Annotated in this window: 49 protein-coding genes and 1 tRNA gene; 29 read left to right on the forward strand and 21 right to left on the reverse strand. The window is 47.8% G+C overall.

Annotated features, from left to right (window positions below):
* Positions 1-1,181: methionine--tRNA ligase subunit beta (metG, locus tag RSC70_RS14170; RefSeq protein WP_332542816.1), on the forward strand; the 1,181-nt coding region annotated here is incomplete at its 5' end.
* A gap of 71 nt (positions 1,182-1,252) precedes the next feature.
* Here metG and cirA read toward each other — a convergent pair.
* From cirA to RSC70_RS14205, 7 genes are all read right to left on the reverse strand, one after another.
* Positions 1,253-3,217, reverse strand: a complete 1,965-nt coding sequence (gene cirA, locus RSC70_RS14175) for a catecholate siderophore receptor CirA (RefSeq protein WP_130933752.1) — start codon at positions 3,215-3,217, stop codon at positions 1,253-1,255.
* 244 nt (positions 3,218-3,461) lie between these two features.
* Positions 3,462-4,250: an ABC transporter ATP-binding protein gene (locus RSC70_RS14180; RefSeq protein ID WP_115102320.1), complete on the reverse strand. Its 789-nt coding sequence runs from the start codon at positions 4,248-4,250 to the stop codon at positions 3,462-3,464.
* On the reverse strand, positions 4,247-5,329 hold the full coding sequence (locus RSC70_RS14185; protein ID WP_040044609.1) for a FecCD family ABC transporter permease: 1,083 nt from the start codon (positions 5,327-5,329) through the stop codon (positions 4,247-4,249). Before RSC70_RS14185 ends, RSC70_RS14180 begins: the two co-directional genes overlap by 4 nt.
* A gap of 56 nt (positions 5,330-5,385) precedes the next feature.
* A complete protein-coding gene (locus RSC70_RS14190) occupies positions 5,386-6,465 on the reverse strand; it encodes an ABC transporter substrate-binding protein (RefSeq protein WP_227660675.1) in 1,080 nt (359 codons plus the stop codon).
* A 321-nt stretch (positions 6,466-6,786) separates the two neighbouring features.
* Positions 6,787-8,271, reverse strand: a complete 1,485-nt coding sequence (locus RSC70_RS14195) for an amino acid permease (protein WP_130999014.1) — start codon at positions 8,269-8,271, stop codon at positions 6,787-6,789.
* 199 nt (positions 8,272-8,470) lie between these two features.
* Complete coding sequence (gene yieE, locus RSC70_RS14200; protein ID WP_025798153.1) at positions 8,471-9,334, reverse strand: DNA-binding transcriptional regulator YeiE; 864 nt, start codon at positions 9,332-9,334, stop codon at positions 8,471-8,473.
* A gap of 338 nt (positions 9,335-9,672) precedes the next feature.
* Entirely contained in the window at positions 9,673-10,113 is a 441-nt protein-coding gene (locus RSC70_RS14205; protein ID WP_130999013.1) for a universal stress protein, read from the reverse strand.
* Positions 10,114-10,508: 395 nt separating this feature from the next.
* Here RSC70_RS14205 and RSC70_RS14210 point away from each other — a divergent pair, with 395 nt between their 5' ends.
* The 3 genes from RSC70_RS14210 (at position 10,509) to nfo (ending at position 13,496) form a co-directional block, all read left to right on the forward strand.
* The gene (locus tag RSC70_RS14210; RefSeq protein ID WP_258801761.1) at positions 10,509-10,640 is read left to right on the forward strand and encodes a hypothetical protein; all 132 of its coding nucleotides are present in this window, start codon (positions 10,509-10,511) and stop codon (positions 10,638-10,640) included.
* Positions 10,641-10,780: 140 nt separating this feature from the next.
* The gene (locus RSC70_RS14215; protein WP_040044613.1) at positions 10,781-11,869 is read left to right on the forward strand and encodes a YeiH family protein; all 1,089 of its coding nucleotides are present in this window, start codon (positions 10,781-10,783) and stop codon (positions 11,867-11,869) included.
* Between the two features lie 769 nt (positions 11,870-12,638).
* Positions 12,639-13,496 (forward strand): deoxyribonuclease IV, encoded by an 858-nt coding sequence (gene nfo / locus RSC70_RS14220; protein ID WP_063586836.1) that lies wholly within the window; start codon positions 12,639-12,641, stop codon positions 13,494-13,496.
* 76 nt (positions 13,497-13,572) lie between these two features.
* Here nfo and fruA read toward each other — a convergent pair whose 3' ends face one another.
* The 3 genes from fruA to fruB are packed head-to-tail and all read right to left on the reverse strand — an operon-like array spanning position 13,573 to position 17,350.
* On the reverse strand, positions 13,573-15,261 hold the full coding sequence (gene fruA / locus RSC70_RS14225) for a PTS fructose transporter subunit IIBC (protein ID WP_040044615.1): 1,689 nt from the start codon (positions 15,259-15,261) through the stop codon (positions 13,573-13,575).
* Positions 15,262-15,275: 14 nt separating this feature from the next.
* Positions 15,276-16,214 (reverse strand): 1-phosphofructokinase, encoded by a 939-nt coding sequence (gene fruK / locus RSC70_RS14230; RefSeq protein WP_025798139.1) that lies wholly within the window; start codon positions 16,212-16,214, stop codon positions 15,276-15,278.
* Positions 16,215-16,216: 2 nt separating this feature from the next.
* Positions 16,217-17,350 (reverse strand): fused PTS fructose transporter subunit IIA/HPr protein, encoded by a 1,134-nt coding sequence (gene fruB, locus RSC70_RS14235; protein ID WP_131391592.1) that lies wholly within the window; start codon positions 17,348-17,350, stop codon positions 16,217-16,219.
* 260 nt (positions 17,351-17,610) lie between these two features.
* Here fruB and RSC70_RS14240 point away from each other — a divergent pair, with 260 nt between their 5' ends.
* The 5 genes from RSC70_RS14240 (at position 17,611) to ybiO (ending at position 23,211) form a co-directional block, all read left to right on the forward strand.
* A complete protein-coding gene (locus RSC70_RS14240) occupies positions 17,611-18,039 on the forward strand; it encodes a nucleotide triphosphate diphosphatase NUDT15 (RefSeq protein WP_332542820.1) in 429 nt (142 codons plus the stop codon).
* Between the two features lie 436 nt (positions 18,040-18,475).
* A complete protein-coding gene (glnH, locus tag RSC70_RS14245) occupies positions 18,476-19,219 on the forward strand; it encodes a glutamine ABC transporter substrate-binding protein GlnH (protein WP_040044618.1) in 744 nt (247 codons plus the stop codon).
* A gap of 129 nt (positions 19,220-19,348) precedes the next feature.
* The gene (gene glnP / locus RSC70_RS14250) at positions 19,349-20,017 is read left to right on the forward strand and encodes a glutamine ABC transporter permease GlnP (RefSeq protein ID WP_025798130.1); all 669 of its coding nucleotides are present in this window, start codon (positions 19,349-19,351) and stop codon (positions 20,015-20,017) included.
* The gene (glnQ, locus tag RSC70_RS14255) at positions 20,014-20,736 is read left to right on the forward strand and encodes a glutamine ABC transporter ATP-binding protein GlnQ (protein ID WP_025798128.1); all 723 of its coding nucleotides are present in this window, start codon (positions 20,014-20,016) and stop codon (positions 20,734-20,736) included. The genes glnP and glnQ overlap by 4 nt, the downstream gene beginning before the upstream one ends.
* 252 nt (positions 20,737-20,988) lie before the next feature.
* Positions 20,989-23,211, forward strand: coding sequence for a mechanosensitive channel protein (gene ybiO / locus RSC70_RS14260; protein WP_332542822.1), 2,223 nt, complete (start codon positions 20,989-20,991; stop codon positions 23,209-23,211).
* Positions 23,212-23,261: 50 nt separating this feature from the next.
* Here the strand turns inward: ybiO and rlmF are convergent, their stop codons facing one another.
* On the reverse strand, positions 23,262-24,209 hold the full coding sequence (gene rlmF / locus RSC70_RS14265; protein ID WP_025798118.1) for a 23S rRNA (adenine(1618)-N(6))-methyltransferase RlmF: 948 nt from the start codon (positions 24,207-24,209) through the stop codon (positions 23,262-23,264).
* A gap of 239 nt (positions 24,210-24,448) precedes the next feature.
* Between rlmF and RSC70_RS14270 the strand changes: the two genes are divergently transcribed.
* From RSC70_RS14270 to yejF, 6 genes are all read left to right on the forward strand, one after another.
* Positions 24,449-25,084: a flavin reductase family protein gene (locus RSC70_RS14270; protein ID WP_103009970.1), complete on the forward strand. Its 636-nt coding sequence runs from the start codon at positions 24,449-24,451 to the stop codon at positions 25,082-25,084.
* Between the two features lie 295 nt (positions 25,085-25,379).
* Positions 25,380-26,972: a cyclic di-GMP phosphodiesterase gene (locus RSC70_RS14275; protein ID WP_332542823.1), complete on the forward strand. Its 1,593-nt coding sequence runs from the start codon at positions 25,380-25,382 to the stop codon at positions 26,970-26,972.
* Positions 26,973-27,226: 254 nt separating this feature from the next.
* Positions 27,227-29,053, forward strand: coding sequence for an extracellular solute-binding protein (locus tag RSC70_RS14280; RefSeq protein WP_332542824.1), 1,827 nt, complete (start codon positions 27,227-27,229; stop codon positions 29,051-29,053).
* 11 nt (positions 29,054-29,064) lie between these two features.
* Positions 29,065-30,162, forward strand: coding sequence for a microcin C ABC transporter permease YejB (locus tag RSC70_RS14285; RefSeq protein ID WP_332542826.1), 1,098 nt, complete (start codon positions 29,065-29,067; stop codon positions 30,160-30,162).
* Positions 30,162-31,184 (forward strand): ABC transporter permease, encoded by a 1,023-nt coding sequence (locus tag RSC70_RS14290; protein WP_040044626.1) that lies wholly within the window; start codon positions 30,162-30,164, stop codon positions 31,182-31,184. The genes RSC70_RS14285 and RSC70_RS14290 overlap by 1 nt, the downstream gene beginning before the upstream one ends.
* A 1-nt stretch (position 31,185) precedes the next feature.
* Positions 31,186-32,793, forward strand: coding sequence for a microcin C ABC transporter ATP-binding protein YejF (gene yejF / locus RSC70_RS14295; RefSeq protein WP_332542828.1), 1,608 nt, complete (start codon positions 31,186-31,188; stop codon positions 32,791-32,793).
* 80 nt (positions 32,794-32,873) lie between these two features.
* Here yejF and RSC70_RS14300 read toward each other — a convergent pair whose 3' ends face one another.
* Positions 32,874-33,269, reverse strand: coding sequence for a YejG family protein (locus RSC70_RS14300; protein ID WP_040044628.1), 396 nt, complete (start codon positions 33,267-33,269; stop codon positions 32,874-32,876).
* A gap of 1,139 nt (positions 33,270-34,408) precedes the next feature.
* Between RSC70_RS14300 and RSC70_RS14305 the strand changes: the two genes are divergently transcribed.
* The gene (locus RSC70_RS14305; protein ID WP_040044629.1) at positions 34,409-34,744 is read left to right on the forward strand and encodes a hypothetical protein; all 336 of its coding nucleotides are present in this window, start codon (positions 34,409-34,411) and stop codon (positions 34,742-34,744) included.
* Between the two features lie 86 nt (positions 34,745-34,830).
* Here the strand turns inward: RSC70_RS14305 and RSC70_RS14310 are convergent, their stop codons facing one another.
* Both RSC70_RS14310 and rsuA read right to left on the reverse strand, forming a co-directional pair.
* Positions 34,831-36,042, reverse strand: coding sequence for a Bcr/CflA family multidrug efflux MFS transporter (locus tag RSC70_RS14310; RefSeq protein ID WP_332542829.1), 1,212 nt, complete (start codon positions 36,040-36,042; stop codon positions 34,831-34,833).
* Positions 36,043-36,151: 109 nt separating this feature from the next.
* The gene (gene rsuA / locus RSC70_RS14315; protein ID WP_115102265.1) at positions 36,152-36,874 is read right to left on the reverse strand and encodes a 16S rRNA pseudouridine(516) synthase RsuA; all 723 of its coding nucleotides are present in this window, start codon (positions 36,872-36,874) and stop codon (positions 36,152-36,154) included.
* A 313-nt stretch (positions 36,875-37,187) separates the two neighbouring features.
* Here rsuA and RSC70_RS14320 point away from each other — a divergent pair, with 313 nt between their 5' ends.
* The 3 genes from RSC70_RS14320 (at position 37,188) to rplY (ending at position 39,639) form a co-directional block, all read left to right on the forward strand.
* Positions 37,188-37,427, forward strand: a complete 240-nt coding sequence (locus tag RSC70_RS14320) for a YecH family metal-binding protein (protein ID WP_046450255.1) — start codon at positions 37,188-37,190, stop codon at positions 37,425-37,427.
* A gap of 20 nt (positions 37,428-37,447) precedes the next feature.
* Complete coding sequence (locus tag RSC70_RS14325; protein ID WP_332542831.1) at positions 37,448-39,208, forward strand: DEAD/DEAH box helicase; 1,761 nt, start codon at positions 37,448-37,450, stop codon at positions 39,206-39,208.
* A 146-nt stretch (positions 39,209-39,354) separates the two neighbouring features.
* Positions 39,355-39,639, forward strand: coding sequence for a 50S ribosomal protein L25 (gene rplY, locus RSC70_RS14330; RefSeq protein ID WP_004089547.1), 285 nt, complete (start codon positions 39,355-39,357; stop codon positions 39,637-39,639).
* Between the two features lie 108 nt (positions 39,640-39,747).
* Here the strand turns inward: rplY and yejK are convergent, their stop codons facing one another.
* Positions 39,748-40,755, reverse strand: coding sequence for a nucleoid-associated protein YejK (gene yejK / locus RSC70_RS14335; protein WP_025798095.1), 1,008 nt, complete (start codon positions 40,753-40,755; stop codon positions 39,748-39,750).
* Positions 40,756-41,087: 332 nt separating this feature from the next.
* Between yejK and RSC70_RS14340 the strand changes: the two genes are divergently transcribed.
* The 3 genes from RSC70_RS14340 (at position 41,088) to RSC70_RS14350 (ending at position 43,281) form a co-directional block, all read left to right on the forward strand.
* Positions 41,088-41,315 carry a YejL family protein gene (locus RSC70_RS14340; RefSeq protein ID WP_025798093.1) on the forward strand — a complete coding sequence of 76 codons (228 nt, stop codon included), beginning with the start codon at positions 41,088-41,090 and terminating at the stop codon, positions 41,313-41,315.
* A gap of 29 nt (positions 41,316-41,344) precedes the next feature.
* Positions 41,345-43,129 carry an LPS biosynthesis-modulating metalloenzyme YejM gene (gene yejM / locus RSC70_RS14345; RefSeq protein WP_282814055.1) on the forward strand — a complete coding sequence of 595 codons (1,785 nt, stop codon included), beginning with the start codon at positions 41,345-41,347 and terminating at the stop codon, positions 43,127-43,129.
* Between the two features lie 75 nt (positions 43,130-43,204).
* Positions 43,205-43,281, forward strand: a tRNA-Pro gene (locus RSC70_RS14350).
* A gap of 65 nt (positions 43,282-43,346) precedes the next feature.
* On the opposite strand, the gene RSC70_RS14355 is transcribed toward RSC70_RS14350, so the two are convergent.
* The 6 genes from RSC70_RS14355 to RSC70_RS14380 all read right to left on the reverse strand — a co-directional run bounded on the left by RSC70_RS14355 (position 43,347) and on the right by RSC70_RS14380 (position 49,381).
* On the reverse strand, positions 43,347-44,018 hold the full coding sequence (locus RSC70_RS14355) for a DUF1120 domain-containing protein (protein WP_332542832.1): 672 nt from the start codon (positions 44,016-44,018) through the stop codon (positions 43,347-43,349).
* On the reverse strand, positions 44,011-44,571 hold the full coding sequence (locus RSC70_RS14360) for a hypothetical protein (RefSeq protein WP_282814054.1): 561 nt from the start codon (positions 44,569-44,571) through the stop codon (positions 44,011-44,013). Before RSC70_RS14360 ends, RSC70_RS14355 begins: the two co-directional genes overlap by 8 nt.
* The gene (locus RSC70_RS14365; protein ID WP_282814053.1) at positions 44,540-47,014 is read right to left on the reverse strand and encodes a fimbria/pilus outer membrane usher protein; all 2,475 of its coding nucleotides are present in this window, start codon (positions 47,012-47,014) and stop codon (positions 44,540-44,542) included. The genes RSC70_RS14360 and RSC70_RS14365 overlap by 32 nt, the downstream gene beginning before the upstream one ends.
* Positions 47,015-47,112: 98 nt before the next feature.
* On the reverse strand, positions 47,113-47,859 hold the full coding sequence (locus RSC70_RS14370; RefSeq protein WP_332542833.1) for a DUF1120 domain-containing protein: 747 nt from the start codon (positions 47,857-47,859) through the stop codon (positions 47,113-47,115).
* A 21-nt stretch (positions 47,860-47,880) separates the two neighbouring features.
* Positions 47,881-48,615, reverse strand: coding sequence for a DUF1120 domain-containing protein (locus RSC70_RS14375; RefSeq protein ID WP_234619471.1), 735 nt, complete (start codon positions 48,613-48,615; stop codon positions 47,881-47,883).
* Positions 48,616-48,658: 43 nt separating this feature from the next.
* Positions 48,659-49,381, reverse strand: coding sequence for a fimbria/pilus chaperone family protein (locus RSC70_RS14380; RefSeq protein ID WP_332542835.1), 723 nt, complete (start codon positions 49,379-49,381; stop codon positions 48,659-48,661).
* A gap of 545 nt (positions 49,382-49,926) precedes the next feature.
* On the opposite strand from RSC70_RS14380, the gene RSC70_RS14385 reads away from it, so the two are divergent.
* From RSC70_RS14385 to RSC70_RS14415, 7 genes are all read left to right on the forward strand, one after another.
* Positions 49,927-50,487, forward strand: coding sequence for a fimbrial protein (locus tag RSC70_RS14385; protein WP_234619469.1), 561 nt, complete (start codon positions 49,927-49,929; stop codon positions 50,485-50,487).
* Between the two features lie 228 nt (positions 50,488-50,715).
* Positions 50,716-51,414, forward strand: coding sequence for a fimbria/pilus periplasmic chaperone (locus RSC70_RS14390; RefSeq protein ID WP_282807279.1), 699 nt, complete (start codon positions 50,716-50,718; stop codon positions 51,412-51,414).
* A 66-nt stretch (positions 51,415-51,480) separates the two neighbouring features.
* Positions 51,481-54,165 (forward strand): fimbrial biogenesis usher protein, encoded by a 2,685-nt coding sequence (locus RSC70_RS14395; RefSeq protein ID WP_282814051.1) that lies wholly within the window; start codon positions 51,481-51,483, stop codon positions 54,163-54,165.
* 12 nt (positions 54,166-54,177) lie between these two features.
* Positions 54,178-55,323 (forward strand): hypothetical protein, encoded by a 1,146-nt coding sequence (locus RSC70_RS14400; RefSeq protein ID WP_282807281.1) that lies wholly within the window; start codon positions 54,178-54,180, stop codon positions 55,321-55,323.
* A 7-nt stretch (positions 55,324-55,330) separates the two neighbouring features.
* On the forward strand, positions 55,331-55,876 hold the full coding sequence (locus tag RSC70_RS14405; protein ID WP_282807282.1) for a fimbrial protein: 546 nt from the start codon (positions 55,331-55,333) through the stop codon (positions 55,874-55,876).
* Positions 55,877-55,884: 8 nt separating this feature from the next.
* Complete coding sequence (locus tag RSC70_RS14410; protein ID WP_282807283.1) at positions 55,885-56,454, forward strand: fimbrial protein; 570 nt, start codon at positions 55,885-55,887, stop codon at positions 56,452-56,454.
* Positions 56,455-56,463: 9 nt separating this feature from the next.
* Positions 56,464-57,312, forward strand: a complete 849-nt coding sequence (locus RSC70_RS14415) for a fimbrial biogenesis chaperone (RefSeq protein ID WP_282807284.1) — start codon at positions 56,464-56,466, stop codon at positions 57,310-57,312.
* The last annotated feature ends 359 nt before the right edge of the window (positions 57,313-57,671 follow it).

Raw genomic sequence — 57,671 nt, forward strand, 5'->3', positions numbered from 1 at the left:
CCGAGCTGTATCACTTCATCGGTAAAGACATCGTCTACTTCCATAGCCTGTTCTGGCCAGCCATGTTGGAAGGCAGTAACTTCCGCAAGCCAAGTAACGTATTCGTTCATGGTTATGTCACCGTTAACGGTGCCAAAATGTCCAAATCCCGTGGCACCTTTATTCAGGCGCGCACTTATCTGGATCATTTGGATGCCGATTGCCTACGCTACTACTATGCGGCGAAACTTTCTTCACGTATCGACGATATCGACCTAAATCTGGAAGACTTCGTACAGCGTGTGAATGCCGATATTGTTAACAAAGTCGTGAACTTAGCTTCTCGTAACGCCGGTTTCATCAATAAACGCTTTGGCGGCAAGTTGTCTGAACACTTAGCCGATCCTGCGCTTTATCAGACCTTTGTTGACGCTGCGGATGAAATTGTTCAGGCCTATGAAAGCCGTGAGTCAGGTAAAGCCATTCGTGAAATCATGGCGTTAGCCGATCTGGCCAACCGTTATGTTGATGAACAAGCTCCGTGGGTCGTCGCGAAACAAGAAGGCCGCGATGCCGATTTGCAAGCCATCTGCTCAATGGGAATTAACCTGTTCCGCGTTCTGATGACTTACCTGAAACCGGTTCTGCCTTCATTAAGCGAGCGTACTGAAGCATTCCTGAATACCGAACTGACCTGGGATAGCATCTCCCAACCGTTGCTCGGCCATCAGGTTAACGCTTTCAAAGCGCTGTTTAACCGTATCGAAATGACGAAAGTTGAAGCCATGATTGAAGAAGGCAAAGCCGCTGCGGCAGCCGCCGTTGCAGCATCCAAACCTGCGACGGGTCCATTAGCCGACGAGCCGATTCAAGAGACCATCACCTTTGATGATTTCGCCAAAGTGGATATGCGCATTGCTGAAATCAAAAGTGCCGAGTTCGTTGAAGGTTCGGACAAATTGCTGAAGTTAATGCTGGATCTCGGCGGTGAAACTCATCAGGTATTCTCCGGTATTCGCTCTGCTTATCCAGATCCAAGCGTGTTGGTTGGCCGTTTAACCGTGATGGTGGCTAACTTGGCTCCACGTAAAATGCGCTTCGGCATGTCTGAAGGCATGGTGATGGCCGCAGGCCCTGGCGGAAAAGACATCTTCCTGCTCAGCCCTGACAGCGGTGCACAGCCGGGTCATCAGGTTAAATAATTTCCTGAACTGACAAAAAACCCGCCAGATTGGCGGGTTTTTTTATGCAGTACGTTCAACCAAACAATGAATTAGAACGTGTAATCCGCAGCAACAAAGTAGCGACGGCCTTCTTCGTTATAGCTGTAATCATCACGGTTCAGATCTTTATCCAACAGGTTCAACACGCCCGCGCGCAGCTTCAGATCTTTGGTCATCTGATAAGCACCACCGGTGTTCCAAACGGTATAGCCGCCAGATGATTTATCCGAGCTAGATACGACGCGACGCTTACCGGAATAGTTAGCCGATACATAGAATGACCAATCCTCGATTGGCTTCCAGTCTAACGTACTGTTCGCCGTATGGAACGGTTGGGTACTCAATGGACGATCGTTAGTTAGGTCACGTGCATCGTTGTACGTGTAGTTCATGCTCATGCTTATCGCATCGGTAAAGGGCACTTTCAACTCAGTTTCAACGCCCTTGATGCGCGCTTTATCAACGTTGTAGTAACGGAAAATGGGCTTACCATCTTTATCAAAACCAACAAAGTTTGGATAGGAAGGTGCAGCCGATTTATCCGAAGTACGATTAACGTTAATCATGTCCTTCACATTGTTTTGGAACACCGTCACGCTGGCGTTCACGCCGTCCAACATCCCTTCATCACCAGCATAGTACAAGCCCAGTTCGAAGCTTTCGGACGTTTCAGGATCCAGATCTTTGCTACCGACGATACTACAAGCTCCGCGGCAAGAAGCTGACTGCCAATCAGGGCTCAATTCTAATAACGATGGCGCTTTAAACGCAGTTGCCCAGCCACCTTTTACCGTCACGGTGTCCGTCGCGTTATAAACTAAATAGGCACGCGGGCTCCAGTGAACACCATAATCTTCGTGGTTATCCATACGAACGCCGCCGGTGAAGGCCAACGGCTCGAAGATCCGCCATTCATCTTCCACAAACAGCGCGTATTGATTGGCCGACGTTGAACCGCTGCCCTTCAGATTACCCGGATCGCTCAGTTTATCGTTACGGTATTCACCACCCAGTGTGAATAGCTGATTCAGCTCACCGAGGGGCACAACAACTTTACCGTCGATGGCGTTATTTTTCGCCGTGATACGGTTTTCGTTGTAGTTATCAATCTTTTCACCATAGGCGCGAATTTCGGTGTTCGCTAAATCCCAACGCCCGTTGTGACCAATTGAATAGTTTTGACGTTCCAGACGGTTTTTATCCAAAGAATCAGAATCACGATCCTGACGGTCAAAACCGTAGCCAAAGGTCATGTCCTGATTCGCTTCTGGCGTCCATGCGAACTCAACGTTAGCATCACGCGTGGTGTACCCTTCTATGCGCCCCGATTCGCCCGTTTTGCTGGTCGTCGATTTCTGGGCATCATCTTTTTCGCGCTTGCCCAAATTACCAAAGACTTTTACCCCGAGCACATCATCAATCAACGGGCCGCTGGTATAGAAGCTACCGTTATAGCTATCGCCGCGATCGCGGTGTTCCTGAATAGTGCTATCGGCACTCAGGGAACCGTGCCACTCTTTACCCACTTTACGGGTAATAATGTTCACTACGCCGCCTAAAGCATCAGATCCGTAAAGCGAAGACATTGGGCCGCGCACCACTTCGATACGCTCAATCGCCTCGGCGGGCACCCAGCTTAGGTCATAGTCGTTATGACGGAACACCGCCGTACGTGAGCTGACGCGCTTGCCATCCACCAAAATCAGCGTATAGCTACTGTCCAAACCACGGATACTCACGCCTTTGCGGTTATCACCTTCGTTAGTCAGCTGTACGCCTGGGACTTCTTGCAGAATGTCCTTCAGGTTCTGAATCGGCTTTTTAGCCAAGTCTTCACGCGTAATCACGCTAATACTGGCAGGTGCATCTTTCAGGTTTTGTTCTGTTGCTGAAGCGGTGACAACCATCACGTCATCCCCTTCCGCGGCCATCACTGGTGCTGCTGCGATGAATAACGGTACGCAAAGCCCCCCGCGCAATAAAGTTGCTAACGGGTTAAGTTTTGCCTTAGCCATTTGGTAAATCTCCATGAGGTTAATTTTAAATAATTATTAGAATGATTATTATTTAATAGGTGTAGCGCTCTTATGGCGCCGTTCAGCCCACTTTTTCACTTCAATAAAAATGCCTACTTCTACAAAAATTAAGTTCTGTTTTGGTGATGAACAAAAGCTATCGCGTCGGGCTATCCGTTACGGATAAGCCCTAGTGATTGATTAACAGGCAACGCCGTTGTTTATACGTTTTGCAGGGAAAGGGTTAGATGGAGGGTTCCGCAACCAATCCGTCGATCACAACCTGAGGCATTCCCTGCGAACAGTGTTCTATGCGTCCACGGACGCCATACACGCGAGCCAAACTTTCTGGCGTAATCACTTCAGCGGGTTTGCCATCCGCAATCAGCTTTCCGTTTTCTAACATCAATACATGGTCGCCATGGCGCAGCGCGATATTGATATCGTGTACTACCACCACGGTGACAATATTGCGGCGTGCGGTCTCGCGGCGCACCAAATCCATTACGTGGAACTGATAATTCAAATCCAACGCACTCAGCGGTTCATCAAGCAGCAACAGCGAAGGCTGGCGAATCAATGATTGCGCCAATCCCACCAACTGCTTTTGACCGCCAGACAGCTGATCCAAATAGCTCAGCGCTAAATGGGAAATCCCAAGCTGCTCCAGCAAATGCATCACTTCCGTTTCATTGCCTTGGCGACCCAGACCACCTGACGCTCGCTGCGCCACGATAATGGATTCCAATACATGAAGATGAACGCCCGCAGGCAGAGACTGTGGCAAATAAACCACCTGCTTGGCACGTTCGCTGAATGGCTGTGCCATCAGATCGTTGCCATCCAGCAAAAGCTGCCCGGAAGCGCGATTTAATCCCGCTAAAGAGCGCAGCAGCGTGGATTTTCCGCAGCCGTTTGGCCCTAACAGCACGGTGATTTTCCCGCGCGGCAGCGTAGATACACACAGGTCCTCAATCACCGCACGGCGCGGATACCCCGCATTGAAATGCGAAATTTCTAATCCAAGGTTCATACATTCCCCCGATGGCGCAAAATGATGCTTAGGAAGAAAGGTACGCCCACCAGCGATGTCACAATGCCAACCGGAATAATCACACCAGGGATCAGATTTTTTGACGCCACGGACGCCATCGACAGCACCAGCGCGCCAATCAATGCGCTGGCCGGTAAATAAAATCGATGATCTTCACCGAAGATCAAACGGGCAATATGCGGAGCCACTAAGCCAATAAAACCAATCGGCCCCACAAACGCCACGGCTAATGCAGACAAAATACTGATGCGCAGCAATGTGCCTAAACGCAGACGTTTAACGTCAATACCAAAACTCACGGCGCGATCTTCACCTAAACGCAGCGCGGTTAATTTCCACGAGCTCATCATTGAAATCGGCATCAGAATGGCAAAGGCCAACAGCAAAATGCCCAGTTTTTCCCATGAGGCGCGCGCGAGGCTACCCATGGTCCAAAAAACCAAGCCTTGCAACGTATCTTCCGTGGCAATGAACTGCATCATCGAAACTAAAGCGTTAAAGGTAAAGACCAGCGCAATACCAAACAGCACCACGCCCGATGTCGCAACCCGCGTCCAGCGCGTAATACCGTCCAACATCAATGCCGCAAACAGCGCGAAGATAAAGGCGTTTGCGGAGATAAACCACTGATCGGGGATACCCGGAAAACCAATGCCCAAAACAATAGCCAGTGCGGCACCAAAGGCCGCCGCGGAAGATACGCCCAGCGTGAACGGGCTGGCCAGCGGGTTATTCAGGATGGTTTGCATCTCAGCACCGGCTAGCCCTAACGCTAAGCCAACAACGATAGCCATCAACGCATAAGGCAGACGAATATCCCAAACAATAACGCGGGTGCCTGCATCCGCGATTTCGGGCTGCCACAGCGTTTGCCATAACGTACTTAATGACAAACCAGAAGGCCCCATAGTGAAATCAAGGATTAGCGATCCTAAAATAGCTAAAACGATGACGCCCATTATCATCAAACGATGACGCACAATACGCTGGTAGTGACCTTTGACTTCGCTGGCATCGTAACGTTTTGCAGCGCTCATTGGCTCAGTGGTTGAACTCATGTTGTTACCTGTGACAGGTCACCCCTGCTGGCGGCGGCTGGCAGGAGTGATTCTTATTACTGATTCGACGCTTTAGCATCAACCCAATAGGTGCCGCTTGGGTCGACAGCAAGGAACTGCTGATACATGGAATCCATGGTCTTTTTAGGATCTAACGAAGCAAACTTCTCTGGATAAATCCATTTAGCAAAGGCTTGAACCGCCAAAACGTTATACGGCGAGTTGTAATAGCTGTGCCAGATAGCATGAGAATTGCCATCCTGCACCGCTTTCAATGTGCTGATACCGGTGCGCTGCATCGCCGAGTTCAAGCTGTCTCTTGCCTGCTGCTCGGTAACCTTCGCACCTAATTTAATACCGGGATCTTTAGCATCAGGAGCTTTCGCACCGCTAGCAATGTAAACATCTGGATTCGCTGACAGCACTTTTTCAAGGTTGATTTGCCCAAGCGCGCCCGGCAGTAAGCCTTTCGCGATGTTGTTACCACCGGCCAAATCAATGAAATCACCCATATTGCCGTTACCCGCGGTACCGCAGCAGTCATCGCTGGTCGCAGCTTTTAGCTCAATGAAAACGCTAGGCTTTTGGCTATCAGGGATCTTGCTGGTGACATCAGTAACCAAGCGCACGTTATCTTGATAGAAATTGATGTAATTCTCAGCCTGCTGCTCACGGTGCAGAACTTTGCCCAGCAAACGCATACTCGGTAAGGTATTTTTCAGCGGTGAAGTACGGAAATCGACAAACACGACCGGCACACCGGCTTTTTCTAGCTGTTTCACCAGTTGGCTATCGCGGCCAGGACCATGGCCTGAGAGGCCGAAGATCGCCACGTCAGGATTTAGCGTCAATACTTTTTCTGGGCTGACGCTATCTGCGGTAGTGTTACCAATCAGAGGGATTTTATCGATTTCAGGGAATTTAGCCTGATAGACAGAGTATGTCTGTGGATCGAGTTTGCGGAAGTCACCTTGCCAACCCACAATGCGGTCGAACGGTTTTTTGCCTTCAAGCAGGGAGACTGCATAGAATAAACGCCCTTCTCCAAGGAGAATTCGGTCAACCTTAGCCGGGATTTCTACGCTACGCCCGGCGATATCCGTTACCGTGGCAGCCCAAGAACTGATACTTCCCATCAGAGTCGCCGCAGCGAGTAATTGAATACCCCAACGCGATTTTCTTCCATTAACGGTGTCTTTCACCTTCACCACTCCTGCTCTAATTCCATAAGTGCACAAAATGGTAAAGCAAATGATAATACTTATCAATGTGATTTATTGGTTTTATTACCCTTATTTCTTATATTGTTAAATCCGATAACTTATTCATTTCACAGCCCTTTTAATTAGAAAGGTTATTATTTCTTTTTTAGTTATTTTCTGCGAATTCCGTTTAGCGTTTCCCCATACGCAAAAAGGCGACCCAAAGGTCGCCTTTAAAATGATGAACGATCAGTATCAGTCGTCGATCTTAGTCACTGGAAATTCCATCTCGCTATAGGGAACAAAATGCGTTCCTTTCACTAGCTTGTAGCCGAACCAAATAATCAGGAACAGCGGCAAACCGATGTACGTTGCCGTTACGCCATACCAATCGATACGGTCGTCGAGGAACGCTTCGTAGTTCTGACCGAGCGTAATAATCAGACACAGTATAAAGGCAAAGATTGGCCCAATGGGGAAGAACCCTGACTGATAAGGCAGCGCGTTCAGATCCAGCCCTTTTCTGACATAGCCACGACGGAAACGATAATGGCTGATGGCAATCCCAAGCCAGGCGATAAAGCCCGTCATGCCTGAAGTATTCAACAACCACAGGTACACTTCTTGGTTACCAAACATCGAGGTCAAGAAGCACAGACCCGCAACAACCGTGGTCGCATACAGCGCGTTACGCGGAACACCACCCTCAGAAAGCTTAGCAAAAATACGCGGTGCTTTGCCTTCAGAGGCCAGCGTAAACAGCATACGCGTTGAGGCATACATCCCCGAGTTACCCGCAGACAGCACCGCTGTCAGGATAACGGCGTTCATTACCGCAGCCGCAGACAACAGACCCGCATTCTGGAACACCAACGTAAACGGACTCACAGAGATATCTTTCACGTCGTTACGTAACAGGTTTGGATCGGTGTAAGGAATAATCAGGCTGATAATCAAGATCGCCAGCACATAGAACAGCAGGATACGCCAAAATACCTGACGAATTGCCATTGGAATGTTCTTGCCCGGATCTTTAGATTCACCCGCAGCAATACCGATAAGCTCTGTTCCTTGGAACGAGAAGCCAACGATCATCGCCACACCGATCATAGAGGCGAAGCCTCCCGCAAACGGCGCATCACCAATCGTCCAGTTATGGAAACCGGCCTGCTCTCCTCCTTTCAAGATACCCGCAATCATCGCCACACCGACAATGATGAAGATGATGACCGTTGTCACTTTAATCAGAGAGAACCAATATTCCGCTTCACCAAAACCTTTAACGGAGATGTAGTTCAGCAAGAACATCAAGCCAAGGAATAGCGCACTCCAAATCCAGCCTGGTGTGTCGGGGAACCAATACCCCATCACAAGCTGCGCTGCCACCAAGTCAACCGCGATAGTTACCGCCCAGTTGTACCAATAGTTCCAACCTAGCGCAAAGCCGAAGCCTTCTTCTACGTAGCGTGAACCGTAGGTAGAGAATGAGCCTGATACCGGCATAAATGCCGCCAGCTCACCCAAACTGGTCATTAAGAAATACACCATCAAACCGATGATGATATAAGAAAGCAAAGCGCCGCCTGGCCCTGCTTGTGAAACGGTAGCACCTGATGCAACAAATAGCCCAGTACCGATAGAACCGCCGATAGCAATCATCGACAGATGCCGCGCTTTTAACTCCCGGCGCAGCGCCGGTGCTCGCCCCGTGGAGGAGGTCTTAGTGTTTGTCTGAGCCATTAGAACCCTATATCTGCTCTATAATTATTAAAGAGGACGAATTGTAACAAATCCGGCCCCTGCATAAAGTAACAATCTGATCTTATTAGAGAGCTTCATGATTGCCGGTAGATTATTAGCATCAGCTGTTAATCCACTGTTAAGTGTAGCGTCTATTTGTTCATCTGCTATTGCTAAAAGATGAATCGTCTCTGAGTGCCTAGCTACAGTAGCTTAAGAAACGTTCGAGCGCCTTGGACATATGCTTTTGGCGGTGATGAATAAGATAAAGCGCGCGGTTAAGCCGCGGCAGCGGTACCGGAACTTCTACCAATACACCCGTTTGCAACTGCTCTTCAATGACGCGACGTGACAAACAGCTAATACCGATGCCATAGCGCACCGCATGCTTGATGGCCTCTGAGTTTCCTAACTCCATCACTAAATCAAAGTGCGACAGGTGCGACAGCAGAATATGCTCGACCACCTCACGCGTGCCCGACCCAGCCTCACGCAGTATCCACGGTGCCTGAGCTAGGGCATCTAACGTAACCGGAGCTTGTAAAAGCGGATGGTCTGGCGCGGCAAACACCACTAATTCATCTTGTTGCCATGTCTGAGTTAATAAATCAGGCATATGGCATGGGCCCTCAATCAGCCCTAAATCCACGCGGAAATCGGCAACCGCATTAATCACATCTCGGCTATTACCCACATTCAGCTCAAGCGGAACCGCAGGAAAATCTCGGCGATAGCCGGCAATCATTTTGGGCAGAATATAGTTACCAATCGTACTACTCGCCGCTATCCGCAACGCGCCCGCTTCACTTTGGAACAGATGCTCAATTTCACCCGCCTGCTCCAGTAAAGCCATGGCTTTGGGATAGAGCAAACGACCGTGCTCATTAACAACCAAACGCTTTCCCACTCGGTCAAACAAACGCACCGAGAGCTGGGTTTCCAAATCAGATAACGCAGCGCTCACCGCTGATTGAGAAAGGGAAAGCGCGCTCGATGCTTGGGTCGTCGAGCCACACTTAAGAACTTCGGTAAAAACTTCCAGCTGGCGCAAGGTAATGTGCATAAAAAAGATCCAAGGCAGTCAAAATATATTTATAAAATGTATGCCCTATGCCTGTCTGCGCAGCATATATCAGCCTCCAACATAGAGGGCTAGGGATATGCGAAGTATAACGCGAATGCCCCTATTTATAGGAGGCTTAACGATAATTTAAGATTTTAAGCTAATAGTTGCCATTAGAGACTACCGAGTACTTACGGCAGCAATGTGAGTAATACGAATGAATTTGCATGGTAATAATCTTATTCTCCGTGATTGCATATTGGTTACGCAACTATGCGAAACAACCACGGAGCACTCTATGTCTATAATGCTAGGCGCAGCGCCTGGCTAACTTGCTCTTAGCGAACGACAAGCACCGAGGTCTTAGCATGTCGCACAACACGCGCTGCATTAGAACCAATCAAATAAGTCGACATGCTTGGACGGCGCGAGCCTACGACAATTAAATCCGCGCTACACGCTTCGGCCTCTTTCAAAATTTCATCATAAATCGAACCCCACGTCACCATGACGGAGACTTGATCTGATGACAAATCAAGGGAAGCGCCCAGTGCCTCTAGCTCTTTATGCACTTTAGCTGTGGCGTCATCCTGAATTTTCATTAATTGCTGAGGATGCTCACCCATATAATATGTTGGGATAGAAGGACGTACGTTCATCAAGCGAATTTTAGCATGTGACATTTTAGCCAGATGGGCCGCATGGTTAAGCGCCCCTTCGGTAAGCTTGGGTTCTTCGATATCAACAGGAACCAGAATGACTTTATAGGCGTAATCCATTTCACTTCTCCTTCTGTTCAACATGTGTCGTTCACCTCCCTCTGTAATAACACATTTGAACGGTCAATTGATATTTCAGCCACGAAAGTGTGAGGTGTGGCTTAAATAGCGTCGCATGCGTTTAGCGCGGTTATCGCCTAACCAACAAACTTCATAATAAATACTTTACTTCTCCATATTTACTCCACATTTAAAGAAACATTTAATTAATAACAATCAATTATTTAGATATTAATCCATTTAAGATTAAACCTATATTTTGGCTGAAATTCAAATACTATTCTGCTTTCAAAATAGCTATTCCAATAGGTCTTATAAAATGAAAAGCATGGTTAAAATTGCAGCATTGTTATTAATATCAGCATCATTAACTGGGTGCATTGTTAGAGGTCATCATGGCCATTCATCCCCACCACCGCATTACGATTGGCACCAAGGCAACGGTTCCCATAACAACGGTGGAAACCATGGTAATCATCATGGCAACGGCGGCCATAACGGTGGTCATCATCGCTAATTTGGCGTAACCGGCAGAGACTTTCTCTGTCGGTTATCCATCCGCATTACCACTTATACCGTTAGGTTATAAATATATAATCAATTTCTTTTTTAAGCCTTTTGTCGCTACTCTATTCGCATCAGTAATACAGCAATAGGTACGATAGCCATGCACGCAAACAGTGCTTTCGAACAAAAAAATTCTCCTCATTATTTCCATGCACTTGGAAATTTGCTTCCTGGGCTCGTTCTTGCTGGCGCTATCACCGCCGTTGCCATGTGGGCCGGCAATATCGCTTGGGTTGAAAATCTCGGTTTCGGTGCTCTGACGCTGGCCATCATCTTCGGGATTATTTTAGGTAATACGATCTACCCCAGCATTGAAGCACCCTGCGCCGTCGGGGTTCATATTTCTAAACAGAAGCTCCTGCGTTTAGGGATCATTCTGTATGGTTTCCGTCTGACGTTTCAGCAAATTGCCGACGTTGGTATGACCGGGATCGTCACTGATGCCATCACGTTAACATCCACTTTTTTGCTGGCCATGTGGGTCGGACGTAAAGTGTTTGGTATGGATAGCCAAACCGTGATGCTGATCGGTGCCGGTAGCAGTATTTGCGGCGCAGCGGCCGTCATGGCAACAGAACCCGTAGTGAAAGCCGACGCGAGCAAAGTGGCCGTTGCGGTGTCTACCGTGGTCATTTTCGGTACTATCGCGATCTTTTTCTACCCGTGGCTGTACCAGCTCAATGAGCATTACCAATGGTTGCAAACCACGCAGGAAGGCTTCGGTATTTACATCGGCTCCACGATCCATGAGGTTGCGCAGGTGGTTGCAGCAGGACGAGCCATCAGCGATGAAGCTGGTAACGCGGCCGTTATCACAAAGATGATCCGCGTGATGATGCTGGCTCCGTTCCTCGTCATCTTATCCAGCTTTATTGCACGCAGTGTGCCAAGCAGCAAACAGAGTGCGACTAAACAAAAATCAGCCATCACCATTCCATGGTTTGCGGTGTTCTTTATTGTCGTCGCTGGTTTTAACTCATTCGACCTGCTGCCTGCGGCGCTCGTGCATCAGCTCATTACCTTGGACACCATTTTGCTGGCCATGGCGATGGCTGCGTTAGGCCTAACCACCCATATCAGCGCAATCCGTCAGGCAGGGATCAAGCCAATCTTGCTGGCGAGTATTTTGTTTGTTTGGTTGGTGGTTGGTGGGGCGTTGATTAATCATTTTGTGGGGATGTGGATATAGGTAACGCTTGTATAAAGCGGTGGTGTAAGGTTTCGACTGCCAAGTGCCTATGCTGAATTGGTGTAAGGTTTCGTTCGCCTATCCGCCACTGCATTCACATACAAACTAAGTAGAAGGCGACCGAGTCGGGTGCGCCAGCGCGCGCACCCAACACCCGCGCGCTCTTATCCGAGACGCCATCTCCGCGCCGGGTCGGCATGCGCCATCCCTGGCGCCTCCTCCCCTCGTGAAAACATCCTGTTTTCACTGCTCTAAATGCCACGACTTAAACTCAAAAAAAGATAGAGCTTTTGTCTTTTGGGTTTGACCTTCTCCGGCACGTTGTTCTTCAGCCGAATTGAGGAATGCAGGCTAGGATTTGCCGACTGGACGTCGGCAAAAGAGCGACGGAGGCATGGATGCCGATTGTCGCTCGTTCCGTTAAAGCCGGAATGACGAGATGAGGGAACCTGCGAAGCTGGCTGAAGAACGGTGCCAAGCCGGGTTGTTAGGGGGCGGCGATTGGCCCCCTAACACGGACGCCTGCACGATGCACAGGCAGAATTCGGAGTTTTAGGCGGACGTAACTTTACACCACACTTGAGCTATAAAGGCAATTGAGCCGCCTTACTCGAACGTCTGTACGATGCTCAGATAGAATTCAGGATTTTAGGCGGACGTAACAACACTATTCCCAAATTGATCATTAAGCTCCACATATATCCCTCCTTCCCCTCTACACCCACCTCCCCATCAATGCCATAATGCCTCCCAAAATGAGGAGAAAAAAATGAAATTTGTTGGAGCCCATGTCAGTGCCTCCGGCGGCGTTGATCAGGCCGTCATTCGCGCACACGAATTAAATGCAACGGCGTTTGCGCTGTTCACCAAAAATCAGCGCCAGTGGAAAGCCGCGCCGCTTAGCAGCGACGTTATCGATAAATTTAAATCTGCGTGTGCTCAATATAACTATCAACCCGCGCAAATTCTGCCGCACGACAGCTATCTCATTAATCTTGGGCATCCCGTTGAGGAAGCGCTAGAGAAATCGCGTGACGCTTTTATCGACGAACTAGAGCGTTGCTCTGAGCTGGGTCTGACGCTGCTGAACTTCCATCCTGGCAGCCATTTGATGCAGATTGACGAAGACAAATGCCTCGCACGCATCGCCGAGTCCATCAATATCGCTTTAGATAAAACTCAGGGTGTCACCGCCGTGATTGAAAACACCGCGGGTCAGGGCAGCAACCTCGGTTTTCGCTTCGAACATTTAGCCGCCATTATCGATGGGGTTGAAGACAAATCACGCGTCGGTGTTTGTATCGACACCTGTCATGCCTTTGCCGCAGGATACGATTTACGTACAGAGGAAGAGTGCAGCAAAACTTTTGCTCACTTTGAGCGCATCGTTGGCTTTAACTACCTGCGCGGTATGCATCTTAACGATGCGAAGAGCGCCTTTGACAGCCGTGTCGACCGCCATCACAGCTTAGGTGAAGGTAACATTGGCAAAACGGCCTTTAGTTGGATCATGCGCGATCCGCGCTTTGACGGAATTCCATTGATTTTAGAAACCGTCAATCCTGATATCTGGGCCGAAGAAATTGCTTGGTTGAAAGAACAAGAATCTGCAGAACAGGCCGCATAACTGTTCTGAACACAGAAATAGCTAAAAAAATGGGTGCCACATGGGCACCCATTTTCATATCAGCGATAACGGTGAGTTACGCTAATTTCTCTTCCGCAATTTCCACGTCAGGACGTTTCAGCAGTGCGTACAAACCACCGGCCAGAAGCGTACCCGCCACAATCGCAATCAAATATTGAATCACTGGAGTGATTGCCCCAGGAATAAGCAATACGAACAGGCCGCCGTGTGGAGCCATCAGTTTTGCCCCAAAGAACATCGACAACGCACCAGTCAACGCACCGCCCGCGATACAGCAAGGCAGAACACGCATTGGGTCACGCGCAGCAAACGGAATTGCCCCTTCGGAGATGAAGCACAGCCCCAGAACCAGCGCTGCTTTGCCACCTTCGCGTTCGCTTTGGGCAAACTTATTACGTGCAACCAACGTCGCAAAGCCCATCGCCAACGGAGGCACCATACCTGCGGCCATAATCGCCGCCATCGGTGCATAGGTCTGGGTACTCAGCAGCGCTACGCCAAAGGCATAAGCCGCTTTGTTCACAGGACCACCCATATCGGTACACATCATTGCGCCTAAAATAGCACCCAAGATCACCGCGTTAGCCGTACCCATCGCCTGTAGCCAGTGTGTCAGACCTTCCATAATGGCGGCAACTGGTTTACCAACGATGTAAATCATCGCCAAGCCGGTGATCAAGCTCGCAACCAATGGAATGATCAGGATAGGCTTCAGCGCTTCCATACTTTGCGGCAAATGCAATTTGGAGCTGATGGCTTTCGCCACATAGCCTGCCAAGAAACCAGCGATAATGCCGCCTAAGAATCCTGCACCAGTGCTTACCGCCAACATCCCGCCAATCAGACCCGGCGTTAAGCCCGGACGGTCAGCAATGGAGAATGCAATGTAACCCGCCAATACCGGCACCATCAGTGCGAAGGCTGAACCACCACCGATCTGCATCAACGCAGCAGCCAACGTGCCCTGCTGTTTAAACGCTTCAATACCGAACACGAACGACAGCGCGATACACAAACCACCGGCCACCACCATTGGCAGCATATAGGAAACACCGGTCAGCAAATGACGATATGCCCCTGCGCTTTCTTTCTTCTTGCTAGAAGTCGACGAGGTCGATTTCATCGCCGTAAAGGTTTCAGATTCCACCAGCGCTTTATCCAACTCCTGCGCGGTTTTCTTCAACGCTAAGCCGGTAGACGTGCGGTACATCGGTTTGCCAGAAAACTTGTTCAGGTCAACTTCAATATCCGCAGCCACAATCACGAGATCCGCAGCGGCAACTTCTTCTGGTGTGATTTCGTTACCTGCGCCCACGGAACCGCGCGTTTCGACTTTTACCCACCAACCACGTTTTTTTGCTTCAGCCTCAATGGCTTCAGCAGCCATAAAGGTATGAGCGACGCCGGTTGGACATGCCGTTACCGCCACCACTCGCATTTGGCCTTTGGCCGGAGCAGCAACCGCCGCGTTAACAAACTGGTAAGGCTGAGCTTCTGCTTTTGCCTGAGCCAAGAACGCTTCGGGTTCACGAATTGCTTTTTCTGCGCTGCCGACAAACAGGCGTTTGCCGTTTAACGTCGCATCCTGAGGCTGTTCATCACCGATAACAACAATCAGCTCGGCATCCTGAGCCGCCTCAACCAGCGTGATATCCTGTTTTGCTACAACACTTTCCAGCATGCGCTTAGCGAGATAGCTACGAGCCTGTCCCTGAGCGCCTTCGGTTAACAATAAGGTTTTCATGTGGCCATCCTCAATTAATTAAAAGGCTTCAGGTCAACACGCGCCATCATGGCGGCCAACTGGGTACGATCGGAAATGCCGACGTTGCTTTGGCTTACGGCCAGTGCAGCCACCGCCGTTGCCAAGCGCAGCGTATGATCGCTGGATTCGCGCATCATCAGACCATAGATCAACCCGCCAACCATGGAGTCACCGGCACCGACCGTGCTAACAACTTCACAGGCTGGTGGTTTCGCCAACCATGCACCTGATGCGTTAACCCACAGCGCGCCTTCAGCACCGAGAGAAATCACCACGTGGGCAATGCCCTGATCGCGCAGCGCATGGGCCGCACCCACCACATCATCCAGCGTTGGCAATTCACGGCCAGCCCAGATTTCTAATTCACGACGGTTAGGTTTTACTAACCAAGGCGCAGCTTTTAAGCCTGCAACCAGCGCTTCACGGCTGCTATCAAAAATGATGCACGGGCATTGGCTACGCAGGCGACGCATCCAATCGGTGAAGTCATCAGGGTCAACGCCAGCCGGAAGGCTGCCGCTCACACAAACCATATCGAACTGTCCCAGCCAGCTTAGAGAATCGTTAACAAAACGCTCCCAGTCCTGCTTGGTCACTTCAAAGCCGGAGAAGTTAAAGTCAGACACTTCGCCATCTTTTTCGGTCAACTTCACGTTGATACGTGTACGGCCCGCAACGACCTGAAAACGGTTGGCGATGCCCAGCTCACTGAACAACTGCTGAAATCCGTCTTGGTTCTCTTTGCCAAGGAAACCGCCTACTGTCACGTCAATACCGAGATCTTTCAGCACTTTGGCAACGTTAATGCCTTTACCCGCGGCATGCAGGCCGGCGGTCTGAACGCGGTTTACTTCGCCACGCTCAATTTCCGCGCAATAGCCAACCAAGTCATAGGCCGGATTAAGTGTAATTGTTGCTACTCTTCTGCTCATTCTTATGCCCCTTCGCCTAGACCATCATTGATAGCCTGACCAATTGCTTCTAATGCTTGCGCCGCGTCGCTACCGTTGGCAGTGAAACGCAGTCGATGACCTTTTTTAACGCCCAGCGCGACAACTTTCATCAGGCTGCGCCCATTTGCAGGAACCCCAGAACCGTCCAGATTGGTGACGGTGATCTGGCTTTCAAATTTCTTAATGGTGTTAACCAGCAGCGTGCCGGGACGAGCGTGTAAACCATGCTCGTTACGCAGCACGAATTCAGCGCTGACGACGGAATCTTCTTCCGCAACATCACTGGTCAGCAAAGCCACCAGCGACGCGGCATCAGCCGCTTTCAGCAAACGTTCGGCTTGATTGTTTTGCAACAACGCACTCAGATAACCCAGCATGCCTTCAGGCTGTGCATCGGCCATCGCTACGGTCAGCAACAATCCAACCTGCTCGCCATCCACTTCAAAAGGAGTTTGTGGGCGCGCAGCCGCTGCGGCGCTTGCCTGATTGCCGAGCGCGCTGTCGCTGAGCCAAATGCCTTGCCCCAGATTTAGCGGCGCACGAGTAATCACATCGCTGACAAACTCTGCGTTAACGGCGCCTGCCTGCTGTAAACGACCGGCGTTGATGGCTTGCAACGTCATCAGGCTGTCAGCGGCAATATCTAAGGCCACCATAGTTGCATCAAAACGGAAAGCCGCGACGCTTCTTTCGCCCATCAGCAAGCTGCGCAACTCTTCTGCTGAAGTGGTTTGCGCCATCTGTTGCGCCACGCTGTCATCGCTTAACACATGCGTCAGCTGACGCAGCAAAGCCAGATGTTCATCAGAACGAGCCGCGATACCAATCACAACGTAGGCTCTTTGCCCTTCGCTCCACTCAACGCCTTGCGGGAACTGGAAAACTTTCACCCCCGTTTTCAGCACCATTTCGCGGGTATCGGTGGTTCCGTGCGGAATCGCAATCCCACTCCCCAAATAGGTCGAGGTTTGTTTTTCACGATTTAGCATGCCTTGTACGTAGCCTTCGCTTACATACCCAGCCTGAGTCAGTGCTGCTGCAATTTGTTGAATTGCTTCTTCTTTATTACTTGCCGTGGCGGCAAGATGAATATCTTGTGGGGACAGGTGAAACATAAACGCTCCTCTCACACTGGGCAAAATTCAAGATTGAATCGTTTCAGCTCTTTTTGGAAAAAAGTGCGCTGTATTTTCAATAACAGATCGAATACAACGCTGAATCGTTTCGATGAGTTTGGCCTTTGCCCTTTTTATAAGCAAGATATTCGAAGAAGGAGTTTTCTATTTTTTGAAGAACAGCACACTTTTGCTGAAGTGCTGTTATTAAATCAATGAAGCTGAGATAATTTGCTGAAGTTTGCTGATGGAGAGTATCAATGACAGTTAAAGTCGGTGTTGGCGTGATTATCGCCAACCCACAAGGGCAAATATTACTTGGGAAACGCTGCGGTAGCCACGCGCCCTTCTGGTCTATTCCGGGTGGGCACCTAGAAGAAGGTGAAACTTTCGAGCAGGCCGCCATTCGAGAAGTAGAAGAAGAGACAGGGCTGATTGTGGCTGAACCTCGTCTGATCGGCGTGACCAATAATTTAGGCACCTGGATTAACGAAGGCGTACATAACGTCTCCATGATTATGGTCGCCACCTATATGCGCGGCGAACCGCAACTGCGCGAGCCTGAAAAATGCGAGCAATGGCGTTGGTGTAACCCTCAGCGTATGCCTGAGCCATGCTTTGAAGCATGTCGTAACGGTGTTCAGCTTTGGCTAAACGGCGAGTTCTATCATCCACCGAGCACCAAATAATTTTCATCACTACACGTTTAACGCAAAAACACGAAAAGCGGTTACGGCATTTTCAACGCAGAATTTGCCGTATAGTTTTCCAGCCCCAAACGCTTCCCACCCGATAAACGCACTTTTTCAGTGCAAAAAATTCATCTCCCTCAGTAAAAGTTAGATTTAGTTATCACAACTGAAACAAAATTGTTAAATTTAGATTGTGAAATCGGCACTTTTCCCTTAAATCTACTGCAGTGCACCACGAGCGCCACTGACGCACCATAATGGGGCACCAAAAAAATGCAGATATCAGATTAACCTTATACCAATCGGTTAATTTGCACCCACAACATCTAATAACCATTTGATATACATAGAATATAAATAGTTGGCATGATTTTTTCATTACCAATCAAGTAAACACAAATGGGCCATCCCGAAATTTAAGGAATTTTTGCTTATGAAATCTGTAATTAAAGCATCTGTAGCCGCTCTCGCTTTAGCTTTTGCCATGAGCTCTCATGCCGCTGAGAAACAGCTTATCGTGGCTACCGATACCGCATTTGTTCCTTTCGAATTCAAACAGGGTGATAAGTACGTTGGTTTCGACATCGATTTATGGGATGCGATTGCTAAACAGCTGAACCTGTCTTATACCCTCAAGCCAATGGATTTCAGCGGGATTATTCCAGGTCTGCAAACCCGTAACATTGATTTGGCGTTAGCGGGGATCAGCATCACCGACGAACGTAAAAAGGCGATCGACTTCTCCGATGGCTATTACAACAGCGGTCTGCTGGTTATGGTGAAAAAAGATAACAACGACGTAAAAAGCGTGAAAGATCTGAACGGAAAAGTCGTCGCCGTTAAAAGCGGAACTGCCGGTGTTGATTACGCAAAAGCCAACATCAAAACCAAAGACCTACGTCAGTTCCCAAATATCGACAACGCCTATCTTGAGTTAGGCACCGGTAACGCAGACGCCGTGCTGCACGACACCCCAAACATTCTGTACTTCATCAAAACCGCGGGTCATGGCCAATTCAAAGCCGTCGGTGATTCTTTAGAAGCCCAGCAATACGGCATCGCTTTCCCTAAAGGCAGCGATTTACGTGAAAAGGTCAACGGCGCACTAAAAACGCTGCGTGACAACGGTACTTACAATGAAATCTACAAAAAATGGTTCGGCGTAGAACCTAAATAAGCACGTTATTACACAAATATAGCCTGACTCTCTGGAGGCGCTGGCTCATTAGCGTCTCCAGACTTTGACCCATTTAGAAACATATTGCTGTTATTAGTAGGTTGTTTTTAGTTTCCAGGAGAATACAACATGCAGTTTGAGTGGAGCGCCATTTGGGACGCTATTCCTATCCTGCTCGAAGGGGCCAAGCTGACGCTGTGGATTTCAGTGGTCGGTTTGCTTGGTGGCTTAGTTATCGGCTTAGTGGCAGGTTTCGCCCGTGCCTATGGCGGCTGGTTAAGCAACCACATTGCGCTGGTTTTCATTGAGCTGATTCGCGGCACCCCTATCGTGGTGCAGGTGATGTTCATCTACTTCGCGCTTCCGATGATGTTACAGGCTTTCATGCCGGTACGTATTGATCCGCTCACCGCCGCCGTTGTCACCATCATGATCAACTCCGGCGCGTACATTGCTGAAATCACGCGTGGTGCGGTGCTCTCAATTCACAATGGTTTTCGTGAAGCCGGTTTGGCTCTTGGCCTCTCCAAACGCGATACCCTGCGTTATGTGATCATGCCGCTGGCATTACGCCGCATGCTACCGCCGCTGGGCAACCAATGGATCGTCAGCATCAAAGATACCTCTCTGTTTATCGTCATCGGCGTTGCCGAATTGACCCGTCAGGGACAAGAAATTATTGCCGGAAACTTCCGCGCAATGGAGATTTGGAGCGCAGTCGCGGTGATTTATCTGATCATCACATTGGCACTGAGCTATGTATTACGTCGTCTGGAAAGAAGATTGAAAATAATATGATTGAATTTAAACATGTTGATAAAAGCTTCGGTCAGACTGCGGTACTGCATGACATTAACCTGAACATTAATCAGGGCGAAGTGGTGGTTATTATCGGGCCGTCGGGTTCAGGAAAATCAACGTTGCTGCGCTGCATCAACAAGCTAGAAGAGATCAGCGCGGGTCAGCTGATTATCGACGGCATGGACGTGAGCGACCCTAAAGTCGACGAGCGTTTGATTCGCCAAGAAGCTGGCATGGTTTTCCAACAGTTTTATCTGTTCCCACACCTCACCGCGCTGGAAAACGTGATGTTTGGGCCAATCCGTGTTCGCCACATGAAGAAAGAAGATGCGGAAAAACGCGCACGCGAGCTGCTGGCGAAAGTTGGCTTGTCTGAACGTGCCGATCACTATCCGTCTGAACTTTCCGGCGGTCAGCAACAGCGTGTGGCTATTGCCCGTGCGTTGGCGGTTAAGCCGAAAATGATGCTGTTTGATGAACCCACCTCTGCGCTCGATCCAGAACTGCGTCATGAAGTACTGACGGTGATGAAAGATCTGGCTGAAGAAGGCATGACGATGGTTATCGTTACTCATGAAATCGGCTTTGCGCAGAAAGTCGCATCGCGTTTGATTTTCGTCGATAAAGGCCGTATCACCGAAGACGGTGAGCCTGACGCGTTGATCACCAACCCGCCAAGCGATCGCCTGCGCGAATTCTTACAACACGTTTCATAAAGCCTCATCACGCTAACAACCAGGGCGCATATCCAGCGCCCTTTTCTTTTGCGCAAATCTGATTATCACCTCAATTACGCACGAATCGCTCACGAATACTCAGCAAAATCTGCTAGTTATTCCTATACTTAAACGTATACCGCTCAATCATCCCCGCTATCGGCAACGATAAGCGAGGGTTTGATGCCTATATCGTTCAATTAAAACCCCATCGCCAAGTCCTGTTTTCCGCTTGTTTAATGGAGCTTTTTTATGCCACAGGGAGCCCGCCTTATCCCCTCTTTTACTCGGTACCTCGTTTTACTCACCGTTCTCTTTTTTTTATGCTCAGCCAGCGTGAATGCCGTTGAACCCCAAAAGGAAACGGATTCAAAAGCGGCCTATTCTGCATTAGCTGATATTCTGTCTGATGCTACCAGCCGCGATGCGCTGATTGCTGAACTGCGTGACAGTGCCAAAACCGGTAAACCTTTGGCTGAAAAAAGCGCCAGTACTGTTCCTACTGAAACCCGCGATGAAACCTTTGCTGACCAGCTAGACTCCAGCATTCAAGGGTATCTCACCATCGCGCAGAGCAAATTAGACAGGTTGATCATGGCGCTGAAATCGCCGCCGCATAAAGCGTTTAATCCCCAAACGTTTTGGCCTGCCCTCACCCATTTCTTGTTTACCGTTGCGGTGACCTTTGCGCTATTTTTAGCGATTCGTTTTTTTGCTACGCCGTTTTATAAGCGGATTGGCAGTTGGGGGCACAAAGCGCGTGAGAAGCGAGCAGACTGGGCTCGACGCCCAACGGCGATTATTAGCGCGTTCATTATTGATTTACTGATCTTGCTGTTTTGTGTCACCGCCGGAAATATTATCGCGACCACCTTCGGGACTAACAGTCCGGTAACCATGCGCCAGCAAGCCCTTTTTCTGAATGCCTTTGCCCTGATTGAATTTTTCAAAGCCATATTGCGCCTGATATTTGCGCCAAAATTTGACTATCTGCGCCCGTTTCCCTTCAGCGATGCAACCGCAAAATATTGGAATACGCGGCTGGCATGGCTGAGCGGCCTCATTGGTTATGGGTTGATGGTGGTGGTGCCTATTATTCAGGTGCAGCTCGGGGCTTCATCTGCCGTGCTGGTGAACTTCTGCATTATGTTGGCTCTGACCGTTTATGCGATTGGCCTGATACTGGTCAACCGCCTACGGATACAGAAAGAAATCGCCGCGCTTGGAAACCGCTCGCTGGCTTTTTTCGGCGTTTTTTTGCATGCGCTTTCACACATTTGGCATATTCTGGCCATCGTTTATTTTCTGGTTCTGTTTTTACTGTCGCAGTTCGACCCCGGCAGCAGCCTCGCCTTCATGATGAGTGCCACGATTAAAAGCCTGATCGTCGTTGGCTCCGGTGCGCTTATTTCAGGCCTGCTCACCCGCTGGATCTCACGCCGCATCACGCTGCCTGCCGACATCAAGCTCAAATATCCGATGCTTGAACGGCGCGTAAACTCCTATATTCCTAGCGCGCTGCAAATCATGCGGTTTATCGTTGTGGTGGCGATCCTGCTGTTCCTGCTCGATGCATGGCATATATTCGGCCTTCGGGCATGGCTAGACTCGGTAACCGGTGAAAAAATTATCAGCGGATTGGTTCATATTCTGCTGATCATGTTTATTGCCGTTCTGGGTTGGACACTGCTCGCCAGCGTGATTGAACATCGGCTCAGCCTCGAAATGGACAACCCCAAGCACCCTGGTGCTCGTGAACGCACGCTGCTGACGCTATTTCGCAACGTGTTATCTATCGTCATTACCACGATTACCGTGATGATTATCCTGTCACAGATTGGCATCAACATTGCGCCACTGCTAGCGGGCGCTGGAGCATTAACGCTCGCCGTCAGCTTTGGTGCTCAAACGTTGGTTAAAGACGTCATTAACGGCATATTCATCCAGTTTGAAAACGGCATGAATACCGGTGAATACGTCACCGTATTTGGCATTACCGGCACCGTCGAGCGCATGACCATCCGCTCTATCGGCCTGCGGGATGATTACGGCGTTTATCATCTGGTGCCCTACTCGTCGATCACCACCGTAGCCAACTATGCACGTGAATTCGGCGTATACCGCGCCAACTACGTGATTAGTCGCGATGAAGATATCGAGAAAGCCAACGAGGTATTGAAACAGGCCGTCGCTGAATTACGCGATAATCCGCGCTTAAAAAGCTTACTTATTGGTGAACCTGCGTTTAACGGCGTGGTGAAATTGGATGATGTGTCATTTACGCTACGCACGACAATTCGCACCGTTGCACTACAACAGTGGACGATTCAATATGCGTTAGACAAACTGGTGAAAGAGCATTTCCAGCGGGCTGGAATTAAAACGCCACATCAAAATGTTCAAATCAGCTATGCAGCACCGGAACAACCGACTTTGTTACCACCGCAGAACGATACAAATGACGTTGAGAGATAATGGGTAAGAATGCCTCTCCATGTGGAGAGGCATTAAAGATTGCGTGGAGATTAGCGGATTTTGCGCTTGTTCTCTGGCAAGAACGTCCATGCGATAAAGCGGCTGACTTTCTGCCCTTGAGACATTTCAATGGTGCGAACGTCTAGCGCTTCCACCTCTTCCAAGGCTTCATAAATCGCGGGCAAGTTCTCCTGACGAGAAACCAAACTGGTGAACCAACCAACCTGCTTGGCAAAAGATTCGCTCTCTTCAATCATTTTGGTGATGAACGCAACCTCACCGCCTTCACACCACAGCTCACCGGCTTTTCCACCGAAGTTCAGCACCGGTGCGCTAGCATCGCGACCCAAGTTAGTTAGTTTACGACGGGTGCCGCTCAGCGCATCTTCCGCAGAACGGTGGAACGGCGGATTACACATCGTGGCGGCATAATGCTCACCGCTCTTGATCGCGCCTTTCAGAATTTTGTTCGGGTCTTGCTGCTGACGCAGACGAATATTTTTTGCCGCCTGCGGGTTTGCCTTGATAACGGCACCCGCTGATTTTAGCGCCACCGCATCGACTTCAGTGCCGGTAAAGCGCCAGCCATACGCGTGCTGGCCAATCAGTGGATAAATACAGTTTGCGCCGACGCCAACATCAAGAATGCACACATTCTGTCCACGAGGCACCTGATAGCCATGATCTGCGGCCAGCACATCAGCCAAATAATGCAGATAATCTGCACGACCAGGGATCGGTGGACACAGGTAGCCTTCAGGAATATCCCAGTGTTCGACCTGATAAAAATGCTTCAGCAATGCGCTGTTTAACGCTTTCACCGCCAATGGCTCGGCAAAATCAATGCTGTCATCGCCCCATTGGTTGCGGAAAACAAACGCTTTTAGCTCCGGCGAAGTCTCGCATAAAGTAGGGAAATCATAACGTTCACGATGAAGGTTACGAGGATGCAAATTGGTTTTCTGTGCAGGGAAGTTCTTCTTCTTTGGATTTTTCATTCGGCGATTTCGATCAACGTTAAGACATCATGAGTGTATTCCCCCTATGCGCTTTGCCGCCTAAAAGCCGCCAGCAGCGTCGGTCAGAGGAATAAAATAGGGAAATTAGCCGGAGTATACCCTAAATGGTTGGCGTTGCGTTAAGGCGGAGAGTCAACGTAGCCACACCGATAGCACCAAGCTGTGCCTATTTATGCTGTAAGCTGTCGCTAACTCTGTTCAATGCGTAAGGATGTCATATGTCTTCACCCTTTGAGTATTACAGTTATCAGCCTCGCCAAGGGCATGGATTAAGCCACGATCCGCTCAATGCCATCATCGGCCCTCGTCCAATTGGCTGGATCAGTTCAATCAGCGCCGACGGCAAACACAATCTGGCACCCTACAGCTTTTTCAACTGTTTCAGCTATCATCCGCCGGTGATTGGTTTCGCCAGCAGCGGCTGGAAAGACAGCGTGGCGAACATCAATGAAACCGGTGAATTTGTTTGGAATCTCGCGACGATAGAAACGGCAGAAGCCATGAATCAAAGCTCCGCGGCGCTCCCACGCGGGGAAGACGAATTTGTATTTTCCGGCGTGAATATGCAGGCCAGCCAGTGGGTCAAGGCGGCGCGCGTTGCGGAAAGTCCGGTCAATTTTGAGTGCAAGCTAACGCAATGTATTCAGTTGCAAGACCAATATGGTCAGCCATTTGATTCGTGGCTGATATTAGGTGAAGTTATCGGCATTCATATCGCGGAAAATCTACTCAACGATCAAGGCGTATATCAAACCGCGGCGGCAAATCCTATTTTGCGAGCCGGAGGCCCTTCGGCCTATTACACGATCAGCGATGAAAATCGCTTTGATATGCTCCGGCCGATAATAAAATAAAACGTTTCAAACGGTTAAAAAAAACACAGTTAGATATATGAAGCCTTTTATATAAAATATATTTGGCTTCAGCAAGTTAGCTAAGCAACGAGCAGAGCATCACCACGGTAATTCACATTAAATAAACATTTTTCATTTTTAATTAATCCTCCCGCAATAGAATTATTCATACCAAAAAGAAATATCCCTGTATTTATTAATGGAAATATCATATTTTCTGTTTAGAAAAATCCTAATCTATAACGACAGGTGTTCCGAAATTATTCAGGACCCGAATTTATCCAGGAACAGTGGCATGGTTTTACCCTCAGCCTTGTACAGAAAGCCCGTTTCAACATCATTACGTATCTTGATATCAACGTTAATTGCGGCACTTGTGGCCATTATTTTCGTTATTCTGGCTGGGCATGCCATACAGCACCAACGCCAAAACCAGCAATATGAATTGGCAAAAACAGGGCTAATGTACGCCACACATTTGGCCGATGACTTAGACCAAAAAATGGTCTCGCTTCTTCCTCTTACCGCGCTCGACTGTGAAAGCGTGGTGAATACCTTAGCAAGCAAAGCCGTATTCAGCGGCGGCGTTCGAGCCTATATTCTGGTTCGTGACGGCATTGCCGTTTGCTCAAGCGTCACACATAGCATGTCATCACCGGCATCCAAAATTTATCCCAAGCTTGATCTAAATCGTGATTCCGACATGGTGCTACAGCAAGGAACGCCGCTGGTTCCCGATCGTCCCGTGATTGCATTTTGGCACTCTATCGGTGATGGAACTCGCACCGGCGTGTTGCTGACGCTGGATATCAATCCCGCGCCCTACATGCTGTTTTTTAGCCGTGAACGCACCATCTCAGGCCTCGCGCTTACCATAAAAGATCGTGCTATCAGCACTTTTGAGCCGAAAATCGTTGCCGAGAACGCGCTGCCCGCCCATCCCGATATTATTATGCAGGATGAAAAGAACCGCTTTACCTTCCGTCTGTATGGCAGCCCGCTGTCAGCCGGCGATTTAGGCCTGCTTGGTCTGGTGACTTTGCTGGTTGCCATGGTCGCGTGGCTAATCACCTTCTATGTACTATCGCAACAAAGACGGCTTGACCGCGACATTTTACAAGGGATCAAGCGCGGTCAGTTTTTCCTTGTTTACCAGCCAGTCATTCACTCAGAGACTCAGCTGCCGGGGGGATTTGAAGCGCTGATTCGTTGGAAACACCCTAAACTAGGGTTGGTTCCACCAGACGAATTTATTCCCTACTGCGAATCCGAAGGGCTTATCGTTCGTTTGACCCAGCACATTATGGAACTGGCGGCTCAAGATGCGCATCGGCTGATCGATGTCGTGCCTAAAGGCACCAAGTTAGGGCTGAATATTTCTCCCCTACACATGACGCTAGACAGTTTTAAAGCTGACGTGCGCCATTTCCTCGATTTGATGCCGACCGAGCATTTCATCCCGCTGTTCGAAATTACCGAACGCAGCATGGTGCAAGACGGCGGCGCTGAGAAAATTTTCGATTGGTTGCACGATTGTGGCATTGAACTGGCTATCGACGATTTCGGCACTGGCCACAGCGCACTGATTTATCTCCAGCGCTACAAAATTGATTATTTAAAAATAGACCGCGGCTTTGTGAACTCTATCGGCTTAGAAACCGTCACCGCGCCGGTGTTAGATGCGGTTCTGGAATTAGCACAAAAGCTGAAGTTACAAATCGTTGCCGAAGGGATAGAAACGGAGGAGCAGGCCGAATACCTGCGCCAGCGCCACGTAGATTATTTACAGGGTTATCTCTTCTGCCGGCCTCTTCAGTTGGAACAGCTGCGTGATTACTATCAACGATACGATTGCCACCCACTGAGTGCCAACGATAAATCGGTCTGAGAAGCGTCGTTTTGCAAAGAAGTTAGAACAAAAGTTAGAACAAAAAGTGCAATGAATTGAAACTTTTATCCCTTGCTTGGCATAACATTGCTATTCTTGGTACATCCGCAGGGTTGCGGAGCATTCAATGGCGTAAAACGCGCTAGCCGCATAGTCTGCATAGTCATAATTGCGCCGCGTAGCCATTGTTGACCTGATTGATATGTCATATATGCCTAGAGCATTCTAGGCGTTAAGCAGGAGCTAACACATTCATGTACTCGCGCCTTCTAAAGACCTTGTGCACGGTGGTCCCCATTGTGGCCGCCTTCAGTTTCAACCTTCGCGCAGACGTCATTAACGAAAGCTACGCTTTTGCTATTTTAGGCGAACCCAAATACAGCAGTGACTTCACTCACTTCGACTATGTCAATCCCGCGGCTCCCAAGGGCGGCGATATTACGCTTTCTGCGCTCGGCACCTACGACAGCTTCAATAGCTACGCCTCACGTGGCCACTCGGCGGTGCGTGCTAACCAGCTGTACGACACGCTGTTTACCAATTCCGCCGATGAAATTGGCAGCTACTATCCGCTGATTGGCGAAACCGTACGCTATGACGACAAATTCAGTTGGGCAGAAGTTAACATTAACGCCGACGCACGTTTCCAAGACAACACCCCGATCACCGCACAGGACGTCCAGTTCAGCTTTAATAAATTTATGACCGAAGGCGTACCGCAATATCGGAGCTATTACCAAGGCGTAAAAGTTAAGGCGATTTCTCGATTAACCGTGCGCTTTGAACTTCCCAAGCCCGACAAAGAGATGATGCTCAGCCTGATTGGCGGCTTAAAGGTGATGCCAGAAAGTTTCTGGAAAAACCATAAATTATCCGAGCCACTCAATACGCCGCCGCTCGGCAGCGGCCCGTACCGTATTTCTGATTATCGCCTCGGCCAGTTTGTCACCTACTCGCGGGTCACCAACTATTGGGCGGCCAATTTGCCGGTCAACCGTGGGCAATATAATTTCGACACCATCCGCTACGACTATTATCTGGATGACAAGGTGGCCTTAGAGGCCTTCAAAGCGGGCGCTTTTGATTTCCGCATGGAGACGTCACCCAAAAATTGGGCAACACAGTATAGCGGCGGAAACTTTGCCAAAAACTATATTGTTAAATCCGACGAAACCAATCAATCGGCACAGGATACACGCTGGCTAGCCTTCAATACCCAACGTCCTATTTTTGCCGATAGGCGCGTACGTGAAGCGATCTCATTAGCATTTGACTTCGAGTGGATGAATAAAGCGCTGTATTACGACGCCTATCAGCGCACTAACAGCTACTTCCAAAATACCCAGTATGCCGCCCGTGGTTATCCTGATTCTGCTGAGCTGGCGTGGCTTGCGCCGCTGAAAGGCAAAATTCCGGCGGAAGTGTTCAATCAGGTTTATCAGCCTGCCGCCACCGACGGCAGCGGCAACGACCGAGAAAATCTACTGAAGGCTACCAAACTGTTAGAAGAAGCCGGTTGGACGATAAAAGACCAACAGCTTGTCAACAAAGCCACCGGAAAACCCTTTGCCTTTGAGCTTTTGCTGCCAAGCAGCAGCAATTTCCAATATGTGATGCCGTTTAAACACAATTTGGAAAAGCTCGGTATTACGCTGAACCTGCGTGAAGTTGATACCTCGCAATACAGCAACCGCATTCGTTCTCGTGATTTTGATATGTTCCCTACCGTATACGGCGGCATGAACTATCCCGATCCTTCGCTGAAAATTCTCTGGCGCTCAGACTACATCAGCTCAACGTGGAATAGCGCGGGCGTGCAAGATCCCGCGGTTGATAGCTTGATTGATAGCATCATTAGCCATCAAGGCCAGCCAGACGCCCTGCTGTCGCTCGGACGCGCATTAGACCGCGTGCTGACGTGGAATTACTACATGCTGCCCATGTGGTATTCCAACCATGACCGCATTGCCTACTGGGATAAATTCTCGATGCCGGCTCTGCGCCCAGCATACGATCTCGGCTTTGATACTTGGTGGTATGACATCAACCGTGCGGCGAATCTACCGCAGCAACGGCGTTAAGAGGTGTTCTGATGACCGCTTATCTTATTCGCCGTTTGCTTCTGATCATTCCCACTCTGTGGGCCATCATCACCATTAATTTTTTTATTGTGCAAATTGCCCCCGGTGGCCCGGTTGATCAGGCCATCGCCAATATCGAAATGGGGCAAAACGCCGGTTTTGGTGCCGGTGGGGGCGAGCATGTTGGCGCTGCGCACACGGGTATTGCCGCCAGCAACGTTGGCGAAGGCCAATATCGTGGCGCTCGAGGCCTCGATCCTCAGATAATTGCTGAAATCGAAAAGCGCTTTGGCTTCGACAAACCGCTCCACCAGCGTTACTTCGATATGCTGTGGAACTACATTCGCTTTGATTTCGGCGACAGCTTGTTTCGTGGCGGCTCCGTGATGTCGCTGGTTAAGCAAAGCCTGCCGGTGTCCATCTCTCTCGGGTTATGGAGCACTTTAATCATTTATCTGGTATCGATACCGCTAGGCATTCGCAAAGCCGTTCACAACGGCTCACGGTTCGATACCTGGAGCAGTACGCTGATTATCATCGGCTACGCTATTCCTGCGTTTTTATTTGCCATCATGCTGATTGTGCTGTTTGCTGGCGGTAGCTATTGGGATTGGTTCCCGCTGCGCGGCTTAGTTTCCAGCAACTTCAGCTCGCTATCGTGGTATGACAAAATCACCGATTATTTCTGGCATATCACGCTACCGGTGCTTGCCACCGTGATCGGCGGTTTCGCCAGTTTAACTATGCTAACCAAAAACTCCTTTTTGGATGAAGTTCGCAAACAATACGTAGTTACCGCACGCGCCAAAGGGCTGGATGAAAAAAAGATCCTTTATCGCCATGTGTTCCGCAACGCCATGTTGCTGGTTATCGCAGGCTTTCCCGCCACCTTCATCAGCATGTTCTTCACCGGTTCGCTGCTTATCGAAGTGATGTTCTCGCTCAATGGTTTAGGATTGCTAGGCTATGACGCTATTTTGCAGCGCGATTATCCGGTGATGTTCGGTACGCTGTATATTTTTACCCTGTTGGGATTACTGCTGAATATCATCAGCGACATCACGTACACGTTGGTCGACCCGCGTATTGATTTCGAGGCTCGCCACTGATGAAACTCAACCCAATCAATCAGGCACGCTGGCAGCGTTTTAAAACCAATCGCCGTGGCTATTGGTCAATGTGGATCTTCCTGCTGGTTTTTATCATGAGCCTAGGCTCAGAGCTGATCGCCAACGATAAGCCGCTTCTGCTGCGTTATGACCAACACTGGTACACGCCATTTTTGGTCAACTATCCTGAAACCACGTTCGGCGGCGATTTCAAAACCGCTACCGATTACCAAGATCCGCTGATCCGCAGCAATATTGAGCAACATGGCTGGGCGATTTGGGCACCAATTCGTTACAGCTACAACAGCATCAATTTTGCCACCGAGGTGCCATTTCCGTCACCGCCGTCTGCTCAGCACTGGCTCGGCACCAATGAAAACGGCAACGATATTTTAGCGCAGGTGCTGTACGGACTCAGAGTTTCTATTTTATTTGGCCTGATGCTGACGGTGCTTTCTAGCGTGATTGGCATTACCGTGGGCGCCACACAGGGCTTTTACGGCGGAAAAGTCGACCTTATTGGGCAGCGTTTTATCGAAGTCTGGTCAGGCATGCCAACCTTATTCCTGATTATTTTGCTCTCCAGCGTGGTTCAGCCCAACTTTTGGTGGCTGCTGGCGATAACGGTAATTTTTGGCTGGATGGGATTAGTTGGCGTGGTGCGTGCAGAGTTTTTACGCACGCGAAACTTCGATTATATCCGTGCCGCACGCGCCATGGGCGTTGGCGACCGTACCATCATGCTGCGCCATATGCTGCCCAATGCGATGGTCGCAACGCTGACGTTTTTACCGTTTATTCTGTGCGGCGCTATTACCACCCTCACCTCGCTCGATTTTTTAGGCTTCGGCTTGCCTACCGGTTCTCCATCGCTCGGCAGTTTACTGCTACAAGGTAAAAATAACCTGCAAGCACCTTGGCTCGGCATTACCGCGTTTGCCGTGCTGGCAATCCTGTTATCGTTGCTGATCTTTATGTTCGAGGCGGTACGCGACGCCTTCGACCCATCGAAGGTGAATTGATATGGCTAAACTTTCACAGCATCCACTGCTCAGCATTCGCGATCTGAACATTTGCTTTCGCAGCGGTGAAGTGACACGTCCGGTGGTTAACGGCGTTTCGCTGGAGATCAACGCGGGAGAAACGCTCGCCTTGGTCGGGGAGTCAGGCTCAGGAAAAAGCGTGACTGCGCTGTCTATTTTGCGCTTGCTCTCATCACCTCCCGCCGAATATCCCCAAGGCGATATTCTGTTTAACGGCCAATCTTTGCTGCATGCCACAGAACCCTACTTACGCAGCATACGCGGCAATGAAATCGCTATGATTTTTCAAGAGCCGATGGTTTCGCTTAATCCCTTACACAGCATTGAGAAACAGCTCGCTGAAGTACTTTCTTTGCATAGAGGCATGCGTCAAGTTCAGGCGCGCGCGGAAATCCTTCGCTGCTTGGAGCGAGTTGGGATCCGTTCGCCAGAAAAGCGTCTTGGTGATTATCCCCACCAGCTCTCCGGCGGCGAACGTCAGCGCATCATGATTGCTATGGCGATTTTAACCCGCCCTAAACTGCTGATTGCCGATGAACCCACCACCGCGCTGGATGTTTCCGTGCAGGCGCAAATTTTAGAACTGCTGGCAGAGCTCAAGCAGGAGCTGAATATGGGGATGCTGTTTATCACCCATAACCTCAACATTGTGAAGCGCTTAGCCGATCGCGTAGCCGTTATGCGTGATGGCAACATTGTAGAAACCGGAGAATGCCAGTCGCTGTTTGCCGCCCCGCAGCATCCCTACACCAAACAATTGCTTGATGCTATTCCCTCAGGCGATCCCGTTGCGCTCCCGCAGCCAACGCAAACGCTGCTGGAAGTTAAAGATCTCAGCGTAAAATTTCCTATTCGGCAAGGCATTCTACGCCGCACGGTCGGCTATAACGCCGTGGTTAATCAGCTTAATTTCACGCTGCGTTGTGGGGAAAGTTTAGGCCTAGTGGGGGAATCGGGGTCAGGTAAAAGCACCACAGGGCTGGCGCTGTTACGCTTGCTCCCCTCACAGGGAGAGATTTGGTTTGACGACACGCCCCTACATCAGCTGAATTTAAAACAGCTTCAGCCTTATCGCAGCCAAATCCAAGTGGTGTTCCAAGATCCCTATTCGGCGCTAAACCCGCGTTTAAACGTGCAGCAAATTATTGCCGAAGGGTTGCAGGTCCATCAGAAGCTCAGCGCGCAGGAACGGGAACAGCGTGTGATTAGCGCCATGAACGAAGTGGGTCTTGATCCTGAAACGCGCCACCGCTACCCAACGGAGTTTTCTGGCGGACAGCGTCAACGCATTGCGATTGCGCGCGCGCTTATTCTTGAGCCACGTTTGCTGATTCTGGATGAACCCACGTCATCGTTAGACAGGTCGGTGCAGGCGCAAATTTTAGCCCTGCTGAAAAAGCTTCAGCAACGCTATCAGCTCACCTACCTGTTCATCAGCCACGATTTACAGGTCGTTCGCTCGCTGTGCCATCAAGTGATGGTTATGCGTAATGGAAAAGTGATTGAGCACGGAGACTGCGCAGAGGTATTTGCTCACCCCGCGCAAGATTACACTCGGCAGCTGCTAGCATTTGCAGACACGCCGTGACTGGAAAAATAGGCAGGTTGATTTAAACACCGGCAGCCTGATGGGCGTGCCGGTATTCTGCTCTAAGCGCCTTTCAACGGTCAGAACGGATACTGGGCGACAATCGGTTCAGCAATAGCCACACCGACGTTTTTTAGGCGACACATCGCCGCACTTTCATCTTCAAGATGAACAAATAGACAAGGTTCACCGTCAAGCTCAACGACAGAGCAGTTTACCTGCATCTCTTGTAAAGACTGATTCAGACGTTTCATGATTTGCCAAGCTGCTTCTCCCTCTTCACTCAGGAGCTTCAGGCCAATCAAACTATTATTATCAATAACGTTATTATCGATAACAGTATTATTAACGTCCGTATTCTCAGCGCCAGTCGTTTTCGCCAAATAAATGGGTTCAACCTGCACACCGGTGAGCCCTGATGACCAGCGGTAGCTCTGAGGCAACCGGTGGACTATCGAAAGCTGGAAACTATTCACATTTTTACCCTGATTAAAAACTAACTACAATTTTTTCACAAAAAACTCACATCGTAAACCACAGATCGCACTATTTAGGCTATTTGATGACTTAATCGTCATTTTATTGTGGTTTTGTTTATTACATTTCGGTAACACCAAAGTAAAAACGACAGAAACAACGATCAATCTGGCACTACCCCATTTTTTCTACACAAATACCACGATGGGAGGAAGTTCTGCTGCTGCGGTTATATGTATACTTTTCTCTTTATTACCACAACCATTTTTGTTTCATTTTAATTACTTTGTCGTATTTTTCAATTTACATAAGAAATACAATAATTCCCTGAATCTCGATCAAAGAAATTAGCTAATCATTTGTTTTAAAACAATATTAATCGATGGTTAAATAATTAATAGTTTTAATGTTTTCTTTGTTTTTAAGGGTTTCTATCTGTTTTGGTAAAAAATACTGTTAACAAAATGAAAAGCCCACAACAAAATCGCACGAAAAATATAGTTAGCATGATTATGTTTTCATGGGGATTTATAAATTAGGAAAGCGTTTGCTTTTATTTGAAGAGAAGCCGTTTACGATGGAGGGTATTAATAGAAAAGTATGCAGTAATGCCGTTTAGTTTTTTTGACTGCCTGTACGGCAATGAACTGTAGAATATTCGCATAAAGCTTCGAATAAATCAGATCCGTAACTCATTTCTCACTGCATAACCCTTTTTAATGTTCCCGATGAACACTTATATAAAATCAATGAGTTATAGGTAGGCGAAAAAAAAAGGATTGGCTGGAAAATAAAGTTTTTTCGCATTTTACCCCCCTCATTTCCGAGAAGTTGATTCCATATCTAACAGTAACTCACTGTAAATGCATCCAGCCCGTTTCATTGCTGAAATTACAAGCATATAGTTTTCTGGCTACGGAATAATCCGTAGTCGGATTAGCGTTCCGCAATACATCTCTCGACAGCACTATGCCATAATGGAGTGCGCTTAGACTCACCCGAACAATGGTGGCTCAGGCAGGGGCTTCGCAAGAAGCACTGATTTCGAGAGTGTCGGTGACGCTAACCCTATCTGAGCTGCCACCCGAGTTTAGCGTCTCAGTGGTAGTCATTAAATAAGTCACTCTCGAGGTTTAAAATGACTCAATCTATTTATGATGCAACACACCAAGACGACTCCATCACCATTTTTCGCGCTCTGATTGCCGATCTCCGTTTTGATAATCTTAGCGATACCCAACTTTGCGATCTCAGCGGCGTTGCCGCAGAGTCTGCTGAAGGCTTATGTCAGGGGTTATCGTATTTAGGTGAATCGCTCGAGAATGGCGTTCAAATTCCGCAGGAAAGTTTGGCGCAGGTTAGCGCTTGGCTGAAAGCATCAGCCCATCTGATCCCTGCATTGCTGGCGCTGTGTGAGCAGGCAAATACACGCTTGTTGCATATCCAAAATCATATGCCAAATAAAGCAGTGTAATCGTTAGCGCAAGTAATGATAGTTAGTGAGTGCAATGATCGTTAATGGCCTCCCCGCCTACTTTTATCAGCGGGGAGCCAAAACACTTAGGCAGGATCGATACGGTTGCTAGCCTTAGAAGGCCTTGATGCATACAGGAACAGCATCATGGCCGCAAAGATGCACAGGAACATCGAGCTCACCATCGGCCATTCGCTTCGAGCAGAAGCAAGCGCCAGTAGCGTCCCCACTACGGCACCCAAGCTAAAACGCAGCGTTCCTGCCAGCGAGGATGCGGTGCCTGCCATATGTGGGAAATCGTCCAAGATCACCGCCATCGCGTTAGATGTGATCATTGCGATACAGCCAACATAGGCGGCAACACCAATCACCAGCGACCAGAAGCCTAAGCCCAGCATGGCGGTGATCACTAACCAAATGCCCATCACAAACTGTACTATCAGACCAAAGCGCAGCATGTTGATCGCACCAAAACGACGTACATTGCGGCTATTAATCAGCGTCATGATGAACAAGAAGACAATATTCAGCGCAAAGTAATAGCCGAAATGCTGCGGCGATACGCCGTTAAGATCGATATACACAAATGGCCCCGCGCTGAGGAACGAGAACATTCCCGCAAAAGAGAAGCCACTGGCTAACATGTAACACAGCACGCGTTTATGACGGAACAACGAGGCAAAATTCCCCAGCGCTGTGCGTAAGCGAAACTTTTGCCGTTTCTCTTTGGGTAGCGTTTCTTTGATGAAAATTGCCACCAGCACGGTGCCCAAAAGCGCAGCCCCCGCCATCGCCCAGAAAATCGCATGCCAGCTAAACCAAATCAGCAGCGCTCCACCCATAATCGGTGCAAGCAACGGCGCAATGGTCATCACCAGCACCACAAAGGACATCATGCGAGCAAAATCATCCTTGGTGAACATGTCGCGCATCAGCGCATTAATCACCACACTAGCAGCCGCAGCGGCTAAACCGTGGATCAAACGCATCACAATCAGCTGATCGACCGACTGCGCCATCGCACATGCGGCGCCCGCCAAGGCGAAGAACAACGTGCCATACATAATGACCGGTTTACGCCCAATGCTGTCTGCCATTGGGCCATAAAGCATTTGTCCAAATGCAAAACCCAGCGTGTAGGCGCTAAGCGTCATCTGTACATCACCACTCGGCACACCAAATTGTTCGGCAATCACCGGCATACTCGGCAAATACATGTCGATTGCCAGCGGCATCAACATTGATAACAAACCGAGGATCAGGATCAACCCAAAATGGGAACTACGGGGTGTCTGCACGCAGCATCTTCCTTTTTAATAAATAATTTATACCCAAAATAATTGGCGTTGCGTCACGGCGGCCAACGCGTGCCGCCAACACAGAAGCAACGTTAAGTATGACGGGTAATTAATCTTTCGCTAACAGTTCAGCAGGCAAACCTACGCTGGCGATCTCTTCCTCGGTCAGAGGACGATATTCACCCGGTTCGAGATCTTCATCCAACACGATGTCACCGATACGTTCGCGGTGCAGCTCCACCACGCGGTTGCCCACTGCGGCAAACATACGTTTTACCTGATGATAGCGGCCTTCACTGATCGTCAAACGCACCACGTTGGCATCAAGCTGCTCGAGCGTGGCAGGCTTGGTGAGATCTTTTTCGCCGTGCAACTGCACGCCTTTAGCAAACTGCTCGGCGGTATCGTCAGCCAGCGGATGTTCCAGCGTCACTAAATAGGTTTTATCGCACTGATGTCTTGGCGATGTAATCCGGTGCGACCACTGGCCATCGTCGGTCAGCAGCACCAAACCCGTGGTGTCCAGATCCAGACGCCCTGCCGCATGCAGTTTCTCCGCCAACGGTTCTTCGATGAAGTAAAGGATCGTTGAATGATCGGGATCGTCAGTGGAGCACACATAGCCCTCTGGCTTATGCAGCATGAAATAACGCGGGCCGTGGATCTGTTCCAGCACCTGACCATCAAAGGCCACTTCTTGTTCTGGGGTGAGCTTGTGCGCACCGCTTTTTACAACTTCGCCGTCTACAGTGACGCGTTTAGCACGCAGTTCTCGGGCGATCAGCGCACGGCTGATACCTAACTGCTGAGATAAAAACTTGTCCAGTCGCATGGAACCTGCTTTGTATTTCTATAAGAATCGGAGGGTTTCATTGTGCGCACGCAGCATGGCTGTCTGAATAAAAGGACGGCCTAAATATGCGGGCATCGTTTGGAAACCAAAGAAGAACCGCGGATTATAGCGACTCTTCACCCTCACGCCTATCTTAAGCGTAGTTTAATTCACCCTATTCGGCTCAAAGCCCGAGCGAGATTGTTTGCTTGGCGATAAGTTAGCCAGCGGGCTGAATTGCTAAACGACGCTACCCAGCGTCATGCGGTATAATGACGACCTTCATCGAACATAAATTACAGGAATTACTCAGATGTCATCTATTCACGGTCATGAAGTTTTAAACATGATGATTGAGTCTGGCGAACAATTTTCAACAGAAAGTCTGGTTGCCACCATCGAACAACGTTTTGGCGCCGATGCCCGTTTCCATACCTGCTCACAGCAGGATTTAACGGCAGCGCAGTTGGTGGAATTCTTGGCTTCTCGCGGCAAATTTATTCCTAGCGACAGTGGTTTCAATACCCACAGCAGCAAAATCTGCCAGCACTGATTATAGTTGATGACATATTAATGGCCTTTACTCTTCGTCCTTATCAGCGTGAGGCGGTGGACGCCACCATCGAGCATTTTAGAAAACACCAAGAACCTGCGGTTATAGTCTTGCCCACCGGAGCAGGAAAAAGCTTGGTGATTGCTGAGTTGGCGAAAATTGCGCGTGGCCGTGTTCTGGTTTTAGCTCACGTTAAAGAGCTGGTGGCGCAAAACCACAGTAAATATTGTGCCTATGGTTTAGAGGCCGATATTTTTTCAGCCGGTTTACAGCAAAAAGAGAGCTGCGGGAAAGTGGTGTTTGGCAGTGTGCAATCAGTGGCACGCAATCTTCCGCTGTTTGACGGCGAATTTTCGTTGCTGATCGTGGATGAATGCCACCGCATCAGCGACAGCGATGACAGCCAGTATCAGCAAATCCTTCAGCATTTACGTAATAATAATCCGAAGCTGCGCTTATTAGGGCTAACGGCAACCCCCTATCGTCTTGGCAAAGGCTGGATTTATCAGTACCACTATCACGGCATCACGCGCGGCGATAGCAAGAGCCTATTTCGTGACTGTATTTACGAATTGCCGCTGCGCTATATGATTAAAAACCAATTTTTGGTGCCGCCGGAACGATTAGACATGCCGGTAGTGCAATACGATTTCAGCCGATTAGAACCGAGCAGCAATGGGCTATTTCGCGAAGTCGATCTCAACCGCGAATTAAAAGATCAACAGCGCATAACGCCGCATATTGTCAGCCAAATCATGGAATTTGCCGCCACGCGTAAAGGCGTGATGATTTTCGCTTCCACCGTTGAGCACGCGCGCGAAATCCACGGTTTATTGCCGCCAGAACAGGCCGCGCTCGTCAGCGCCGAGACACCGGGCGATGAACGTGACGCCATCATTAATGCGTTTAAGCGCCAAGAGCTGTTATATCTGGTGAACGTTGCCGTGCTCACCACCGGATTTGATGCGCCCCATGTCGATCTCATCGCCATTTTGCGGCCCACCGAGTCCATCAGCCTGTATCAGCAAATTGTTGGACGCGGTCTGCGATTATCGCCGGGGAAAACGGATTGCTTAATCCTCGATTACGCGGGTAATCCACACGATTTGTTTACTCCAGAAGTCGGTACCACCAAACCGCACAGCGACAGCCAACCGGTACAGGTATTTTGTCCAGGCTGTGGTTTTGCCAACACGTTCTGGGGTAAGACCACGGAAAATGGCGATATTATCGAGCACTATGGCCGCCGCTGTCAGGGCTGGCTAGAAGACGATGAAGGTGGACGCGAGCAGTGTGACTATCGTTTTCGCTTTAAAACCTGCCCGCACTGCGGCGCGGAAAATGATATTGCGGCACGGCGCTGCCATCAATGCAATCAAGTGTTAGTCGATCCCGACGACATGCTGAAAGAAGCCTTGAAACTCAAAGATGCCTTGGTGCTGCGCTGCGGCGGTATGCAGCTGCAACATGGGGAAGATGACAAAGGTGAGTGGCTGTCGATTACCTATTACGACGAAGACGGTGCTGACGTGAGCGAGCGTTTCCGTCTTAACACGCCCGCCCAGCGTACCGCATTTATGCAGCTATTCCTGCGCCCGCACCTGCGTGCGCCCGGCATTGAGCTGGTCTGGAAAAAGGCGGCAGACATCGTGGCGCAGCAAGACAAACTGCGTTATCCCGATTTTGTTGTCGCCCGAATGAAAGGCCGATTTTGGCAGATCAGACAAAAAGTTTTCGATTATCAGGGGCGCTATCGCAAAGCCGATTCTCTCAGCGGTTAGGTGTTGTAACAATGAGCGGGCAGATATATTTGCCGTAAGCCCCGTATTTCGTTAGAATGCCGCCCGCTTTTACTATTAAAAGCAGAATCTCCTGCCTGTTGCTGGGTCGCCTGTAACAGGTCTAAATTTTATATAGAGATACAATTATGTTCACTATTGAAGCAACTGCACGTAAAGAGCAGGGTAAGGGTGCGAGCCGCCGCCTGCGTACTTCTGGTAAGTTCCCTGCTATCGTTTATGGCGGAAACCAAGAGCCAGTAGCCGTAGAAATCGATCACGACACTACTTGGAACATGCAAGAGAAAGAAGGCTTTTACGAACAAGTAATCGCTCTGATGATCGACGGCAAAGAAACCAAAGTTAAGGTTCAAGCTGTTCAGCGTCACCCGTTCAAACGTAAACTGACTCACGTTGACTTCGTTCGCGCTTAATCGCCGACTGAATCACGTTTGTTTGAATAAAACGTTTTGAAATAGAAAACGCCGCAATTGCGGCGTTTTTTTTGTCTTAATTTTCGGTCTGACATTCAGCGTGGAAGATTAATTCCCACCGCCACTGCGGCGCTGTAGCTGGTCACGCAGATTCGGTGGCGTACCTTTAATGGTCAGCGTATCCGTCGCTGGGTCCCAGAAAATACGTTCGCCCAGCAGCATCGCATCAAAATTAATCGTCAAACCACCGCCGCTGCCCGCCATTTTGGTGAGCTGACGCAGCGTGCTGCGATCGGCTGGGAAGCTTTCTTCCAAATCATAGCCCTGTTCTGCGGTAAACTGCTGGAAGTCTTTTTCGCCTACGGCCGGAATTTCTTTCGCTAACGCTTCCAGTTCAATTTCTTCACCGGCCTGCAATTGTCCATTACAGTAGCTATATACCTGCTGACGATAAGCCTGACGCTCGTTCTTATCGAGCTGACCTTCGGCGCAATAATCATCAACCGCTTGCAACAGACCACGGTTTTGCGCTTTGGCGTCCAAACCTTCGCTGGCGGCCAAGAAATCCATAAAGAAGTCAGAGACTTTTCGCCCAACTCGACCTTTCAGGAAGGTTAAGTAGCGGTGAGATTCAGGATTGGTTTCCCACTCGGTCAGATCAACACGCGCCACGATATCCGCGCGCATAATGTCCAGATAGTGGGTGCTGCTGATATCCAACTCTTCATTAACACGCATGCTGCTACAGCTGTTAAGCACCGCAATCAGCAAATACTCTACCGCCAGATAGCGATATTGGCAGAACAACACCACGCCACCGTCGGCAAATGGATATTTTGCCAGCTCGTCACGCAGACGGCCGGTTGCCGCACGGCTGAACGCCAGAAAATCTTCGTTGCCACGGCGATAATTACGTAATGCCTCTGCCAGCTCGCTTTCTTCGGAGAAGGTGCCATAGGCTTTACTTTTTGCGCTATACACGCGGTGCAGCTCGGCCATCATCTCTTCTACTGCGGCATTTTTTGCCAACAAAGAGTCGCGTAGCACCACATCTAGCTGTTGTTCATCGCGTTTAACCAACTGATGCAACGCAATCTGTTCGAGATCCAGACTCATTTTTTCTTCTCCCCTTTCGCCTCGGACACATTTTTACCCTAAATAATTCGAGTTGCAGAAAGACGGCAAGTGAGTGAATCCCCAGCAGCTTACTCAAGTAAGTGACTGGGGTGAACGAACGTAGCCAACGTATATGCAACTTGAAATATGACGGGTTGAGGCGCGTATTCAAACACTGTTAATACCTACTCGCAAGCGGCCATCGCATATTGATGAATTCAATGGTGAGAGCTAAGGTATAATCAATAACGCAACAAACGTATAAAAGAGCGGAAAATCACGCGTCTATACGGTAAGATATGGCACTTTGTCAGTCTGAGAAGCTTAATTCTATGCCACAATCATCCCGTTATAGTGACGAACACGTTGAACAACTGCTCAGTGAGCTGGCCAACGTACTGGAATCGCACCACACGCCAAACGATCTTTCTTTGATGGTTTTGGGCAATATGGTCACGAATCTGATTAACACCAGCATCGCACCCGCTCAGCGCCGTGCTATTGCGCGCTCTTTTGCTGAAGCCCTGCAGGCTTCGATTCGGGAAGATAAAGCCCATTAATTTTTGCTCGGACGTATAGACATACTTTTATGGTGACAAACCGTCAGCGATACCGTGAAAAAGTTTCCCAGATGATTAGCTGGGGGCATTGGTTCGCTCTGTTTAATATTCTGCTCGGTCTGCTTTTGGGCAGCCGTTATCTGTTTGTCGCCGATTGGCCATCTTCATTGTTTGGTCGTGTCTATGCGATGATCAGTTGGTTAGGGCACTTTAGCTTTATTGGCTTTGCTGCCTATCTGCTGATCATCTTCCCACTCACGTTTGTGGTGATGTCGCAGCGATTACTGCGCTTTCTTTCTGCCGCGTTAGCGACCGCAGGGCTAACGCTACTGCTGGTTGACGCCGAAGTGTTCACCCGTTTCCATCTCCATCTCAATCCGGTGGTGTGGGAACTGGTGGTTAACCCCGATCAAGGTGAGCTGGCGCGCGATTGGCAGCTCATGTTTATCAGTGTGCCGGTGATTTTCCTCGTCGAAATGCTGTTTGGCACCTGGAGTTGGCAAAAACTTCGTAGCCTAAATCGGCAGAAATTTGGCAAGCCGTTAGCCGGTTTGTTTATCACTGCTTTTTTTGCATCGCATTTGATTTACATCTGGGCCGATGCCAATTTCTATCGCCCAATCACCATGCAGCGCTCCAATCTTCCGCTTTCATACCCAATGACGGCGCGTCGTTTCTTGGAAAAACATGGTCTATTGGACGCCCAAGAGTTCCAGAATAAACTGACACAAACGGGCAGCCCAGAAGCCGTATCCGTTGAGTATCCGCTCAATAAGCTGAGTTTTGCCGATAAAGGTGCAGGTTACAATCTGCTTGTGATTGCGGTCGATGGTCTACGTGCCGACGATCTCAAACAAGACTTACCGCAGCTTGCTGCCTTTGGTAACGATAATCTCGAATTCACCCAGCATTACAGCTCGGGGAATAATCTGGATAACGGGCTCTTTGGCCTGTTCTATGGCATCTCACCATCTTATCTCGAAGGTATTCTGGCGGGGCGTAAGCCATCGGCGTTAATCAGCGCACTCAGCCAGCAAAACTATCAGTTTGGCCTATTCTCTTCTGATGGTTTTAGCGCCCCACTCTATCGTCAGGCACTACTGACTGATTTCTCGCTACCTGCGCCAATTCGTCAAAGCGACGCCGCCACCACAAAACAGTGGCAACAGTGGCTATCAACCCAAACGACGCAGTCACCTTGGTTCTCATATGTGAATCTTAACGGCACGCGCAGCGCTCTGGCAGATACCTCTCAGCACAAGCCTGAAGATTACATGGTGAGATATCAACAGGCAGCCGAAGGCGTAGATGGGCAGATCGCCGCCATACTTGATACGCTAAAACAGCGTGGTGAACTGGACAAAACCGTTGTGGTGATCACAGCCAGCCACGGCATTGAATTCAACGATAGCGGCAAAGGCGATTGGGGCTACGGCACCAACTACAGCCGTTATCAGCTTCAGGTGCCATTGATTATTCATTGGCCAGGAACACCAGCGCAAACCATCAACAAACTCACCAGCCACGAAGACGTGATGGCAACGCTAATGCAGCGTTTACTCCACGTCGATACCCGAGCGGTTGACTATACGCAGGGGGAAGATCTGTTCGCACCAACGCGTAAACATAACTGGCTGGCGTTAGGTGATAGCAACGAATTAGTGATCGTCACACCAAAAGAAACTGTGATTCTAGATAAAAATGGTCACTATCGTACCTATGACTCTGACAATGAAGAGATGAAGGGCGAAAAGCCACAGCTCGCCTTGCTGCTGCAGGTGCTGACGGATGTGAAGCGGTTCATTGCCAACTAAAAATGGCTAAAGCGCACACAATCACAACGCCATGCTCTTGAAAACCGTTAGGTTTTGAGTAGTATAAAGGCAGTTCGGCACGTAGCGCAGCCTGGTAGCGCATCGTCATGGGGTGGCGAGGGTCGAGAGTTCAAATCTCTCCGTGCCGACCAAAAAACGCCTCGAAAGCCAACCTATAACGGGTTGGTTTTTTTATGTCTGGGTATGTGCTGTAATATTACAGATAGACAATTTCTAACGTTGCTGAACCTGCAAAACTGATCTTAGAGCCAGATGGCAGATCTTCCAGCGGTGCAAGCGCAACGGCAGCATCAGCCTGTACTGTAAATAACTCGCCTAACGCAAACGCACTGTTTTGTACCCAACTGCAGGCTTTGCCGTTATTGCGCATCGTTGGCACCGTGTCGTTTAAATCCAACATGCCATTATTGGCAATGCCTATCTGGGCAGGCACACCATCGACCTGCGCTGAATGAAATAACACGTTCCACACGCCTATCGCTTTTCCCCCAGACGTCATCCCTAAACCAAAACGCTGATCGGTCTGAGCGGGCGTAATGTTCACGCTCGGCGAACTCCAGCTCAAATTACCGATTGATAAAGTACTGCCGCCGCTATTATCGACCGCGCGAAGACCGATACTCGTGGCTGATTCACATTGAACTGTAATCCCCCCCGCAAACGACTTTACAGGAAGCTGCGTAGCGGTTTTCGCTGCGAGCTGATTACGGTTAATATTCCCAAAATCCAACGTAGTGGGCGATTGCAAAATATGACAGGGCGGCGGATCTGCCTCCGCAGTAAACGACAGTTGCACCTGAGACGAGGCAAAAACAGGCCCCCCCCATCCTCCCAAAATCATAGCGGTTAACAACGCCAATTTATTCACTCACTACCTCCAGCGTGCCATTGCTAACCAGCGTTTTATGTTCTTTGATGTGGACATTACTATCGTTAACGACGGCAACCGATGTCATCTGCATGACCAGCGTTGTCACTGGCTCATTGCTGTTAGGGGTAATGCCAATATCAGGCAGCAGAGGCAATTCTTTAACGTTATCTGAAGTAGCAACGCCGCCACCTTGCTTATACATTAGTGTCACTGATTTGCCATCGGCTTGAGCATCACTCACTATCAACGATAACTTGGCAATATCACCTAGCAAATAGCTCTTGCCTGCGCTGCCTGCCGCGGCCCGATAGTACAAAGTAATACGCTCTGGCCGCGGACAAACTATCGTTACCGTTGTTACTTTTTGACCAATAATATTGCCGTGCTCACCGCTGGTTGATTGAGACAATGTTCCGCGGTTAAAGGTACCAAAATGTGTATGAGGCTGACTAACGTTGAGATCGCAGTCACTGGCTCTAGCACTCAAAGAGAGAGAGATTGCAATCAAAAGCAGCAGGTTACATTTCACATTGGGCATCATAACTTTCATACAATTTATCCGCTTCAGGTTCTTCATTAAGTTTGAAATGCACCTGGCCCCGATCACCAGAAGCCGTTTGAAGCACTAATTTCTGCGCTAACTGGCTATCAATCAGGAATATAGTTCCATCACCCGCCACCGTTGTGATGTAGTTGTCATGGGAGTCATAAATAAGTGAGCCTTTCTCTGCCAGCTTCCCATTTGGTAAATGAATGCGGATCAACGCGCGCCGGCTGACAATAGTGCCAAATGTATAATTCGTTACAGAACCACGGGCAACATGAGCCACCTGAATACCATTATTGACGTCCACGTTTTTCGGTAAACTCTTCGTATCTAGAACCAACCGTGATTCACCATAGGCACTCATGCCAGAAGACACAGCATACCCTTGGCTGTTACTCCAAACTGGCCCTTGCGGTGTTTGGATTTCACCGCCGCTGATACCTGGAATCTGAACTACCGCATAGGTATCCTGCAATGGATAAGGTGAGAAAAAGACCCCTTGTTTGGTCGCCACCACGCCGCCAGAAGCGCCCACGGTATAGGTGCTATTTTCTGAGCCGTAACGCGAGTAGCCTAAGCTAAGCTGAGAGTAATTTGGTAGCGCGTGGACATTGGCACTAAAAGCCCCCACGTCGCTATCGCTACTCTTATTGGCCGCCAGTGAATAACTCAATCGCTCGTTGATTGTTTGATCTAATGTGACTCCCCGAGTGCTGTTATTTCCCACACGTGACATGCTGGCACCAACCCGCACGGAGCCAAATGGAATGCTCATATTCATATAAAACATCGAGTTGCCATCATCACCGCTATCTTTTTCCGCATTCATTGAAACAGACATACCGTTACTAAACGTTTTTGACCAACCCATGGTCATACGGCTGGTGGCTTCTTCTGAAGAAAACATAGAAACGCGCGACCAAGACAGGTTAAATGCGCCTAAATCCTCAAACGAATATCCCACACCGAGGCTGTACTGAGATTTATAGCGGGTATTAATGTAGTCACCATCCTCTTCCTCAGTGCTGGGCCCCCCGTCAGTAAGATCACGGTAGCCAACATCTTGCATCGTCACCGAGCCGTTAACATTCAAACTGTCAGCTAAGGGCATACTGACTGACAGATTATTTTGCATACCCTTTGTTTGACTACGAGCATCGCTAGACAAAATTGATCTTCCACTGAGGCTAAGACCATTTGCCAAGCCTGTACTCAATTGAGCCGCTATGCTTTGATATTTTTGAGCCACCAATGCACCGCTGCTCACCATTGAACGTGTTCCCCAAGGTGTAGACACGTTGAACGTTGTCAGATCGTTTGATCCGATATTGTCATTATTGCTCTGATCAATCTTGCCAATTGCAAATGAATAGCTGGTTTCCTGCTGGCTATAGCCATGCGTAAAAGAAGAAGCAGGAACAAGGAAGCTGCGCGTTGCACCATCTTGCTCAACGACATTAACGTTCAGGTCTGCCGTATTGTTTATGGTAGGTAATCGATTGAGCGTAAAAGCGCCTGCGGGAACTTGAGTTGAATAAATTAATATGCCTGACTGACGCACTTCGACTCGCGCCTGCGTTTGCGCGATACCACTGACCGTGGCTCCGCTTTGCTTGCTGTTCATCAATGCACTTTCAGGCGAAAATTGGATCCCAAAAACTTGAGGCATAGCAAACAGCGAGTTAGCAACGCTAATCTTTCCCGTTTGCATCACTGTTTTATAATTCGGCAGAGTTCTTTGCGCATAGGTATAAAGTTGATCAAGGCTTCGCGTATCACCACTGCTGCTATATGACTGGCGACTACGAATTATCCAATCATTTATATTAAAGCCTTCTTCAGTATTACTTTGAAATGTATTAATGTTATTACTGTTTGAAGAGTTCTTATCATCCTCGCTATTTGCATCTGAACTCGATTTCTTGCTGTTATTTTCCATCATCAGCAAATCATAATTAAACATCCCACCGATACCGCCTGCGGTATATTGGCTTATATCAAGATTATTAGTATCTTCAATAGCATCAGCGGGTAAAATAAACTCAACTTTACTCTGCCCAGGATCAAGCTTTAGTTCAGCTTGCGGGTAGTATGACTTTAATTCAATACATTGCTCTGACTCGGCTTTAATTGATTTAATTCCAAGTGCTATTAAATCATCACGATGCAAACAGAGTTCACCTTTATCATCAAAATTAATTGATAGCGGCCTTTTCTCCACACCATTAATGACAGGCGTTATTTTAGTCACACCAGGTGAGAATTTCTTACCCGTTCTAAAATAATCATTAAGCGTTGTTGATAAACCACGAGCTTGTAACGTTGAAAGATCAAAATCTACAGTATCATTAGCCGCATATAGAGAAAAAGAGAGCAAGCTCAATGGTAAGGTAAATACAACCTTATAGATATATTTCTTTACATGAAACAAGGTGCGTGCTGTCATAAAAGCCTAATATAAAAAAGAATTAATTATAATAAAGATTAAATAACTGCCCGCACCTTAGTCATTAATTTACTCTAGAAAGAGAACGTTATTATTTATTAAAGATAATCCACTTGAACGGTAATTGACCCATCAAGCTTAAAGCCGTTAGGATCCAAGTCTTTTGCTGACTTAACTAAAGGTCTCACTACATAGTCCCACGTGAAATCAGTACCTGACAGCGCCTTGTTATTGCTGTCCATAACTAAGTGTGATTGCCCTGCAAGGCAGTTATTAACGACTAATGCGCCGCCCTGTTCAGTCGTTGCTCCGTTAAGGTTATTTTCAGAAATACATTTTGAGAAATTTGCAGAAACGCCATCAACCTTAAGGCCAGTGAAAGTTCCGCTATACTGACCGATAGTGTTGCCTTTATTATCAGTCCCTAATCCTAAAAAGTGGGTAGCATTACCGAATTCAGAACCATCATTATTATAGGTAGGTACTGGCGTCGTTGACGCAGTTACCGATGATGCACGATCATCTGTGGTGGAAACACCGATTATTGTCTCGCCTTCACAGTTAACGGTAACAGCATCAATCAGCATTTTTTCATCGAGCAGTTGATAGCTTCCCGACAGAGCTGGCGCCATTGCGGCATTAATATTCCCGTTAGCAACCTCCCCCGCGGCGCCCGTTCCAGTACCTAAGACCAGAGTGCAACTCGCTGGGCTCACGGTACCAGTAACTTTCAGCTCAGTAGTATCATTCACTGGTACGGCAGCAAACGCTGGAGATATTGCAGAGCACAATAAAGGCAATAGTGTCCATGCTAAGCCGTTATCTTTTAGACGTAAAAATTTCATAGCAATCCTTAACTATTTTGATTAGAGATAATACAAACTAATAGTAGATGAACCATCTAAGGTAATTTCTTTACTTAAATCGATATGGTCTGTCTCTGTAATTGTAGCCATGACGTTATAGTCCATGGAAAAGACTTTCCCTTTAGCGATGTCACCCTTAGAGTCTAAGAAGTTAAAAGCGAGTGGGCTTCGTGTACTCATATATTCAAAAACATCAGTTGGCGTAGCGGACCCTTTTTGGAAAGGCGTGGCTGCGGTACTAGCAAAATATTGTCCAACGCCATCGATTTTCAGCGCAGACAATGTAGCAACGTAATTACCTATACCTTGACCTAAGCTGTCAGTACCCAAACCGAGATTTAGGCCTGAGCCAGAAGCCGTTCCACTTGGTTCTAATTGCTTATAGCGGCCAAGAGTGTCCATTACACCAATTGCCAAGCTAGCAGATCTATTATCATTCCAGTTAATTGCAACGCTGGTCTCTGATGCACAGGTAATGGTGATCGCATTTGGCAGCGTTTTAATAGGCAGGTTGGTACTATAGGTACTATGGAGCGAAGAGGTAGATATGTGTCCATAGTCAATAGTCCCATTTGCAGCAAGCGCAACTGAGCACGGTGGTGGCGTATATTCTCCGGTCACGGTGAGCTTACCGGAAGGCCCGACTGCAGGGTCGGCAAATGCGCTAGAAATTGACATAGCCAATAATGGCAATGCCAACAATTTTAGCGATAGTTTTACTTTCTTTCCTGACATTTTACTTTCCTTTTTATCGAGATAATAGAACAAGCAGCGCTATTTAATGAGACACACTAGCCTCATAGGGTTTTACAAAATAACCATACAAATTCGCCGGTGTGATGGTCACTTTCTGGATATCAACAACTTTGTTGTTCAGTTTTACGTTAACCGTATCTCCAGGCAATAAATATGAGCGAGGTAGCGAGGCACTCGCTTTTTGTGATTGCACACTGATGATAGGTGACATACGAATTACGTAAGCGCCCGTATTTGTTACCTTTAAAGTATCTGGGCTCACCTGCTCCCATTTCAGTAACGTCCAAGGCTCCAAATTCTCTTTCAGACCCGCTGGGTGAATAATCAATGGCACATTTTGGCGCAGCGTAATCTGTAATTTATCCGCCGTTTTATCCGTGGCTGGAATGCCTTCAAAAATGGCACGTTTAAACTGTTCAACGGCTTTGGCGGGCGTTTTCAGCATAAAACGTACGGTCTGGCTATCGCCAGGATTAACCCGAGCAACTGGGGGAGTGACAATCAGTGAATCTTCTTTATCACCCGGCAAGTTTTCAACTGATGAATAGAGCAATACAGGTGTAGGATCGGTGTTTTTAAGCGTCATCACCCCTTCCCCTTCCTCTGTATTCACTACTACGACCGATGTTTCAAGCTTCATACCTGATGCATGTGCACAGTTGAAAACAAATAGTGGTGAAAAACAAGAAAGACAAATAACAGAAAGTTTTTTTATGGTCGGTATATAACCATTTTTAATTAACATCTTTTAACGTTCCTCTAATATAGCCAGACAGAAATATGCTTCTGCTGCATGTGATAGCTTCAGATAGCGTTTTTATTAGCTATAATTAACTCGTAATTTAAAATTGCTTAATAGCAGTCTCAAAATCATACTTAAAACTTCTATTTAAGTCACTCTAAGAAAAATCCATTCCAATTAACTTTCTATAAGAATTTTACATCTTATTGATTTTATTGAATTTATCATCATGAATTAGACCTGAAATCATTCTTTAACATTGCTAAACATCACTAACACACTGATAAATAATGTATTAACTACAAACCCCAAAAACCACCCCCTTCCATAAAAAAAAACCTGCTGTATAGTGAGTTTCGTCAGTTAGCTCGTTGCCAAAATAAAGCATCAGCAAATATCTAATTTTATTTATCTGATATGAATGATGCTATATGGATAACAGTATCTGCTAGGAAAATTAATCATTCATCTTATGTCATAAACGATAATGCATAAGAAATTTGAATGATACAAAATACAAAATACATATGAATATAGGAAATATAAATATGAAAGCTTCAAAAATGATGGTATCTGCGTTATCTGTTTTGACCATGATGGCTGCAGGTTCTGCAATGGCAGCTCCAGTTGCCACGCCAATTACCGTTAATGGCGGTACTATCAATTTTACGGGTGAAGTCACTGATGCCGCATGTATCGTTAACCCTGAATCAGCTAACCAAACTATTCCGTTAAGCCCTCTAAAAACAAGTGAGGTAGTTAAAGGCCAGGCGGGTGCATCAAGCGATGTAAAAATCTTGCTGGAAAACTGCACTGTTGACACCTATACCACCGCATCCTTTGCTTTTAATGGCGTGCCTGAGCTCTCTGATCCAACTGTACTGGCAAACGCCCCTGGCGCGGGTGGCGCAACAGGCGTAGGCGTACAGATGAAAGATATGGATGGCAAGGTCATTAACTTCACTGCAGCTGACGATTCAGGTGCAAAAATGACACTGATTAAAGGTACTAACGTCGCAATGTTCACTGCTGCTTTGATTGGTACTTCAGATACAGCAACAGCAGGTCATGTATCTGCGACAACTAACTTTAAAGTACATTACGAATAAAATTTCGTTGATCGTGAATAATTTATAGAAGCTATTTTTATCTAACGCCATAAACTTCTTATGGCGTTATTTTAAATTACAGACAATGCATTAAATGCACTTAATTAATATTTTTCATCCTACCTTTAACATCTCGATAAAAATTAATTAAGTATCTTCGGCATAAATTTGAAATTTCAACCTCATATATTAAGCACCATCAGTAAATATAAACTAAGGCTATAGGTTATGAAAACCGTAAAAATCAGCTCGTTAATAAATTTATTACTCTTCAGCTCAATTTCTATCTGCGGAGCATCAGCGGCCATAGCCGGTGGAGTCGGTCTCGGTACGACAAGAGTGATTTATCCACAGAATAGTTCGCAGGCGTCTTTATCTATTCAAAACACCGATGCCAGCAAAGTTTTTCTGATTCAATCTTGGGTATCCAACCCTGATGGAAATAAGAGCGCTGATTTTATTATTACCCCTCCTATTTTCGTGATTCAGCCAAAAAAAGAAAATACGATGCGTATTATGTTTGTGGGGAAAAAACCACTGCCAACAGATCGTGAGTCTCTTTATTACCTAAACAGTAAAGCAATACCTTCAGGAAAACCTGAGGAAGGCAAAAATACACTCCAGATCGCAACGCAAACAACCATTAAATTGTTTGTGCGTCCTGATAATCTGCCTACACTCAGCACCGACGCGCCTCAATCTTTACGCTGTAAACTAATCGGGGCCAACTTAAACGTAAATAATCCATCCCCCTATTATGTAACGTTGGTTAATCTTAACGTTGGCAATCAAAAAATGCCAAACACCATGGTTCCGCCAAAATCAGAGGTACAGGTTCCATTACAAGCAGGCCCTGGTGGAAACATTACATTCCAGACCATGAATGATTATGGTGCTAAAACTGTTCAACAAACATGCTCCATGTAACATGCCTGAGTACATCGTCAGGGATTGGCGTTACCTATTTCTATATTTTCCAGGATTGAAAGTAAGATGAAAAAGCAACTTTATTTCGCATCAGTTCCACGAGCGAGATCTGCTATTAGCCGTTATGCGCCCGTTGTTTTTTCATCACTGGCTATTGTTTCTCCGGTGCAAGTATTCGCTGAGCAGTATTTTAATCCGGCATTTCTATCCAGCGATCCTTCCGCAATTGCGGATCTCTCACGCTTCAACAATGAAGGTGGGCAGGCTCCTGGGAGTTATCGCGTTGATATCTATATTAACGATACCTTTGTCGCTACGCGTGACGTGGACTTCAAATATTCAAAAGCGACGGTGGCGCCGGAGAAAAATACGGCAGCACCTGTCGAAGCATCATTAAATACAAAATCGTCGGATACAACGGATACGCTCGTGCCATTTTTCAGTATCAAAGAACTGGAAACGTTTGGTGTAAACATAAAATCCATGCCTGCGCTCAAAGAGACTGCGGAAGATAAAGCGGTCAATCTGGAATCCATCGTTTTAGGAAGCAGAGCTTCTTTCGACTTTGAAAAACAGCGTCTTGATTTGAGTATTCCACAAATTGCGATGAAAAATGATGCTCGTGGCTATATTGCCCCAGAGCAATGGGATGAAGGGATCAACGCCCTACTGTTGAATTACAATTTCACGGGCAATGAAACTAAGGCTTACAACGAACGCCAGTCTGACAAGTTCCTCAGTTTGCAAAGTGGAATTAACCTCGGGCCATGGCGCTTACGTGACAGCGCTTCGTGGAACAGTCAGGATTCTGGCAGCGATCACTCTAGTGATATTCAACATATCAGTACCTATGTTGAACGTACTATTACTCCATTGAAATCTGAATTTGTTGCCGGGGATACCAGTACATCTGGCGACGTTTTTGACAGTGTTCCCGTTCGTGGTATACAGCTTTCGTCTGATGACAACATGTTGCCCGATAGTCAGAAAGGTTTTGCGCCAACTATTCGTGGAATTGCAAAGAGCAATGCAAAAGTAACGATAAAACAAAATAACTACGTGATTTATCAAACTTACGTAGCGCCTGGCGCATTTGAGATTAATGATTTATTCCCAACCTCATCCAGTGGCGATTTACTGGTTCTAGTTGAAGAAAGTGATGGCAGCATTAATTCTTACTCTGTTCCTTTTTCCGGTGTACCTGTTTTACAACGAGAAGGACGAGTTAAATATGCCGTCAGTGCCGGAAAATATCGTAGCGGGGGTAATCAGCAAGATACCCCTGAATTTGGCCAGGCAACCATACTCTGGGGTTTACCTCATGGAATGACTGTCTATGGTGGAACACAGTTATCTGATAAATATCGTAGTTTTGCCGTTGGGTTGGGCAAAAACTTCGGTGATTTAGGCGCATTCTCTGTTGATATCACTCAGGCGAACAGCACGCTGGCTGATGACACTACCCATCAAGGGCAATCAATGCGTTTTCTATATGCTAAAACGCTAAACAAATTTGGGACTAACTTCCAATTACTCGGATATCGCTATTCTACCGAGGGTTTCTATACCTTAAGCGAAACCACCTATAAAAGAATGAGTGGGTATAATGACACCGAAAACGAAGATGACAAAAAAGACAATAACGATCAGTCCAATTATTTTGATTATTATGACCTGAACTATACCAAACGCGGGAAGTTACAGGCCAATATTAGCCAGCAAGTAGGGAAGGAAAGCGGTCTATTTGTCTCTGCCAGCCAACAAAGTTATTGGCATACTGATGAAACTGATACCCTGATACAGTTCGGATTTAATAGTACCATCTGGAATGCCAGTTATAGCGTGGCATATAACTATAATAAAATGCAAAACCAACCAGATGCAGATCAGGTTGTCTCATTTAATATTTCCATTCCTTTGGCACAATTTTTATCTCCGGCACAAGACGACACGATGCAGTCTGGACATAATGCGTTTGCCACTTACAGCGGAAATAGAGATAAGAACGGTAACACAACTCAACAGGCAGGTATTAGCGGAACATTACTGGATGACAATAATCTCAGCTACAGCGTAATGGAAGGCTATGGAAATAACGGGGTCGGTAATAGTGGCAGCGTTAGCACCAACTACCAAGGGGGCTATGGCAGTACAAACTTAGGGTACAACTACAGCGCTGACTATAAGCAGGTCAACTATGGTGTATCAGGTGGTATTGTTGCCCACCGTAATGGGATTACGCTCAGCCAACCTCTTGGCGATACCAACGTGCTTATCGCCGCGCCCGGTGCTGATAATGTCAGTGTTGAAAATAACACAGGGGTGAAAACTGACTGGCGTGGATATGCTGTTGTGCCTTACGCCAGCACCTACCGCCAAAACCGTATTGCCCTCAATACCAATACACTCGATAACCACACGGACATCGATGATGCCGTGGTTAGCGTTGTACCTACGCAAGGAGCGATTGTGCGCGCTAATTTTACCGCACACAACGGCGTGAGAGCGTTATTAACCATCATGCATAATGGTAAACCCCTACCCTTCGGTGCCAGCGTGAGCAGAACCGATATTACTGCCAGTGGCATCGTAGGAGACGAAGGGCAGGTGTATATGGCAGGGCTGCCTCTAAAAGGAACCTTGAATTCACAATGGGGTCCGAGCGCGAGCGATCAATGCCAAGTTAATTATACTCTACCTGAAGACAGCCTTAATAAGGCTATCGTCTATGCCAATATAGTATGCAAATAGGTGGATATTTTCATGACGTCATTCATTCAATGCGGCGGAAGAATGGTGCTAACAATCTCATATTTTATTAAACAGGTCATAGCAATGCGCAGTCTATTGAACTTATTTCCTCCTCGCTTAGCAATATTATTTGGGCTGTTTATTATCAGTTTATACAGCCATATAGCTTATAGTGCCGATCCAGGAATATGCAGCCCCAGCAATGGCATGGTGCCCGAACTGCATATTCAGATGAACATGACCACGCCGCCTGTTGGCGATCCTACACCTCAAGGATATACCTATCCCGTTGTGGTGGCGGCTCCGGGACCGATCAAGTGCCAGCCGACAGACCCAGAACCGACAAGTTATACCGTGTTTTCAGAAAATAATGGTTACTTAACTCGTGACAATGGAGCTACGATTACCCTTGATGACCCATATCATCAAGGATTCAGGATGAAGTTAGCAGTGGGTACAGTACCCGGATTCACCTCTTTGAACCGATGGGCAGTTACAGATAAGAACTCTAGTGCTATTTCGCAGCCCGTTTACGCCGCGGTTATGGTCTTTCCACCAAGTAACAACCCTGATCCACATGACATCATGCTAAATAATGTTTTTTTGGGATATGTCGCCGTATCAGAAATAAATACGTCTGATGTCACTGTTCCTACTAGCACCGATGGTATAACTGCCGTTTATATTTCAGGGAAGCTACATATTCCACCTACTTGTAAACTTCAGTTGGATAAACCTGAAGTGATAATGCCAGATCACTTTGCCGCTGATTTTACTGCGGCAGGCGCGGGCGGGATCTTAGATGATGCACCCACCCGCTTGGGCATCCAAGGGCTATGTTCAGGCGGCGGGGGATCGGGAGACGGTGATATAGTGCGTATTTCCATATCATCACTCTATCCGGGGGATGGGCAAAATATTATCGGCATTCAAAATACGCCAGAAATTGGTTTGATAGTACGCGATGGTCAAGGGAATATACTTCCGGTCAACTATTCTGAGGTAGCCCAAGTTCCAACAACTCAAATGACTGTGGGTGAACGACACGAGGGATACTTTGAATACCCGATTTCATTCCAGTTGGTATCACGAACCGGGACTGCGCCAAAGCCAAAAAACTATAACGCACAGATCTCCGTCATATTATCAATGGAATAGTGAAACCATGATGAAATATAAATGGAACATAGGTTTTTTCATACTTAGCAGCCTCTTTCCTTACGCGGGTTATGCTAATGTCGTTTACAATGGTTCAACACCTATAAATATAAGAGGAACTATATTACCAAGTTCATGTACTGTTGCTAAGAAAAGCCAAGCACAGAATATCGATCTTGGCTCTTATGCAAATAACACATTGACCACCGTGGGTAAAGTATTAACGACAAGAAGGTTAAGTATCTCGCTGACGGGATGCAATGAGGGAATTATAGGTACCGTAGTGACGCTTTCAGGAGAACCAGACCTCGACGATCCTACGTTATTGGCACTGAGCAATCCAGATGCAGATGATACGGTAAAGGGTTTAGCTATCCAAATCAGAGATAACGCTGACAATCTTATTCCTATAAACGGTCAATCATTACAGCAGAAGTTGGTTTCTGGTGATAGCAATGTATTAACGTTTAAACTGGCATATAAAGTAACTAAATTACCGGTAACGGTAGGAAATGCTAACTCTGTGCTATTTCTCGATTTGGCTTATCAATAGGATTAATCATGCTAAATAATAGCACCATTCCTAATAAAGGAATTTATGAAAAGGGTTTGCATAAAATACTGTTGGTAACAATACTCTTTTTAAGTTCTGGCATCGTTCTACCAGCGCTTGCTCACGACGTTACGGTAAATATTACCGGAAAGGTCACCAATGGCACCTGTTCAGTATCCTCAGATTCTGTGAATAAATCCGTTGATCTGGGAAGTGTACCCATTAGCCTATTCTCCCAAGGTAGTACGAGTTCACCTGCAGTGCAATTTACGATTAATCTCGAAAACTGCGGTGCTATTAGCCATGGCGTACAGGTTACATTTTCTGGGACACCTGATGAAAATAGCCCTGATTATTTCAAACTATCACCAGGCAGTTCAGCAAGCGGTATCGGCATAGTTATTATGGATGATACTAGGAGAACTATTTCAGTTGGTGGAACATCAAAATCTTATTTAATTGCGGGTGGTGTAGCAACTAAATCACTTATTTTTTATGCCAAAATGGCTGCCGACGGTTCTGCCTTAAAAACAGGAACGGTAACCTCAAGTGCGACATTTACCACAGCTTACCCGTAGAGGCACTTTATGAGATGCTTTGATAATAAAAAATTCCACAAACTGTTTTACACCATATTATTATCAGCATTACTTACAGCAAATGGACATGCTGGAATAATGATAGGCGGTACCCGTTTTATTTATCATGAAGAGAATGAAAAAGGTCTCTCTTTTCTGGTTAAAAATTCAGATAATTCACCCTATTTAATTCAAACAAAAATATTACCGGATAACACGCAGGGAAATAACATACAGCAGGCGTTGCCTAATTCTGGATTAGCTAATTTTGTTGCTACGCCTCCCCTTCTGCCACTGAGAAAAAAGCAGGAAAATTACATACGCGTTATTCGCACTGAAGGAAAACTACCCAATGACAGAGAAAGCTTATTTCAATTAAGTATCACGGCGATCCCATCCGGCCGGCCTACGGGCAATGATTTGCAGCTGGCCATTCGTTCGCGATATAAATTGATTTACCGTCCTTCGGGTTTAAAAGGAGAACCAAACCAAGCCTACCAACAGTTACGCTGGCAAAGGCATGGAGACTTGGTAACAGTTGAAAATCCAACGCCCTATTATGTGACGTTGTTCCAAATGGATATTAATGGAAAATTACAGCCAGCTAAGGGCGTTGTAGCTCCCTTTGGCAGCAGAACCGAATCGTGGTGCCCGAAGAATGGTGGATGCGATTTGAAATGGCAAAGCCTTGACGATCTCGGCACGCCAACACCTGCGTGGGCTATTAATCCGAATGCAACAGCAAGCTTAGGAAATGCCATTGCCAACGCGAGCCCAGTGGTAACACCACTGAAGTCAGACGAAAAGAAACCAGATGAAAATAGCTCAGAGGCTCACTCCAGCCCTGCACACCCATAGCAGATGATTTTTAATGATAAATCCCTATAACATGCGGTGCAGTGAGCGTCTATTCGCCGCCATCATTCTCCCAAGATTGCTAGCTGTGTCATAACGCAAGCATGCTACTTATGCTAAGCTCCGCCCCTCAAAAATGACAAAGAGACTTCCCATGCGCAAGATAACCATCGTCATGATCATCATGGCTGCCGCGGTATACGCATACAACTATATGTAAGATGTAAGCGAATAAACTGGCGCTGCTTTTCTCAGCATCGCCCTTTATCCTTTCTTCACGCCTCTCGCTTTTTCATAATAAATCCCAGCGCTTTGCTCCTGATAGCCCATAATAAATTTCAATTGCTCTCTTAAATCTATTA

It is taken from the genome of Hafnia sp., assembly GCF_036648275.1.
GTDB classification, from domain to species: domain Bacteria; phylum Pseudomonadota; class Gammaproteobacteria; order Enterobacterales; family Enterobacteriaceae; genus Hafnia; species Hafnia alvei.

Coding starts and splice junctions, on each gene's coding strand:
- cirA (WP_130933752.1), bottom strand. CDS start 3,217: ATGGCTAAGGCAAAACTTAACCCGTTAGCAACTTTATTGCGCGGGGGG.
- RSC70_RS14180 (WP_115102320.1), bottom strand. CDS start 4,250: ATGAACCTTGGATTAGAAATTTCGCATTTCAATGCGGGGTATCCGCGC.
- RSC70_RS14185 (WP_040044609.1), bottom strand. CDS start 5,329: ATGAGTTCAACCACTGAGCCAATGAGCGCTGCAAAACGTTACGATGCC.
- RSC70_RS14190 (WP_227660675.1), bottom strand. CDS start 6,465: ATGGGAAGTATCAGTTCTTGGGCTGCCACGGTAACGGATATCGCCGGG.
- RSC70_RS14195 (WP_130999014.1), bottom strand. CDS start 8,271: ATGGCTCAGACAAACACTAAGACCTCCTCCACGGGGCGAGCACCGGCG.
- yieE (WP_025798153.1), bottom strand. CDS start 9,334: ATGCACATTACCTTGCGCCAGCTGGAAGTTTTTACCGAAGTTCTTAAG.
- RSC70_RS14205 (WP_130999013.1), bottom strand. CDS start 10,113: ATGGATTACGCCTATAAAGTCATTCTGGTTCCTGTTGATATCGAAGAA.
- RSC70_RS14210 (WP_258801761.1), top strand. CDS start 10,509: ATGGCCATTCATCCCCACCACCGCATTACGATTGGCACCAAGGCAACG.
- RSC70_RS14215 (WP_040044613.1), top strand. CDS start 10,781: ATGCACGCAAACAGTGCTTTCGAACAAAAAAATTCTCCTCATTATTTC.
- nfo (WP_063586836.1), top strand. CDS start 12,639: ATGAAATTTGTTGGAGCCCATGTCAGTGCCTCCGGCGGCGTTGATCAG.
- fruA (WP_040044615.1), bottom strand. CDS start 15,261: ATGAAAACCTTATTGTTAACCGAAGGCGCTCAGGGACAGGCTCGTAGC.
- fruK (WP_025798139.1), bottom strand. CDS start 16,214: ATGAGCAGAAGAGTAGCAACAATTACACTTAATCCGGCCTATGACTTG.
- fruB (WP_131391592.1), bottom strand. CDS start 17,350: ATGTTTCACCTGTCCCCACAAGATATTCATCTTGCCGCCACGGCAAGT.
- RSC70_RS14240 (WP_332542820.1), top strand. CDS start 17,611: ATGACAGTTAAAGTCGGTGTTGGCGTGATTATCGCCAACCCACAAGGG.
- glnH (WP_040044618.1), top strand. CDS start 18,476: ATGAAATCTGTAATTAAAGCATCTGTAGCCGCTCTCGCTTTAGCTTTT.
- glnP (WP_025798130.1), top strand. CDS start 19,349: ATGCAGTTTGAGTGGAGCGCCATTTGGGACGCTATTCCTATCCTGCTC.
- glnQ (WP_025798128.1), top strand. CDS start 20,014: ATGATTGAATTTAAACATGTTGATAAAAGCTTCGGTCAGACTGCGGTA.
- ybiO (WP_332542822.1), top strand. CDS start 20,989: ATGCCACAGGGAGCCCGCCTTATCCCCTCTTTTACTCGGTACCTCGTT.
- rlmF (WP_025798118.1), bottom strand. CDS start 24,209: ATGAAAAATCCAAAGAAGAAGAACTTCCCTGCACAGAAAACCAATTTG.
- RSC70_RS14270 (WP_103009970.1), top strand. CDS start 24,449: ATGTCTTCACCCTTTGAGTATTACAGTTATCAGCCTCGCCAAGGGCAT.
- RSC70_RS14275 (WP_332542823.1), top strand. CDS start 25,380: ATGGTTTTACCCTCAGCCTTGTACAGAAAGCCCGTTTCAACATCATTA.
- RSC70_RS14280 (WP_332542824.1), top strand. CDS start 27,227: ATGTACTCGCGCCTTCTAAAGACCTTGTGCACGGTGGTCCCCATTGTG.
- RSC70_RS14285 (WP_332542826.1), top strand. CDS start 29,065: ATGACCGCTTATCTTATTCGCCGTTTGCTTCTGATCATTCCCACTCTG.
- RSC70_RS14290 (WP_040044626.1), top strand. CDS start 30,162: ATGAAACTCAACCCAATCAATCAGGCACGCTGGCAGCGTTTTAAAACC.
- yejF (WP_332542828.1), top strand. CDS start 31,186: ATGGCTAAACTTTCACAGCATCCACTGCTCAGCATTCGCGATCTGAAC.
- RSC70_RS14305 (WP_040044629.1), top strand. CDS start 34,409: ATGACTCAATCTATTTATGATGCAACACACCAAGACGACTCCATCACC.
- rsuA (WP_115102265.1), bottom strand. CDS start 36,874: ATGCGACTGGACAAGTTTTTATCTCAGCAGTTAGGTATCAGCCGTGCG.
- RSC70_RS14320 (WP_046450255.1), top strand. CDS start 37,188: ATGTCATCTATTCACGGTCATGAAGTTTTAAACATGATGATTGAGTCT.
- RSC70_RS14325 (WP_332542831.1), top strand. CDS start 37,448: ATGGCCTTTACTCTTCGTCCTTATCAGCGTGAGGCGGTGGACGCCACC.
- rplY (WP_004089547.1), top strand. CDS start 39,355: ATGTTCACTATTGAAGCAACTGCACGTAAAGAGCAGGGTAAGGGTGCG.
- yejK (WP_025798095.1), bottom strand. CDS start 40,755: ATGAGTCTGGATCTCGAACAGATTGCGTTGCATCAGTTGGTTAAACGC.
- RSC70_RS14340 (WP_025798093.1), top strand. CDS start 41,088: ATGCCACAATCATCCCGTTATAGTGACGAACACGTTGAACAACTGCTC.
- yejM (WP_282814055.1), top strand. CDS start 41,345: ATGGTGACAAACCGTCAGCGATACCGTGAAAAAGTTTCCCAGATGATT.
- RSC70_RS14360 (WP_282814054.1), bottom strand. CDS start 44,571: ATGAAAGTTATGATGCCCAATGTGAAATGTAACCTGCTGCTTTTGATT.
- RSC70_RS14365 (WP_282814053.1), bottom strand. CDS start 47,014: ATGACAGCACGCACCTTGTTTCATGTAAAGAAATATATCTATAAGGTT.
- RSC70_RS14370 (WP_332542833.1), bottom strand. CDS start 47,859: ATGAAATTTTTACGTCTAAAAGATAACGGCTTAGCATGGACACTATTG.
- RSC70_RS14375 (WP_234619471.1), bottom strand. CDS start 48,615: ATGTCAGGAAAGAAAGTAAAACTATCGCTAAAATTGTTGGCATTGCCA.
- RSC70_RS14380 (WP_332542835.1), bottom strand. CDS start 49,381: ATGTTAATTAAAAATGGTTATATACCGACCATAAAAAAACTTTCTGTT.
- RSC70_RS14385 (WP_234619469.1), top strand. CDS start 49,927: ATGAAAGCTTCAAAAATGATGGTATCTGCGTTATCTGTTTTGACCATG.
- RSC70_RS14390 (WP_282807279.1), top strand. CDS start 50,716: ATGAAAACCGTAAAAATCAGCTCGTTAATAAATTTATTACTCTTCAGC.
- RSC70_RS14395 (WP_282814051.1), top strand. CDS start 51,481: ATGAAAAAGCAACTTTATTTCGCATCAGTTCCACGAGCGAGATCTGCT.
- RSC70_RS14400 (WP_282807281.1), top strand. CDS start 54,178: ATGACGTCATTCATTCAATGCGGCGGAAGAATGGTGCTAACAATCTCA.
- RSC70_RS14405 (WP_282807282.1), top strand. CDS start 55,331: ATGATGAAATATAAATGGAACATAGGTTTTTTCATACTTAGCAGCCTC.
- RSC70_RS14410 (WP_282807283.1), top strand. CDS start 55,885: ATGCTAAATAATAGCACCATTCCTAATAAAGGAATTTATGAAAAGGGT.
- RSC70_RS14415 (WP_282807284.1), top strand. CDS start 56,464: ATGAGATGCTTTGATAATAAAAAATTCCACAAACTGTTTTACACCATA.